The organism is Deltaproteobacteria bacterium, assembly GCA_026388545.1.
In the GTDB taxonomy this organism is placed as follows: domain Bacteria; phylum Desulfobacterota; class Syntrophia; order Syntrophales; family UBA2185; genus JAPLJS01.
Genome location: JAPLJS010000071.1, coordinates 1 through 57671 on the forward strand (window position 1 = coordinate 1; position 57671 = coordinate 57671).

General features: G+C 46.3%; 59 protein-coding genes, 1 tRNA gene and 1 pseudogene (1 of these 61 running past the window's edge). 27 read left to right on the forward strand and 34 right to left on the reverse strand.

From position 1 onward, the window contains the following. Positions 1-88: 88 nt before the first annotated feature. The 4 genes from mce to NTW12_08095 all read right to left on the reverse strand — a co-directional run bounded on the left by mce (position 89) and on the right by NTW12_08095 (position 3567). Entirely contained in the window at positions 89-493 is a 405-nt protein-coding gene (mce, locus tag NTW12_08080; protein MCX5846300.1) for a methylmalonyl-CoA epimerase, read from the reverse strand. A gap of 118 nt (positions 494-611) precedes the next feature. Further along, a complete protein-coding gene (sucD, locus tag NTW12_08085) occupies positions 612-1502 on the reverse strand; it encodes a succinate--CoA ligase subunit alpha (protein MCX5846301.1) in 891 nt (296 codons plus the stop codon). A gap of 38 nt (positions 1503-1540) precedes the next feature. Then, positions 1541-2707 (reverse strand): ADP-forming succinate--CoA ligase subunit beta, encoded by a 1167-nt coding sequence (sucC, locus tag NTW12_08090; protein ID MCX5846302.1) that lies wholly within the window; start codon positions 2705-2707, stop codon positions 1541-1543. Positions 2708-3276: 569 nt separating this feature from the next. Further along, positions 3277-3567 carry an antibiotic biosynthesis monooxygenase gene (locus tag NTW12_08095; protein MCX5846303.1) on the reverse strand — a complete coding sequence of 97 codons (291 nt, stop codon included), beginning with the start codon at positions 3565-3567 and terminating at the stop codon, positions 3277-3279. A 564-nt stretch (positions 3568-4131) separates the two neighbouring features. On the opposite strand from NTW12_08095, the gene NTW12_08100 reads away from it, so the two are divergent. After that, complete coding sequence (locus tag NTW12_08100) at positions 4132-5751, forward strand: fumarate hydratase (GenBank protein MCX5846304.1); 1620 nt, start codon at positions 4132-4134, stop codon at positions 5749-5751. A 175-nt stretch (positions 5752-5926) separates the two neighbouring features. Here the strand turns inward: NTW12_08100 and NTW12_08105 are convergent, their stop codons facing one another. The 5 genes from NTW12_08105 to NTW12_08125 all read right to left on the reverse strand — a co-directional run bounded on the left by NTW12_08105 (position 5927) and on the right by NTW12_08125 (position 9334). Then, entirely contained in the window at positions 5927-6208 is a 282-nt protein-coding gene (locus NTW12_08105) for a type II toxin-antitoxin system RelE/ParE family toxin (GenBank protein MCX5846305.1), read from the reverse strand. Continuing rightward, complete coding sequence (locus NTW12_08110) at positions 6201-6464, reverse strand: type II toxin-antitoxin system Phd/YefM family antitoxin (GenBank protein ID MCX5846306.1); 264 nt, start codon at positions 6462-6464, stop codon at positions 6201-6203. The genes NTW12_08105 and NTW12_08110 overlap by 8 nt, the downstream gene beginning before the upstream one ends. A gap of 404 nt (positions 6465-6868) precedes the next feature. Continuing rightward, positions 6869-7612, reverse strand: coding sequence for a hypothetical protein (locus NTW12_08115; GenBank protein ID MCX5846307.1), 744 nt, complete (start codon positions 7610-7612; stop codon positions 6869-6871). 376 nt (positions 7613-7988) lie between these two features. Further along, positions 7989-8086 (reverse strand) — tRNA-Sec (locus NTW12_08120). A gap of 6 nt (positions 8087-8092) precedes the next feature. Then, positions 8093-9334 carry a molybdopterin molybdotransferase MoeA gene (locus tag NTW12_08125; protein ID MCX5846308.1) on the reverse strand — a complete coding sequence of 414 codons (1242 nt, stop codon included), beginning with the start codon at positions 9332-9334 and terminating at the stop codon, positions 8093-8095. Between the two features lie 154 nt (positions 9335-9488). On the opposite strand from NTW12_08125, the gene nadA reads away from it, so the two are divergent. The 5 genes from nadA (at position 9489) to uvrA (ending at position 19134) form a co-directional block, all read left to right on the forward strand. After that, a complete protein-coding gene (gene nadA / locus NTW12_08130; GenBank protein ID MCX5846309.1) occupies positions 9489-10397 on the forward strand; it encodes a quinolinate synthase NadA in 909 nt (302 codons plus the stop codon). A gap of 111 nt (positions 10398-10508) precedes the next feature. Then, positions 10509-14120: a transcription-repair coupling factor gene (mfd, locus tag NTW12_08135; protein ID MCX5846310.1), complete on the forward strand. Its 3612-nt coding sequence runs from the start codon at positions 10509-10511 to the stop codon at positions 14118-14120. 146 nt (positions 14121-14266) lie between these two features. Continuing rightward, positions 14267-15247, forward strand: coding sequence for a SurA N-terminal domain-containing protein (locus tag NTW12_08140; GenBank protein MCX5846311.1), 981 nt, complete (start codon positions 14267-14269; stop codon positions 15245-15247). Positions 15248-15258: 11 nt separating this feature from the next. Beyond that, positions 15259-16227: a peptidylprolyl isomerase gene (locus NTW12_08145; protein MCX5846312.1), complete on the forward strand. Its 969-nt coding sequence runs from the start codon at positions 15259-15261 to the stop codon at positions 16225-16227. Between the two features lie 96 nt (positions 16228-16323). Continuing rightward, positions 16324-19134, forward strand: a complete 2811-nt coding sequence (gene uvrA / locus NTW12_08150) for an excinuclease ABC subunit UvrA (protein MCX5846313.1) — start codon at positions 16324-16326, stop codon at positions 19132-19134. A gap of 37 nt (positions 19135-19171) precedes the next feature. Here uvrA and NTW12_08155 read toward each other — a convergent pair whose 3' ends face one another. Together NTW12_08155 and NTW12_08160 are read right to left on the reverse strand one after the other, a co-directional pair. Then, positions 19172-19564 carry a type II toxin-antitoxin system VapC family toxin gene (locus tag NTW12_08155; protein ID MCX5846314.1) on the reverse strand — a complete coding sequence of 131 codons (393 nt, stop codon included), beginning with the start codon at positions 19562-19564 and terminating at the stop codon, positions 19172-19174. Continuing rightward, positions 19561-19800, reverse strand: coding sequence for a DUF1778 domain-containing protein (locus NTW12_08160; GenBank protein MCX5846315.1), 240 nt, complete (start codon positions 19798-19800; stop codon positions 19561-19563). Before NTW12_08160 ends, NTW12_08155 begins: the two co-directional genes overlap by 4 nt. 262 nt (positions 19801-20062) lie before the next feature. Between NTW12_08160 and NTW12_08165 the strand changes: the two genes are divergently transcribed. The 11 genes and pseudogenes from NTW12_08165 to NTW12_08215 all read left to right on the forward strand — a co-directional run bounded on the left by NTW12_08165 (position 20063) and on the right by NTW12_08215 (position 29994). After that, the gene (locus NTW12_08165) at positions 20063-20425 is read left to right on the forward strand and encodes a type II toxin-antitoxin system prevent-host-death family antitoxin (GenBank protein MCX5846316.1); all 363 of its coding nucleotides are present in this window, start codon (positions 20063-20065) and stop codon (positions 20423-20425) included. Continuing rightward, positions 20422-20676, forward strand: a complete 255-nt coding sequence (locus tag NTW12_08170; GenBank protein MCX5846317.1) for a Txe/YoeB family addiction module toxin — start codon at positions 20422-20424, stop codon at positions 20674-20676. The genes NTW12_08165 and NTW12_08170 overlap by 4 nt, the downstream gene beginning before the upstream one ends. 579 nt (positions 20677-21255) lie before the next feature. Beyond that, positions 21256-21687 carry a hypothetical protein gene (locus NTW12_08175; protein MCX5846318.1) on the forward strand — a complete coding sequence of 144 codons (432 nt, stop codon included), beginning with the start codon at positions 21256-21258 and terminating at the stop codon, positions 21685-21687. A gap of 212 nt (positions 21688-21899) precedes the next feature. Then, positions 21900-23432, forward strand: a complete 1533-nt coding sequence (locus tag NTW12_08180; protein ID MCX5846319.1) for a tetratricopeptide repeat protein — start codon at positions 21900-21902, stop codon at positions 23430-23432. A 69-nt stretch (positions 23433-23501) separates the two neighbouring features. Then, positions 23502-23801, forward strand: a complete 300-nt coding sequence (locus NTW12_08185; protein MCX5846320.1) for a hypothetical protein — start codon at positions 23502-23504, stop codon at positions 23799-23801. Positions 23802-24346: 545 nt separating this feature from the next. Beyond that, entirely contained in the window at positions 24347-24856 is a 510-nt protein-coding gene (locus tag NTW12_08190; GenBank protein ID MCX5846321.1) for a hypothetical protein, read from the forward strand. After that, complete coding sequence (locus NTW12_08195; GenBank protein ID MCX5846322.1) at positions 24856-25650, forward strand: DUF1566 domain-containing protein; 795 nt, start codon at positions 24856-24858, stop codon at positions 25648-25650. The genes NTW12_08190 and NTW12_08195 overlap by 1 nt, the downstream gene beginning before the upstream one ends. A gap of 101 nt (positions 25651-25751) precedes the next feature. Then, complete coding sequence (locus NTW12_08200) at positions 25752-26291, forward strand: hypothetical protein (GenBank protein ID MCX5846323.1); 540 nt, start codon at positions 25752-25754, stop codon at positions 26289-26291. A 424-nt stretch (positions 26292-26715) separates the two neighbouring features. Then, positions 26716-27183 carry a CHAP domain-containing protein gene (locus tag NTW12_08205; protein ID MCX5846324.1) on the forward strand — a complete coding sequence of 156 codons (468 nt, stop codon included), beginning with the start codon at positions 26716-26718 and terminating at the stop codon, positions 27181-27183. A 212-nt stretch (positions 27184-27395) separates the two neighbouring features. Then, positions 27396-28178, forward strand: a pseudogene (locus NTW12_08210) (excinuclease ABC subunit UvrA). 103 nt (positions 28179-28281) lie between these two features. After that, a complete protein-coding gene (locus NTW12_08215) occupies positions 28282-29994 on the forward strand; it encodes a metallophosphoesterase (protein MCX5846325.1) in 1713 nt (570 codons plus the stop codon). Positions 29995-30016: 22 nt separating this feature from the next. On the opposite strand, the gene NTW12_08220 is transcribed toward NTW12_08215, so the two are convergent. From NTW12_08220 to NTW12_08245, 6 genes are all read right to left on the reverse strand, one after another. Then, a complete protein-coding gene (locus NTW12_08220; GenBank protein MCX5846326.1) occupies positions 30017-31321 on the reverse strand; it encodes a phosphoglycerate kinase in 1305 nt (434 codons plus the stop codon). A gap of 102 nt (positions 31322-31423) precedes the next feature. Further along, complete coding sequence (locus NTW12_08225) at positions 31424-31822, reverse strand: secondary thiamine-phosphate synthase enzyme YjbQ (GenBank protein ID MCX5846327.1); 399 nt, start codon at positions 31820-31822, stop codon at positions 31424-31426. Then, entirely contained in the window at positions 31819-32538 is a 720-nt protein-coding gene (locus tag NTW12_08230) for a phosphoribosylanthranilate isomerase (protein MCX5846328.1), read from the reverse strand. The genes NTW12_08225 and NTW12_08230 overlap by 4 nt, the downstream gene beginning before the upstream one ends. Positions 32539-32560: 22 nt before the next feature. Continuing rightward, on the reverse strand, positions 32561-32944 hold the full coding sequence (locus tag NTW12_08235) for a cyclophilin-like fold protein (protein ID MCX5846329.1): 384 nt from the start codon (positions 32942-32944) through the stop codon (positions 32561-32563). 22 nt (positions 32945-32966) lie between these two features. After that, positions 32967-33890, reverse strand: a complete 924-nt coding sequence (locus tag NTW12_08240) for a hypothetical protein (protein ID MCX5846330.1) — start codon at positions 33888-33890, stop codon at positions 32967-32969. 43 nt (positions 33891-33933) lie between these two features. Continuing rightward, on the reverse strand, positions 33934-35109 hold the full coding sequence (locus tag NTW12_08245; protein MCX5846331.1) for an aldo/keto reductase: 1176 nt from the start codon (positions 35107-35109) through the stop codon (positions 33934-33936). A gap of 455 nt (positions 35110-35564) precedes the next feature. On the opposite strand from NTW12_08245, the gene NTW12_08250 reads away from it, so the two are divergent. Continuing rightward, the gene (locus tag NTW12_08250) at positions 35565-36281 is read left to right on the forward strand and encodes an HD domain-containing protein (protein MCX5846332.1); all 717 of its coding nucleotides are present in this window, start codon (positions 35565-35567) and stop codon (positions 36279-36281) included. Positions 36282-36353: 72 nt separating this feature from the next. Here NTW12_08250 and NTW12_08255 read toward each other — a convergent pair whose 3' ends face one another. From NTW12_08255 to NTW12_08285, 7 genes are all read right to left on the reverse strand, one after another. Then, positions 36354-37247, reverse strand: coding sequence for a YihY/virulence factor BrkB family protein (locus NTW12_08255; GenBank protein MCX5846333.1), 894 nt, complete (start codon positions 37245-37247; stop codon positions 36354-36356). Between the two features lie 136 nt (positions 37248-37383). Then, on the reverse strand, positions 37384-37995 hold the full coding sequence (wrbA, locus tag NTW12_08260; protein MCX5846334.1) for an NAD(P)H:quinone oxidoreductase: 612 nt from the start codon (positions 37993-37995) through the stop codon (positions 37384-37386). 101 nt (positions 37996-38096) lie between these two features. Then, entirely contained in the window at positions 38097-38510 is a 414-nt protein-coding gene (locus NTW12_08265; GenBank protein MCX5846335.1) for a hypothetical protein, read from the reverse strand. 11 nt (positions 38511-38521) lie between these two features. Next, positions 38522-38926 (reverse strand): hypothetical protein, encoded by a 405-nt coding sequence (locus NTW12_08270; protein ID MCX5846336.1) that lies wholly within the window; start codon positions 38924-38926, stop codon positions 38522-38524. Positions 38927-38976: 50 nt separating this feature from the next. Then, complete coding sequence (locus tag NTW12_08275; protein MCX5846337.1) at positions 38977-39816, reverse strand: MBL fold metallo-hydrolase; 840 nt, start codon at positions 39814-39816, stop codon at positions 38977-38979. A gap of 89 nt (positions 39817-39905) precedes the next feature. Further along, positions 39906-41264, reverse strand: a complete 1359-nt coding sequence (locus NTW12_08280) for an MBL fold metallo-hydrolase (GenBank protein MCX5846338.1) — start codon at positions 41262-41264, stop codon at positions 39906-39908. A gap of 49 nt (positions 41265-41313) precedes the next feature. Continuing rightward, positions 41314-42186: a sulfurtransferase gene (locus NTW12_08285; protein MCX5846339.1), complete on the reverse strand. Its 873-nt coding sequence runs from the start codon at positions 42184-42186 to the stop codon at positions 41314-41316. A gap of 329 nt (positions 42187-42515) precedes the next feature. Between NTW12_08285 and NTW12_08290 the strand changes: the two genes are divergently transcribed. From NTW12_08290 to NTW12_08305, 4 genes are read left to right on the forward strand one after another with little or no spacing between them, the layout of a single operon-like run. Further along, positions 42516-42713, forward strand: a complete 198-nt coding sequence (locus NTW12_08290) for a cation transporter (GenBank protein MCX5846340.1) — start codon at positions 42516-42518, stop codon at positions 42711-42713. Beyond that, entirely contained in the window at positions 42700-44940 is a 2241-nt protein-coding gene (locus NTW12_08295) for a heavy metal translocating P-type ATPase (protein ID MCX5846341.1), read from the forward strand. Before NTW12_08290 ends, NTW12_08295 begins: the two co-directional genes overlap by 14 nt. Beyond that, positions 44928-45125 carry a hypothetical protein gene (locus NTW12_08300; GenBank protein MCX5846342.1) on the forward strand — a complete coding sequence of 66 codons (198 nt, stop codon included), beginning with the start codon at positions 44928-44930 and terminating at the stop codon, positions 45123-45125. Before NTW12_08295 ends, NTW12_08300 begins: the two co-directional genes overlap by 13 nt. A gap of 42 nt (positions 45126-45167) precedes the next feature. After that, positions 45168-45956: an alpha/beta hydrolase-fold protein gene (locus tag NTW12_08305; GenBank protein ID MCX5846343.1), complete on the forward strand. Its 789-nt coding sequence runs from the start codon at positions 45168-45170 to the stop codon at positions 45954-45956. A 63-nt stretch (positions 45957-46019) separates the two neighbouring features. Here the strand turns inward: NTW12_08305 and NTW12_08310 are convergent, their stop codons facing one another. The 7 genes from NTW12_08310 to NTW12_08340 all read right to left on the reverse strand — a co-directional run bounded on the left by NTW12_08310 (position 46020) and on the right by NTW12_08340 (position 51338). Then, positions 46020-46412, reverse strand: coding sequence for a RidA family protein (locus NTW12_08310; GenBank protein MCX5846344.1), 393 nt, complete (start codon positions 46410-46412; stop codon positions 46020-46022). A 459-nt stretch (positions 46413-46871) separates the two neighbouring features. Continuing rightward, the gene (locus NTW12_08315) at positions 46872-47297 is read right to left on the reverse strand and encodes a hypothetical protein (GenBank protein MCX5846345.1); all 426 of its coding nucleotides are present in this window, start codon (positions 47295-47297) and stop codon (positions 46872-46874) included. A gap of 178 nt (positions 47298-47475) precedes the next feature. Next, positions 47476-48165, reverse strand: coding sequence for a flavin reductase (locus NTW12_08320; protein MCX5846346.1), 690 nt, complete (start codon positions 48163-48165; stop codon positions 47476-47478). A 35-nt stretch (positions 48166-48200) separates the two neighbouring features. Continuing rightward, positions 48201-48944: a hypothetical protein gene (locus NTW12_08325; protein MCX5846347.1), complete on the reverse strand. Its 744-nt coding sequence runs from the start codon at positions 48942-48944 to the stop codon at positions 48201-48203. 9 nt (positions 48945-48953) lie between these two features. Next, positions 48954-49664, reverse strand: a complete 711-nt coding sequence (locus tag NTW12_08330; protein MCX5846348.1) for a YggS family pyridoxal phosphate-dependent enzyme — start codon at positions 49662-49664, stop codon at positions 48954-48956. Continuing rightward, positions 49642-50262, reverse strand: a complete 621-nt coding sequence (locus tag NTW12_08335) for a Maf family protein (protein MCX5846349.1) — start codon at positions 50260-50262, stop codon at positions 49642-49644. The genes NTW12_08330 and NTW12_08335 overlap by 23 nt, the downstream gene beginning before the upstream one ends. Next, on the reverse strand, positions 50262-51338 hold the full coding sequence (locus NTW12_08340; protein MCX5846350.1) for a mannose-1-phosphate guanylyltransferase: 1077 nt from the start codon (positions 51336-51338) through the stop codon (positions 50262-50264). The genes NTW12_08335 and NTW12_08340 overlap by 1 nt, the downstream gene beginning before the upstream one ends. A 154-nt stretch (positions 51339-51492) precedes the next feature. Here NTW12_08340 and NTW12_08345 point away from each other — a divergent pair, with 154 nt between their 5' ends. After that, positions 51493-52680, forward strand: a complete 1188-nt coding sequence (locus tag NTW12_08345) for a class I SAM-dependent rRNA methyltransferase (GenBank protein ID MCX5846351.1) — start codon at positions 51493-51495, stop codon at positions 52678-52680. Positions 52681-52782: 102 nt separating this feature from the next. Here NTW12_08345 and NTW12_08350 read toward each other — a convergent pair whose 3' ends face one another. The 3 genes from NTW12_08350 to NTW12_08360 form a co-directional block, all read right to left on the reverse strand. Beyond that, a complete protein-coding gene (locus NTW12_08350; GenBank protein ID MCX5846352.1) occupies positions 52783-53226 on the reverse strand; it encodes a DUF3568 family protein in 444 nt (147 codons plus the stop codon). A 125-nt stretch (positions 53227-53351) separates the two neighbouring features. Next, positions 53352-54182 carry a rhomboid family intramembrane serine protease gene (locus NTW12_08355; GenBank protein MCX5846353.1) on the reverse strand — a complete coding sequence of 277 codons (831 nt, stop codon included), beginning with the start codon at positions 54180-54182 and terminating at the stop codon, positions 53352-53354. A 33-nt stretch (positions 54183-54215) separates the two neighbouring features. Then, on the reverse strand, positions 54216-55373 hold the full coding sequence (locus NTW12_08360; protein ID MCX5846354.1) for a TraB/GumN family protein: 1158 nt from the start codon (positions 55371-55373) through the stop codon (positions 54216-54218). Between the two features lie 453 nt (positions 55374-55826). Between NTW12_08360 and NTW12_08365 the strand changes: the two genes are divergently transcribed. From NTW12_08365 to NTW12_08380, 4 genes are all read left to right on the forward strand, one after another. After that, positions 55827-56510 carry a hypothetical protein gene (locus NTW12_08365; GenBank protein MCX5846355.1) on the forward strand — a complete coding sequence of 228 codons (684 nt, stop codon included), beginning with the start codon at positions 55827-55829 and terminating at the stop codon, positions 56508-56510. A 128-nt stretch (positions 56511-56638) separates the two neighbouring features. Continuing rightward, complete coding sequence (locus NTW12_08370) at positions 56639-57070, forward strand: C-GCAxxG-C-C family protein (GenBank protein ID MCX5846356.1); 432 nt, start codon at positions 56639-56641, stop codon at positions 57068-57070. A 61-nt stretch (positions 57071-57131) separates the two neighbouring features. After that, positions 57132-57458, forward strand: a complete 327-nt coding sequence (locus tag NTW12_08375; GenBank protein ID MCX5846357.1) for an STAS domain-containing protein — start codon at positions 57132-57134, stop codon at positions 57456-57458. A 9-nt stretch (positions 57459-57467) separates the two neighbouring features. Beyond that, a protein-coding gene (locus NTW12_08380; protein ID MCX5846358.1) for an ATP-binding protein crosses the window boundary here: on the forward strand, positions 57468-57671 show its beginning. 231 nt of this gene lie beyond the right edge of the window; 204 of the gene's 435 nt are visible here — the first part of the coding sequence; its start codon is at positions 57468-57470; the stop codon falls past the right edge of the window.

The following is a 57671-nucleotide window of genomic DNA, read 5'->3' on the forward strand; positions in this document are numbered from 1 at the left end:
TGGGCCATGGCAATGGCTTCACGTCTTTCTAATTCCTGAATTTTTGGAGGTTTTTCACTCATTACTTCTCTCCTCTTTTTTATAGTTGTTATATTTTCTGACAGAGTTCCACTAAAACACCATTCGTATCCTTCGGATGGAGGAAGGCGATCTTTTTACCGCCCGCTCCCATACGGGGCACCTTGTCAATCAGACGAACCCCTTTGGCCTCCAGCTCTTTCAACGCTGCTTCAATGTTGTCTACGACAAAAGCGACATGCTGGACACCCTCTCCCTTCTTTTCAATAAAGCCGGCGATAGGACCATCCGGGGCGGTGGACTGTAAAAGCTCTATCTCCGTATCACCCACAGGCATAAAAGTCGTCGTTACCTTCTGTTCGGCAACGGTTTCACTGCCTTCCACTTTCAACCCCAATGTATCCGAGAAAAACTTGAGGGCCGCGTCAATACTGTTTACTGCAACACCGATATGGTCTACTCTTATAATCTTCATCATGACCTCCTTATATCCTTAAGATTATACGTTATAGTTTTCCTGAAGGTCCAAAAATTTACTTCATATCCGCATATAACTTTGCATGCATGCCCGTTATCAAGCGATAACTACCGGCCTACTTTTTTCCCTTACTTTTTTTAGCAAGAATTTCCTGTATCCTTTTGCCGATTTCAGCCGGGTTCTTCTCGACGATGACACCCGCTGCTTCCAGCGCCTTGAATTTTTCGTCTGCTGTGCCTTTTCCACCGGAGATGATGGCGCCGGCATGGCCCATTCTTCTCCCCGGAGGGGCGGTTCTCCCGGCGATGAAAGATACGACCGGCTTGGTAAGATTGGATTTGATAAATTCAGCGGCCTCTTCCTCGGCGGTGCCACCGATCTCGCCGATCATGACGAGAGCGACTGTATCCGGATCTTTCTCGTACAGTGCCAGCAGATCAACAAAACCTGAACCGGGAATGGGATCACCGCCAATACCGATAGATGTGGTCTGGCCTATCCCCAGATTCGTCAGCTGCCAGATCGCTTCATAGGTCAGGGTGCCACTTCTTGAGATCACGCCGACATTACCCTTCTTATGGATGAAGCTCGGCATAAACCCGATCTTGCCTACACCGGGGGTCGTGATTCCCGGGCAGTTGCAACCGATCATCCGGGCTTTAGATGCCTTCAGTACCTGCTTGACCTTAATCATATCCGTTACGGGAATACCTTCCGTCATGCACACAACCAGACCGATCCCTGCTTCGATCGATTCAATAATCGCATCAGCAGAAAAAGCGGCGGGAGTGTACAAGGCGGCAACATTGGCGCCCTGTTTTTCTACCGCATCGGCCACCCGGTTATAAACGGGAATTCCACTAACTTCCTGGCCGCCTTTCCCCGGGGTGACCCCGGCGACGACTTTTGTTCCGAATTTCACCGATTCGAGGGTATGAAAGGTCCCTTCGGAACCGGTAATCCCCTGTACGACTACACGAGAGTTTTTATCTAAAAGTATTGCCATGTTCAACTCACCCTTTCTTTATAATTTATATTCAATAGTTATTTAATTAATGCAACAACCTTTTCAGCCGCTTCATAGAGACCGTCGGCCACGGTGAATTTCAAACCAGATTCCTTAAGGATTTTCTTGCCTTCTTCAACATTGGTTCCCTGGAGTCTGATCACCATGGGCAGTTTCATATCGATGTTCTTGGCTGCCTGGACAATGCCGTTCGCCACGCGGTCACACCGGAGAATACCACCGAAGATATTGACCAAAATGGCTTTAACATTAGGATCAGAGGTGAGAATCTTAAAGGCTTTCTCAATCTGATCAGGATTGGCTCCTCCACCGACATCGAGGAAGTTGGCCGGTTCGCCGCCCGCCATTTTGATGAGATCCATCGTCGTCATGGCAAGGCCTGCACCGTTAACCATACACGCTATATTGCCATCAAGCTTGATATAATTTACGCCTGCATTTTTAGCAATAACTTCCAGGGGATCTTCTTCATTTTCGTCTCTCAGCGCCTTGATGTCCGGATTGCGGAACAGTCCGTCATCATCAAAGTTTATTTTGGCATCGACGGCAATAAGATTCCCCTCTGTCGTGAGCACCAGGGGGTTGATCTCTACGAGAGAAGCATCCTTATCTATAAAGAGCTGATACAATCCCTTTGCGATATTCGCGAATTGAGCGCTCAGCGCCTTATCACCCAATCCCAATCCATAGGCCAGTTTTCTTGCTTCAAATGGGCTGAATCCAACTGCGGGGGGAACGGCGCATTTGATGATTTTTTCAGGAGTGTTTTTAGCTACCTCCTCAATATCCATACCGCCGGCTTCCGAAGCCATGAAAACGACACATTCCTTATCACGCGCACGATCCACTACCATGCCAAGATAAAGCTCTTTATTGATATTCGATGTTTCTTCAACCAGGACTTTCTGCACCTTTATCCCTTCCGGGCCGGTCTGGTGAGTAATCAGCTGCATACCGAGGATTGCCTTTGCATTGTTATAGGCTTCATCAGGAGTTTTCGCTATTTTCACTCCACCGCCCTTTCCTCTTCCGCCGGCATGAATCTGTGCCTTTACAATAGACACCTTGTTCAGGGATTTGGCAATTTCTCGAGCCTTCTCAGGTGTGTCAGCGACATCACCATTGGGTACGGGTACATTGTATGCCCGCAAGAGACTTTTAGCCTGATATTCGTGAATCTTCATTATGAACCTCCATTCCTTTTAGTTTATAATAATTAACTTCTTGAAATTTCTAAATAATAATACTTGATGAGCGGCCTGAAACCATAGAGAAACAAAATCCCTGCACGGGTACTCTAAACACCTGCACGAGACTTACATTCTCTTGGGAAACATCTGACCACTACGAAAATTTCTACTGCCTTTCTTCTTAAGTTTATGAAGAGTTTGATGAAAGTTTTGCGGACTACTTGAACAGTCGCGGTACATATCACCCAAAAATGTTTCTGTCAACTTTTTTCTGTATCCTTTCTGTAAATTTTCCCAGTAACCTTAATAATGGAGAATTTGTGATGGTTCGGATGCGATTAAATAATTGGTGTCCACTATCTATCTAAAGGAATAGAGGAGAAACTCCGGAAGGGGTATGTGGTGTTAAAACTTTTGAGGAATAAAAATCGATATCTAAAATATAAAGGACGTGCACCGTGGTTCAAGTGGTCGTATACAAATGAGACCTTTAAGTAATGGTTGATAATCAACTACTTAAAGGTCTCAAAGGAAGCAAATGAGATTTCCCTTACATTCCACCGTTACGGACGGTATTCATAAACTTCGTATTCCGTTTTTGCGCCCAGCAACGTGTCAATCTGATCCTGAATCGTAGCCCTCTCTTTACTTCCGAGCCAGGCTTTCCAGGCATTATCGCTTTCCCATGTACTGATAACCAGATACTCATCCGGCCTCACTGCACTCTTTAACGACTCCCCTGATACATAACCGGGTTGTTTTAAACAAAGTGCCCTGAGCTGCATGATTAGATCTTTTAATTTTACTCCTTTGTCCGCGGATACTTTTCTCTTGATCATAATCTTAACAGTCATTTGTCTCACCTCCTAAGTTATTTCCTGGGATGTCCATATGAAGTTTATGACTATTACCTCGGCCGCCCTTTTTATCTATTTTATAACGATATTCTGCCCTACTGTCAAGTTTTTATATACTCTTTCCTCATAAAAAAGCTCGGCTTCAGAAGGAGAGACCGTTGATCCTAATATTATCGCGAATTTCCTCAATGATGAAAGAATTGCGGTAAGTCCGGGGGGCTTGTGCGCATTCCCGCTTACTCAAAGCCTCAATGCCGGAGGGATTGTCCGGGATAAGCTGCTCCCTGTATAAATCGCTAAGGAAATCGATATATCTTATAGACTCATTGATTTCCATTATTTCAAAGAAAATCAATTAATTGTCAAATATTTCTTGACACAAAACGTACTTTTTGCTTACAGTCCCCCCACATAAAACCGGAACAGGGAAAGATTCCACATGACAGGCGCGCCAGGGCCGGTACGCGAGGAATACAGAACAGAACACTAAGTGTTACGGCTTACAGCGCAACGCCGCAGATGGACTTTTACCGAAGCCGGCAATGAAAGGAGAATAATATTATGGCTACACCGGAATTCAAGTATCAGGATCCGTTTCCACTCGGACCCGACAGCACCAAGTACCGCCTCCTCGGCAAGGACGGCGTATCGGTCGCTACTTTCGAAGGGAAGGAAGTTTTGAAGATCGACCCATCAGCACTAACCTTCATCGCCAACCAGGCGATGCGCGATGTTTCGTTCCTCTTGCGCCCCGAACATAATGAGATGGTCGCCAAGATCCTCACCGACCCGGAGGCCTCCATGAACGAAAAAGGGGTTGCCATCGCCATGCTGCGCAACGCGGAAGTTGCCGCCAAATTCGTGCTTCCCCTCTGCCAGGACACCGGCACCGCTACCATCGTAGGCAAAAAGGGGCAGCAGGTATGGACAGGCGCGAAGGATGAAGAGTACCTCTCCAAGGGGGTCTACAAAACCTACACCGAAGAGAACCTCCGCTATTCTCAGACCGTGGCGCTGGACATGTACAAGGAGACCAACACCGGTACCAACATGCCGGCCCAGATCGACCTCTACGCCACCGAGGGAATGGAGTACAAGTTCCTCTTCGTCGCCAAGGGGGGCGGCTCCGCCAATAAGAGCTATCTCTACCAGGAGACCAAGGCGCTCCTGAACCCAACCAGTCTCTTCAACTTCCTCGTCGACAAGATGAAGTCTCTGGGCACCGCCGCCTGCCCGCCGTACCACATAGCCTTTGTGATTGGCGGCACCAGCGCTGAGGGATGCCTGAAGACCGTAAAGCTCGCCTCGGCCAAGTACCTCGACACCCTCCCCACCAAAGGGAACGAGCAAGGCCAGGCCTTCCGTGACGTGGAACTTGAGAAGAAACTTATCGAAGCAGCGCAAAAGCTCGGAATCGGCGCCCAGTTCGGCGGCAAGTACCTCGCCCACGATGTGCGCGTGGTTCGTCTGCCGCGCCATGGCGCCTCCTGCCCGGTCGGGATGGGGGTTTCCTGCTCCGCCGACCGCAACATCAAGGCAAAGATCAACAAGGACGGCATCTGGATCGAGGAAATGGACACCAACCCAGGCCGTCTCATCCCCGATGCATACCGCCGCAAGCATGATCAGGGCGTGAAGATCGATCTCAACAAGCCGATGAAGGAGATCCTGGCTGAATTGACAAAGTACCCTGTCTCTACAATGCTCATGCTCACCGGCACGATCGTCGTCGGCCGGGACATTGCCCACGCCAAGTTCAAGGAGATCATCGACGCAGGTAAACCTGTCCCCGAATATCTTCTCAAACACCCGATCTACTATGCCGGCCCGGCCAAGCAGCCGAAGGATAAGCCCTCCGGATCTTTCGGCCCGACCACTGCCGGCCGAATGGATTCATACGTCGATCTGCTCCAGTCCAAGGGCGCTGCACTCGTCATGATCGCTAAAGGAAACCGGAGCCAGCAGGTGACGGACGCGTGCAAGAAGCACGGCGGCTTCTACCTCGGTTCCATCGGCGGCCCGGCCGCACTTCTGGCTGAGGAAAACATCAAGAAGGTCGAATGTATTGACTTTCCCGAACTCGGTATGGAGGCGGTCTGGAAGATTGAGGTCGTTGACTTCCCGGCGTTTATCCTGGTGGATGACAAGGGAAATGACTTTTATAAGCAGTTAGGTTGCTAATATCAAAAACGAATCCCCCGGTTGCAGAAGCTGCCGGGGGATTTTTTTTGATTTTGAACATGATGACTGTGGGACACATTTATTAGTACAGCCATTCTCCGAATTCTACATTTGTCAATCTAAATCCAACGTAAATAACAACGTCCCGGTTCTGTGTGTTTAAGAAGGAAATTCGTCAGTAAAGTCCCCGGATGATTCGCTCAGCGTCCTTTTTGCTCAATATCCTGAGGATGATGACGTTATTACTCTCGATCATGTAAAAAATCCTATACTTGTCCACCCGTAACCGATAATAATCAGAATGCGTCGCTCTGATCTTTCTGATTAGTTTTCCCCGGGGGAATGGATTTTCACCGAGCACCTTTATGGATTTAATGATTCGGCTACAGAGGACATCGTTCAGCTTATCGAGGTCTTTCGATGCTTTTGTTGAGAGGATTATCTCGAATCTATCCACTCTCCTTTTGCCTCTTTGACAGATATTCCTCCATCGTTATACCGCCCCTGGCGCGATATTCTTCCCTTGCTTCAGCAAGAATATCAATTAGGTCGGGAGTACGTTCAAGGAGGTAGTCTTCGAAATCGTCTTCCGAAACTGCGGTAAGAACAGCCCTTGGCTTGCCTCTGGATGTAATTATCACCGCTTCCTTTTCAGCCTGTCTGAGGATTTCAGATGTCTTATTTTTGAGTTCCCTGACATTTGCAAATTTCATTTTATCACCTCTATGTAGCTACCTTTGAGGCTACTTTGACATAATCCTCTTACACTGTCAAACAAATTATTTGATTTTTCAATTATATGATTTCCGAAATCATCATTGAGATATCAAATTGTAACTATGCTGGAATTCCTCACGAAGCGTGTGGGGAATTCCGGCCGGTGGATTTATGAGTTAGGTGACTTATTTTTTTTTCTGCAAGCAATCGTATCTTGGGAAAGCGTATTTTTGTGGCCAAAATGGGCAGTTTAAGGCTAAATATGGGTCGTTTTTTAATCATATTCTTTATGATACCTACTACTTATCTTTGTCCGACCCCCATTGAGTCCCATTGACTGTCCTTTAACAAAGAGTTGACCTGCTACGACGGGTCGAACGATTCGTTATTAAATATTCGATCATTGTCCAATTTCAGGGGTTACCATACTCTGAGCTATATATTCTTTATTAACTGTATTAAGATAAAATTCGGTATTATCTATATATTTTCGAAGGTGACCTGATGTTTTAAACCTTAATTTATCAAATGATGCAAATAGTTTATCAGTCATTTTTTGATTTTCAGGCACGGCCGGAAATATAAACATTGGAGAAATTGTTAAATGCAAGGCATTGCCATTCTTAAAATGGCATAAATATTTCATAACAAACGATACTGGTCTGTCCTTTTTTTTCTCTATTTCCTGTTCAATTGTTGCATGCGCGACAATTCCATAAAAATATAATTCTTCTTGCAAGAGATATGCATCAATTAAAGGCCGACCAAAAAAAATTGAATTAACAGTATCTATTGTCATCGTCCCGAATGCTATGGCTCCCTTATGTGGAATGGCATTGCTAAGTAACTCATTGGTCAATGCAGAAACTGTACTGATTATTGAATCCAGTGAATCATAGCTATCATCTTTCGAATAAATAATGATGCTATCAGAATAGGTAGTAGTTTTTATAAGATTTATGGGGTTTTTAGCCCAATTTATTCCGGTGGTAAGTTTTATTCCTTTGTCAATTTTTTTCATCATTTCATATATTTCATTATGGGAAAATCTTGCTACCATGTCTTTAAACCCCATAATGTCAAAATAAGCAACGTATCGATTAGCTGTTATTTCCCAGCTGTTCTCATCAGAAGTCTTTTCCATTTCTTCACCTCATGAAGTTTCAAGTTTCTGGAATTCCGGTGACATCATACATATTTCTCTGTGAGTTAAGGAAGCCGTCCACAGAATTTTCCTTTATCACGCAGACCAAGCCCCTCACAAAAAAAGATCCAAAGTTCTGTCCTTCATATCATAATCTTCAAAAAAGTAACATTAATGATAACGGATTGAAAGCATGTATCTTTATCAAAGTTGACGGTTTGTGGATAACAAGGAAGAAAGAGATAACCTGTTTTGACTTTTCTAACAGTTCAAAATATTAAATTTTTAAAATATTATATCAGATGTACCAACCCATTTATCGGATCGGCATCGGATCGGTCTTGAAACTATAAGTTATTGAACTAATGAGATAAATTGGCGGAAGTGCATGGGAATCGAACCCACCCGAGACGGTTTTAGCGCCCCGCACTGGATTTGAAGTCCAGGAGGCCCACCAGTGACCTTGGCACTTCCGCGTATTTAAAGATATTCAGGTTTTGCTGTCTGTTCGAAGGTTCGGTCTATCAACTGCACCGTTACCTTATCACCTTTTTTGACCGAGGTTGCATTTTCATGCAGAACGATCAGTCCATTTGCCCTGACCATTGACTTCAGTATGCCGGACCCCTGTTCTCCTGTCGTTGTCACGGCAAATTCTCCCTCTCTGTATTCAACCCGGGCCCTGATGAAATGTTTCGTCCCTTTCTTTTTTGTGATGTCTTCTTCGAGAGTTGCTTTAATAGTCCTTCTGAACAGATTCTTGTGGCCCGTCATTTTGAGTATGGACGGCCGCACAAACTGTTCAAAGGAAACCATAGAGGATACGGGATTTCCGGGAAGACCAAATATCGGAATGCCACCCATGGAGCCGAAGGCAAGGGGTTTTCCGGGCCTCATGGCAACCTGCCAGAATTGCATCTGATTTCCTACTTCCTTCATGATATCCTTTACGAGATCATAATCTCCCACAGAAACACCACCCGAGGAAATAATTATATCAGCCCGCATTGCTTCCCTGAATTTTCCGATGAGATCATCCCTTGTATCTTTTGCTATTCCGATTTGCAGTGGAGCGCCGCCGCATTCAATAATCTGCGCGGCAGTTGAATAGCTGTTACTGCTGACAATCTGCCACGGCGAAGGTACCGTATCGATATCAACAAGTTCATCACCGGTTGCAATAACAGCAACCAACGGTCTCTGGTATACATAGAGAAAGGAACGTCCCAGGGCGGCAAGCATACCGACCTCTGCCGGTCTGATGACATCCCCCTGAGAAATGACGAGATGCCCCTCTCTGACGTCTTCTCCCGCGCACCTGATATCCTGTCCCTTTTCAGCCTCCTCAAATATTGTAACTCTCTGCCCGTCCTTCTGTGTGTCCTCTACTCTCACCACTGCATTGGCTCCCGCCGGTAAGGGAGCGCCGGTCATAATTCTGGATGCCTCGCCGGCAGCAACACTCTTTCGGGGAATAGCACCGGCAGGTATGTCTTCGACGACATTGAGAATAACGGGCTTTTCTTTTGAAGCCCCACGGGTGTCCTCCCAGCGGAGGGCGTATCCATCCATTGCGGAGTTATCTTTTGGCGGAATGTTTCGACGTGCATAGATATCCTCACCAATAACTCTCCCAAGGGAATCAAGGATGTTGACCTTCTCTCTCCCCAGGGGAACAATTACTTCGAGAATCCGGCATAACGCTTCTTCAACACTGATCATTTTCTGAGACACCGTAATAGTTTGTCAGGTTAGCTATCCCAAATGCCATCCCTTGTCAATGGATAAGGTAAGCATATTTACCCTTGAATAAAAAATGTATATATTATAGGTGTTCTTATTAAGCTACTGAGGATTTTAAAAGAGGTCGACATTAATGGATTTTGAGTCATTGCAGAAAAAGATCAGACGGCTCCTTGCAGAAAGAAATGCAGTCCTTCTGGTACACTATTATCAGAGGGGTGAGATTCAGGATATTGCTGATATTCTTGGTGATTCTCTTGCCCTGAGCATGGGGGCCGCCAAAACAGATGCCGATATTATCGTGTTCGCGGGTGTTCATTTCATGGCGGAGAGCGCCTCCATACTATGCCCGGACAAGACTGTCCTTCTGCCGAGACGGGAGGCCGGTTGTGCCCTCGCAGACATGATTGACGCGGGTCTCCTGTCAAGGGCAAAAAAAGACCATCCGGATGCACCGGTTGTGACCTACATCAATTCATCCGCTGAAATCAAAGCCCTCAGTGACATCTGCTGCACTTCTTCCAACGCGATAAACGTGGTGAACTCCCTCAGCAGTAAGAAGGTTATGATGGCGCCCGATGGAAACCTGGCCCGCTACACGGCGCATTTTACCGATAAGGAAATAATTCCATGGAACGGCTACTGTCCGGTTCATCACTTTCTTACGGCGGATTCTGTAAGACAGGTGAAAGCGAAATTTCCCGGGGCGCTTTTCGCAGCCCATCCTGAATGTACGGCCGAGGTTTTAGCAATGGCCGATTTTGTAGGAAGTACGGGAAAGATTCTAAAATATGCCGGAGAATGCGAGGCGAAGGAGATAATTGTCGGTACAGAAATGGGAATTATGCATCAGTTGAAAAAGCAGAATCCTGATAAGACTTTTATTCCTGCATCGGATAATTTGATCTGTCAGACTATGAAATGTACTACCCTCGAAGATATATTGAATGCATTGCTCGAAATGAAACACGTGATAAAGGTGCCTGAAGAGATAAGAATCCCGGCAAAAAAAACCCTCGACAGGATGCTTGCTATTGCATGACCGAAGGCGAATCACGCAGGCTCCGACTTATAGGCGGGCTGGAGGGGCGCAATGTAAAACAATTTCTTCCTTGCCGGAAAGCCCCGCTCCGCGGAAAGGGAGCTTGAATATGTGTGCACAGTGTCCGTGAGAAAAATTGTCGAGAAAATTGAACGTCATCCCTTTATCACTTTGTTCGACAGGATCAATCGGGGAGAAAAAAAATTACATGTCGGCGGTCTTCACGGTTCAGCAAAATCCTTCCTCCTTTCATTAATTTCCCGACGCACAAACAGGACATTGATCGTAATCACACCGACGGAGAAGGAAGCAAAGGATCTCTATCAGGATATTTCTTTTTTTCTTGGTGAAGAAAATAAGGTTGCCCTGTACCCGCAATGGGATTTCTCTGCGACGGATATATTAGCCTTTCAAAGGGATGTGGAACTTTCACGGATAGAGGTCCTCAGCCGCTTACTTATTGAAAAACTTCCTGTAGTAATTGTTCCCATGAAGGCCCTGATGCAAAAGGTCATACCGAGGGAAGTCCTCGAAGATTATTTAGAGGTCATTTCCATCGGGGATACCGTAGACAGGGATGGTCTGGTTCTGAAATTATCGGCAGGCGGCTACCACAGGGTAATACTTGTAGATGAAAAGGGTCAATTCAGCTTGAGGGGACATATAATAGACATATATCCTCCAACCGCTTTGCGGCCTGTCAGAATGGAATTCATCGGGGACGAACTGGAATCAATCAGGGAATTTGACCCCGCGTCCCAGAGATCCACAGGGGAGTTGATCGATTTCACGCTGGCCCCGACAAGGGATGTAATCCTGTCTGAAGACAGGAGAAAACAGGCCATAGTAAATATAAAGTATCGCGCCCTCGAACTGGAACTGCCCCGGATAACCAGGACCCGCCTTACCGAAGTGATCGAAAATGATCTTATTTCTTCGATAAATCCCCTGTTCCTGCCGCTGTTTTACGAATCGTTCGAGAGGGCAAGCAGAGATATTTCCTCTGGATCTCCGGCAGAGGCAGGAAAAGAAGATTTTCAGCCTGTTCTCGGAACGTTCTTTGATTACATGCCTGAAGACTGCATCCTCATTTTTGACGATTTTCCGGCTATCGAAAGGGCTCGGGAGAATATTGAAAACGAGACAGATCGATTTTTACTGAAGGCCCGCAATGAAGAGAAGTTTTATTTGGAAAAGGATTCCTGTTATTCAGCAAGAGAACTCCTTCTTCAAAAATGTAATGATTTCCGAAAAGTTTATCTCGAAGGCTTACCTATCGGAACTGAAGGGCATGACGACAATAATGCTGCTGTTTTTCATGTGAACGCTCAAATGAACACGGATGTAAAGCCAACGATAACACCGCAGAAATTGGGCGAGGGAGATGGATTCCTGAAACCCCTCGCAGAGAAAATCAAGTTGTGGCTTCATGAAGGGAATCTGGTAACATTTTTAGGAACAGGACAGGAAGAGGTAGAGCGTTTAGGCCACCTCTTGGAACAATATAACATCCCTGCCGCCAGGTCAAATGTTCCTTTCGCAGTTGATGTCGATCAGTATAGTGATAAGGGGCGGCTTGTTATCAGAGAAGGCAAAATTACGGGAGGATTCCGGCTGCCTGATTTGAAACTGATTGTAATCACAGAAGAGGAAGTCTTCGGCAGGAAGGTCTCCCGAAGGCGACCAAGACCCGGTAGGGAAGGGTTCTTTCTGAAGTCGTTCGGTGATTTAAATGAGGGAGATTATGCGGTCCACACCGACCACGGCATCGGAGTGTACCGGGGGCTTAAAAAACTTTCCATCGGTGAAATCGAAACCGATTTTCTCCTTCTTGAATATCTGGAGGGCGACAAACTTTATATACCGATAGATCGCCTCGACCAGATCCAGAGGTATATCGGCCCGGAGGGCTTCGCGCCGAGGATTGAAAAACTGGGCGGTTCTTCGTGGGAAGCCTTAAAAGAGAAGGTAAAAAAGTCCGTCCGTGAAGTTGCCGAGGAACTGGTTTCTATTTATGCCGCCAGGGAGGTGATGGATGGATATTCATTTTCCCAACCCGACAGGGCTTACGATGAATTTTGTTCCACCTTTGAATATGAGGAAACACCCGATCAGTCCAGATCCATCGAGGATGTTCTTCTTGACATGGGCAATGACAAGCCTATGGACAGGCTGGTTTGCGGCGACGCGGGGTTCGGTAAAACCGAAGTTGCTCTGAGGGCGTCTTTCAGGGCGGCAATGGACGGAAAACAGGTGGGCATTCTTGTCCCCACAACGATATTAGCGGAACAGCACTATCAAACATTTTCCCGGAGATTAAACAACTATCCTGTCTGCGTTGAAGTCCTGAACCGGTTGAAGACAAGGGCAGAGCAGCAGAAAATTGTGGAAGGAATAAACGGGGGGACTGTGGATATTGTGATCGGGACCCACCGGCTATTGCAAAGTGATATCAAGTTCAAAGACCTGGGGCTTGTCATTATCGATGAGGAACAGCGTTTTGGAGTCGCCCATAAGGAGAAACTAAAAAAGCTCAGAACCCTTGTCGACGTCCTCACCCTGACGGCAACACCCATACCGAGAACGTTGCATCTGTCGCTCGTCGGCATCCGTGATTTATCGATCATCAATACCCCCCCGGAGGACAGGCTTCCTATCAAAACCTGCGTGTTTGAATTTAATGAAGACATAATCAGAGATTCGATTCGGCAGGAACTCAGCAGGCAAGGCCAGGTTTTTTTTCTGCACGACCGGGTGCAATCCATATACACCATGGCGCGGCTGGTTGAAAAACTCGTCCCGGAGGCAAAAATTGGTATTGTTCATGGTCGTATGAAGGGCAATGATATTGAAAATACGATGGCAAAATTTATCCGGGGGGATTACAATGTTCTTGTTAGTACGTCAATAATCGCATCCGGTGTAGATATTCCAACAGCCAATACCATAATCATCAACCGGGCCGACCGGTTCGGGCTCGCTCAACTGTATCAAATCAGAGGGAGGGTCGGCAGGTCTAAAGAAGAGGCTAATGCCATCCTCCTGGTCCCCAAAGGATCAATGTTATCGAAGGATACTCAAAGGCGGCTTCGTGTCATAATGGATTTTTCCGAACCCGGTTCGGGATTCAGAATCGCCTCCAACGATCTGGAAATACGAGGGGCGGGAAACATTCTGGGGACATCCCAGTCAGGACAGATTGCCGCAGTAGGATACGAGTTGTATACTGAACTAATGGAAAGGACCATCAGAGAAATCAGGGGAGAAAAAATGCCCGAGGATGAGGCAAAACCGGAAATCCATTTGGGCTTGCCGGCGTTCATTCCCGAGGATTACATGCCTGATGTACACCGCAGGCTCGTAACGTATAAAAGATTATCCATCGCTGCTACCGATGAAGAACTGTCAAAGATCAGAGAGGAAATTATCGACTGCTACGGATTTGTCCCCTTCGAGATGGAAAACCTCTTTGAGGTGATCAGCATCAGGAACCTTCTGAAAGTCATACGAGGGAAAAAGATGGGGTACGACGGAAAAAACTTGTTCATCGACTTTCACCGGAACAGCCCCGTCAATCCGTCAACGATCGTCGAGCTATCCCGGAAAAAAGTGAAGGGAGTGAAGCTTACACCGGATTTCAAGCTCACTATCTTCATGCCCGACCTCCGGGAAAATGAGATTACAAGACAGGCAAAGGAGCTTTTACAGAAACTAAGCAATTGATGAATTCTATGTGGAAAACTGCCTTAACCAGAGCTCAAATGTCATTCCCGTGCAAACGGGAATCCAGTATTCGTTTTGCGGTTTCCCGCTTACGCGAGAACCGTGTATGGATTCCCGCTTTCGCGGGAATGACGAAAAGGGTACTTTTGCAAAGATCCAAATTTAACAAAATCCTTTTCAAGCTTCTCTGCGCTCTTTATATCTTCACCGTATGCGGCTGTCAGGAGAATGCCCCAACAAGACCGGTGGCGACTGTTGATGGCGTGAAAATCTCGATCAGTGAATTCAATGAGAGATTCACGAGAGAGATGAATGTATCAATGGACAAATCACCGTTAACTCCGGCAGACTATGACCGCCTGAAGGAAGAAGTTTTAAATGCCCTGATCAATGAAAAGGTTATGCTCCTGCGCGCCGGAGAGCTTTCCATCTCCGTCAGCGATGCAGAATTGATGAAGAAAATTGAGGAGATCAAGGAAAGTTATTTATTGGATGACGGCTTTGAAAGGGTTCTCGCGGCACAAAGGGTTAACTATGGCATCTGGAAGGAGGAGCTGAGAAAGCGGATGATTCTGGAAAAACTGATTGTATCCGATGTGAATGCCAATGTTACCGTAAAAGAAAATGAGGCAAGGCAATTCCATAGAACCCACAGGGGGATATACGCCCCGGAGAAAAGGGTGCATGTGGCCCAGATCGTAGTCCACAAGCGGGAGAGAGCGGAAATGATCCTGAATAGGTTGAAGAGAGGCGAGAATTTTGATATGGTTGCTGCGCTTGAATCTATCGGCCCGGAGGGGGCAAAAGGCGGCGATCTTGGTTTTGTCGGTCCCGGCGTCATGCCGGAAGAAATTGATGCTGTTATCTTTTCTCAGCGGTCCGGCGAAATCAGTTCGGTTATAAAAAGCCAATACGGATATCACATTGTAAAGATCATCGAAATTGACAAAGGGACCAAGAAAAAGTGGGCGGATGTTAAAGAAAGAGTCCTGACCGATTTCAGGAAACAGAAAGAAGAACAGGCATATGTGCTGTGGCTTGAGTCCTTGAAATCGAAGGCAGTAATAAAAATTGACCAGGAACTGCTGAAAAAAGAAACGGTTCCGCTCAATCATGGAACAGAATAACGAGGGGTCATGTGAAACTATTAAAGATATGTACATACATCATCGTAGCGGGGATATTCTTATCCGTTTCGGCGTATGCCGAAATTATGGACAGAATCGTAGCAACGGTAAATGGCGAGGTTATAACGCTTTCGGAATTAAAGAGCGCCTTTGAACCCTACCTGAAAAGGATTGAGGAATCATACAAGGCCGATGACAAGCAGAAGGTAATAGCCGAAAACAGAATGACAATGTTGAATAAATTGATCGATAATATCCTGATTGATCAGCAAGCGAAAAAATCCGGGATGGTAATCCAAGACAATGAAGTCATGGAATCAATCAATGAAATGCTTGCCCGGAGAAAAATGAAGATGGACGGCCTGATCTCTGAACTTGCCGGAGAGAACACTACTCTTGAGGCGTACAAGAAGGAAGTCCAGGGGCACCTCCTGAGAATGCGACTCCTCAGGCGCGAACTAAAGTCCAAGATTACCGTAAGCGAAGAAGAAATAGGCGACTATTACCTCAAACACCGGGAAATCTATGAGGGAAAAGAGGCCGTCAGGATCAAGCAGATCCTCATTCTGTTTCCCAGGAACTTAGATGCGCACATTAAGGCAAAACTCAAAGCGGAAATGGATACAATACATAAACGCCTGCAAAATGGAGAGTCATTTGATCTCCTTGCCGCACAGTATTCCCAGGGACCTGCTGCTGCAACCGGTGGTGATATCGGTTTTATTGAGAAGGGATTAATGCTTCCCGCTGTAGAAAGTGTTGCCTTTATCTTAAAAAAAGATGGAATCAGCAAGGTCGTTGAATCACCTGTAGGTTTCCATATAATCAAAGCCCTCGATAAAAGAGGCGCAGGCATTAAACCCATAGAATCCGTCCGCGAAGAAATTAAAGCGAAAATTGAGGAAGATAAGATGGATAAGAAGTACGACGAATGGATTAAAGAGTTGAGAAGCAAGTCTCTCATCGAGATAAAACTTTAAAAAGCAGGGATCAGGGCTCAGGGAACAGGGATTAGAAATGACGTATTTCCTGACCCCTGATCCCTGTCCCCTCTATTATCCCCGACCCCTGGCATTATGAATTATATAAAAATAAAGGGCGCCTCCCAGCATAACCTTAAACATATCAACATTGATATCCCTCGAGATAAACTGGTTATTATAACCGGAGTCAGCGGATCGGGTAAGTCCTCCCTCGCCTTTGATACCATCTATGCCGAGGGTCAGAGACGTTACGTGGAGTCCCTGTCCACCTATGCCAGGCAATTTATCGGTCAGATGGACAAGCCGGACGTTGAATTCATCGAGGGCCTGTCGCCCGCGATTGCCATTGAACAGAGGACGGCAAGCCACAATCCCCGTTCTACCGTGGGAACAGTAACCGAGATCTACGACTACCTGCGCCTTCTTTACGCAAGAACTGGAATTCCCCACTGCCAGCAGTGCGGAAGAGTGATTAAATCCCAGACTATCGACATAATGGTTGACAACATCCTTGCCTTTCCTGAAAAGACCAGAATCAGCATCCTCTCCCCCATCGCCAGAGGTAAAAAGGGAGAATTTCAAAAAGAACTGAAGAAACTGCAAAAGGATGGTTTTGTCCGGGTTCGCATCGATGGAGAACTCCGTGAAATAGGCGATGATATAAATTTGGACAAAAATAAGCGCCACAGCATCGATGTCGTTGTTGACCGGTTGTTTATAAAGGAAGGGATCAGAAGGCGCCTCAGGGATTCCCTAGAGATTGCCGCACACCTTTCCGATGGACTGGTTCGTATTGATGTTGCAGGGGGAGAAGAAGTTCTTTTCAGTGAGAAGTATGCCTGCCCTGACTGTGGCGTCAGCATGTCGGAACTGGCTCCCCGGAATTTTTCCTTTAACAGCCCTTACGGCGCCTGTCCTGATTGTGACGGTCTTGGAACCAGAATGTACTTCGACGAAAATCTGGTCGTTCCCGATCGGGAACTTTCGATCCGGGAGGGGGCTATCGCCCCATGGGCAGGCCGGAGTTCCACGTATCATTTCCAGATGCTGGATGCTCTGTCCCAGCATTATCATTTTGATGTCAACTGCCCCTTCAATCAATTGCCGAAAGAGATCCAGACAGTTCTTCTCTATGGTTCGGGAAACGAAATGATCAAGTTCTATCTTGACAGAGGCGGCAGACGTTTTTTCTACAGCAAGCCTTTTGAGGGGCTCCTTAACCAGCTTGACCGGCGTTACCGGGAAACGAACTCAAATTCTGTAAGAATGGACCTGGCACGGTATATTAACTTACAGGAGTGTCCTGCCTGTCATGGTTCACGTTTAAAGAAAGAAAGCCTGTCTGTCACCGTTGGGGATAAGAACATCTATGAGTTATGCAGGCTGTCGATCAAAGAGTGCCTACAATTTTTTGAATCATTACCTCTGTCACGCCAGGAAGTCCTCGTTTCAGAAAGAATCCTCAAAGAAATCAGAGAGAGACTGAAATTCCTCGTGGATGTAGGCATAGATTACCTCAGCTTGGATCGTTCATCGGGCAGCCTTTCGGGCGGCGAGGGTCAGCGCATCAGACTGGCGACCCAGATCGGATCAGGGCTCGTCGGTGTTCTTTATGTTCTCGATGAACCGACAATAGGTCTCCACCAGAGGGATAACGGCAGACTCATTTCCACTCTCAAACGCCTGCGGGATATGGGGAATACGGTCTTGGTTGTGGAACATGACGCAGCCATGATGATGTCTTCCGATTATATTATCGACATAGGACCCGGCGCGGGATTCGATGGTGGTGAAGTTGTCTTTCAGGGAACACCGGAAGAAATCTGTAAAAGCGATACATCACTGACAGGAATGTATCTCTCGGGGAAAATGTCCATTCCCGTTCCTGAAAAGCGGAGATCATCACCAGAGAGGTTTATTCTCCTGGAAGGGGCCAGCGAACATAATCTCAAAAATGTAAACATCAAAATTCCCATAGGACTTCTTACCGCGGTAACGGGGGTGTCCGGTTCCGGGAAAAGCACCATGATCATTGAAACCCTTTACAAAGCCCTTGCCCGGAGATTCAACCACTATAAGGGCGGGATGGGAAAGATACGGCGGATTGTAGACATGGGAGGCATCGAAAGGGTCATCATGATGAATCAACAGCCTATAGGACGCACACCCCGTTCAAATCCGGTAACGTACACCGGTGTCTTTTCCCATATTCGGGATCTCTTCACCGGCCTTCCCGAATCGAGGATCAGGGGCTATAAGCCCGGCCGTTTCAGTTTTAATGTCAAGGGGGGTCGATGTGAGGCATGTGAGGGAAACGGCTTAATCAAAATAGAAATGCACTTTCTGCCCGATGTCTACGTGACGTGTGACGTCTGTCGCGGGAAGAGATTTAATCTGGATACTCTTGAAATCAAATACAAGGATAAAAACATAGCGGGTGTCCTCGATATGTCTGTTAGCCAGGCATTGTATTTCTTCGATAATATTCCCGCCATACGATCCAAACTTCAGCTTCTGTTCGATGTCGGTCTGGGTTATATCAGGTTAGGGCAGTCGGCAACAACCCTGTCCGGAGGTGAGGCCCAGCGGATAAAATTATCAAGAGAACTGGGAAAGCGAAGCAACAGCAACACCCTCTATATCCTTGATGAGCCTACCATAGGTCTCCACTCGGCGGATATTCAGAAATTGCTGGATGTTCTTTTGAGATTGGTCGATATGGGTAACACCGTAGTGGTTATAGAACACAACCTGGATGTCATTAAATGTGCCGACCATATCATTGACCTCGGCCCTGAAGGGGGGCCTGGCGGAGGCCGAATCGTCGCATCCGGCACCCCTGAAGAGGTTGCTCGCGCAGAAGAATCTTTTACGGGCCAATTCCTGCAAAAAGTACTGCATTAACACCTCTCTGTCGGAATTTAAAAAACCACTCGTTGTATCAGGGGACTATCTTGTCCAGTTGGTCAATGGCGTCAAAATGCCTATCCCGTGTAAAGAGCGTACCGCCGGCATTCATGCAGCATGCGGCAATCCACACATCGTTGATGGGAATTTTTGTTCCCTTTTTTGAAAGGGACACCATGATAGTGGCGTATTTCCTGGCAACCTCGTCATCGACATCAATAATTTTTACTTTCAAATGGGTAATGAATTGATTTAATTTCGCCTCGTTGAGCTGCCTATTTCTCCCTTTCATGAATCCATAATGCAGCTCTCCCAGTACAATGGAGGGGATAAATATCTGTGTGCCGTGCATCGCCAATATTTCCACAACATCCGGTAAGCCCTCGGCATAATCCGTGTAGATGTTCGTATCGAGAACAAGCTTCATTTCCAGTCTTCCTCGTTGACCTTCTCGAAGACATCCAGAGAACGCCGTAGTTCATCGGCTTCGTCAGAGGTTAGCCAGCCTGCGAAACGACGAATGAATTGTTCGCGATCCCCTGAAATGCCCAATTTATCATCAATGGCCTCCAGGATGAACTTTGTTTTTGTTTTGCCTGCCAGAGAAGCCTGTTTTTTTATTATCTCTTCCTTGTCGGACGGTATCCGGAGACTGATGGGCATAGAAATCACCTCTTGTATCTCATTTTCGTGAATTGTATCTCATTTATAAATTTTAAGCAAGAATATTTTTCTGGCGCCTTCCGGAAATTACAGACAGTCTTTTACGTGAGGCATGGGGAAGGATTGCGGCGGGCAGGTATTCCTGAATCTGTACCCTCCAGAGTCTGCGCCATCTCGCCCGTTAAATCCATAAATAATCAGTGGCTTTCCCCTATATAGTCTAATTATTATGTCCCCCGATTTCTTCTAAGAGACAGAGAAGATGTACGCCACTATATCGAGATCACTGCGGAGAAGAACAGAGCACAGCGATTTGCCAAAAAAAGATGGCTTGACCGAAAGACCGGATAGATGTTATAAAGGCATCATGAAAGCAATAACATACAACAACGCCAAGAAAAACCTGCGAGCCCTTATCAGGGAGGTATGTAAAAACGCCGAGCCGACCATTATCGTAAATAACGAAAGCGATGAGCAAGCCGTGCTCATTTCCCTGGAAGACTATCAGAATATGGAGGAGACCGCGTATCTCTTGCGTTCACCTGCCAACCGTGCCCATCTGGAAAAATCATTGAGGAATATTCAGGAAGGAAAGCTGGTCGCCTTTCCCGTTGAGGATCTATGACCATTCAGTTTACGGACGAGGCCTGGAGGGATTTTGAGTGGTTCCTGGATTACGATAAACAAATTGTAAAACGTATCCGCATGTTATTAAAAGATATGCTGAGGAATCCTGAAGAAGGAATAGGCAAACCCGAAAAACTGAGATTTGATCTGTCAGGATGCTGGTCCCGACGAATTAACGACGAGCATCGCCTAGTCTACAAGATAGAAAAAGACACTATCATCGTCATCGGTTGCCGATATCACTATTAGTCAATCAATCCCACAAATGTAGAATATGGGGCAGCCGCATGCTCGGGCGATAAATACCTGCTCGTCCGCTCTCACGGGCCTTCAAAAAAAAGGCGGTTGAAGAAAAACTCCAACCTCCGGGATAAATCATCATTGACTTTTAATCGGTGTTATGTCCCCCGATTTCAATGTCCCCCGATTTCACCGAATTCGATATTCGGTAACATCGAATTATGAGTCAACGATCCTTTTTATTCACCTCCTTGGGTAACCATTAAATGTGAGGCAATTCGGATGCAAAATATCCCTTGACAAGCAAAATCGGCACCCTTATACTTCAACCCCCCGAAAGCAATATCTTATCCAATGTTGAAGAAAGGATTTGCAGACTCCTTCAACTTCTACAACGAAAAAAGGTGGCATCAAAATTTTGAAAGGAAAACTCCAGACATGGTTTACTACGAAGCGCTACCGCGGAAACAGGCTGCTGCATGATCAGAAGGCCAGAGCAGTTTACCCTTTAACAATCCCTATTCCCTTAACAATCCCTATTCCCTGTCTAAACAAATCCGACCACTCATAAATACATAGGAGGATATTATGGAAGAAGTTTACAAAGATAGAAAAGTTAGATTATTCAAGTATGTTGTTATGTTGTTTAGTTTTATTGTTCTTTTTACTGGTAGTGCATTTGCTGATGACAACAAAATATTAGGTTTTAAAGTAGTTTCGCAAACATCTAACGAACTTGTTATTGAGGTTACATACAACTATTCAGGTGATCATGGTGATAACGTCTTTATAAAAGTAGTACCGGCAATTGACAGAAAATCCTCTAGATTTTTTGGTTATAAGCCAAACAGAATATCAGCGGGAATAAATACTCTAACGACAAAAATTAAGCCCAACCCCAAATCTAAAGTACCTGATGGTTATACTACTAATCAGCTTGGTATTTCTATGTATGTCGGAGGACAGGGGACTTTCTTAGCACCATCCTATTACGATTTTGAGAAGAATTGGAGTGAATAAGAACAGTGGTAAATGCATCTATGATTAACTCTAAGCATAACGAAAAAATCTGGAACATTAAGAGTCGCGTTTTATTTATGGACAATATCATAAATCAAAGCGCGGCAGTTGTTTTTCCATAGATTGATATGCCGAACAATTGGAGGTAGCGGACTTGGCCGCTCCCTCTGCCATGAACCGTTGCTGAAACAAATTAAAAGGAGACCACCATTATGAGAATCGGATACAGGTCTTTCGTCAATTGTATGTTTTTGTTTTTTTTGTTTATCAGCACAGCAAATGCAAGTATGGTTACCTTTGTCAAGGAATACACCTACCAAGCGAGCGAAATTGATAGCAAGGTAAGCTGCCGGGCCAACGCAATGGAACAAGTAAAGCGGTTATTACTTGAAGAGCTTGGCACTTACCTGGAGAGTAAAACAGAAGTCAAGAATTTTCAGTTGACGCAAGACCAGATTACAGTTTTAACCGCAGGCATTGTCAGTGCCGAGATAGTTAGAGAAAAGTGGGATGGAGATAGCTATTTCCTTAAAGCAAAGATTACCGCTGACCCAAATGAAGTTGCTTTATCAGTAGATAAATTGCGAAAAGACAATGACAAGGTAAATGACTTAAATGAAACACGAAAGTTAGCAAATAAATATGCAGAAGAAATTAAATTGCTAAAAAAGGAACTGGAATCTGTACATAGTATCAAAACAGATCAACGTACTGAATCTACTAAAATAAAAGATTATAACAAGGCGATTGATGGATTAACTGCTAGTGATTTATATGCCAAAGGATATAGTCTATACACTGCAAAAAAATACAACGGAGCTATAGCAAAATTTGGCGAAGCAATACGACTAAAACCTGATTATGATCAAGCATATAGAGATCGTGGTTTAATGTATTCTTTGGTTAATAACCACCGGCAGGCAATTGAAAATTATAACAAGGCTATTGAGATAAACCCAGCAGATGCTAGCTCATACAATATGCGCGGAAGATCATATCGTTCTTTGGGTGACAACCATAAAGCAATTGAAGATTTCGACAAGGCTATTAAGCTGAAGCCTAATTTTGGTGCTGCATACTATAACCGCGGGCTTACATATGATAAAATTGGCAATGAACAAAAGGCCATTGAAGACATGAAAAGAAGTGCAGCATTAGGCTCTGGTCCACCAATACAATATCTTAAAAAGCGTGGTATCACGAATTGGCAGTCAGCGGCAGATCAATCGACTGAAACAACTAAGAATAGTATTCCCAATAATGATGCATTAACTGCCAGTGATTATTATAATAATGGGAAAAGTCTCTTTTCTGCTAAAAAATATGCCGAAGCTATAGTCCAATTCAGTGAAGCAATACGAAAAAAACCGGATTATGATCAAGCATATAGAGACCGTGGTTTAATGTATTCTCTGGTACACAATTACCAAAAGGCAATTGAGGATTACAATAAGGCTATTGAGATAAACCCAGCAGATGTTCTCTCATATAATAGTCGCGGAATATCATATCGCACTTTGGGTGACAGCATTTTAGCAATCGAAAATTTCGACAGAGCTATTGAGTTAAAACCTAATTTTGGTGCTGCATACTTCAATCGAGCGCTCGCATATGAACAGTTGAGTAAAAAGCAAGATAAATTGCGTAATGAGCAACAGGCAATTGAAGATATGAAAAGTTCCGCCAAATTAGGGTTTGGTACAGCAAAATACTATCTTAAAAAAGCAGGTATTGATTGGCAGTAGATTTATGGCAGCAAAAAATGCAAAGGTTAACAGTTGAGGGCGGTTTGATTTTCGCAAAGGAGATAAGTCATGGCCGCCCCTGCCGCTGTTTATCGACCACGAAACCCACAGTCTTCCGATTATTACCGCTGTGTAGAGGACTATTTGGAAACCTTTGCCCATATCTATGACGAGCATTTCTCACGGGAGTACGGGTTCTGGCGACCCTATGTCGAGCAGGTGATCTATCGCTATCTCGATTGCGGCGATCTCCACAATGACTTTGCCCGCGTGATGTGTAAAGATTGCGGCCAGGAATATCTCTTGGCATTAGGTGAAATACAGATTCACTCCTCCCATTTTACCCCAGCGTCCCAAGGTATTTTATAACATTAATTGATCCATAAGAACACAAGGTGTGTTTCAGCATTTTCATGATGGGTGGTTTTAAAAATCGAACATTGAGCCTTTTATTGAAAGCTTCCTGTACTACACAACCATCCATCCTCGGCAAGTATGCAGGACTTCGAATAAGTGTCAATCCGAAGTTGTTCAACGGAAGAATATGAAAATATTCAACGTATTGAAAACAATTTTGGATTGACGCATGAAGAACGGAGCCGCTGCGGCAGGGACAAAATATAGCTATGGGGTTTCAACCGGGGTATGCCCCATAAAAATCCTGTGATTTCAGAATAATAAAACATACGCTATTATAAACCATTATTTGTCACTAATGCAAGGCTCCAAATCTACCGCGCAGCGGTTTAGTTCTTCAATTCGTAATAAACACAATTCACGCCCAAACATCGACAACACACCTAACAATCTGTGGCCAAAATTCAATTGACTTGCAAGATCTTTCTTCATATACTCCCAACGCGAAAAAGCAATGCCTTATCAATCAATATTAGAAGGGGTCTGGTTTTTTTGAGATGATCGCGCACACCATTAAATCTCTAATGAACATTAAAAAGATTCAAGTTTTTATTGGTTTGGCGGCATTGTTTTTTGGAGTTGCAGTTTACATAATCCGTTCTCCTGGCCGCGTTTATTTTGTTCCGAAATATTTCTCTTATCTCCGGTTACCCGACGATATCGTAAACGTCGTTAGAATTGTCGGAGGCAATCTCCCTGATTTTATCCATCCATTCGCATTCATATTGATAACAGCGGGATTGATATCTTTAGATAATAGAAAAACCCAGTTCTTTATTTGCCTGGGTTGGTTTCTTTTAGAAAGTTTTTTTGAATTGGGGCAACATTTCAAGGAAGCTTATCTGCTATTCATCCCATCTTGGTTTGACAATATACCTATTTTGGATCATACAAAAAACTATTTTTTAAACGGCACATTTGATGTATTGGATATGCTTTCGTTTTTTGCGGGTACTGTTGCCGCATTTTGTGTACTATGGATTACTTCCAAAAGGAGGATGGAATAATGAGGATCAACAAAGGTCTACTGATTTATGTTCGGATGCTGATTGTGGGACTTGTAGGTTTATTTGGAGTATTGACTATTATAGCGAGCGTGGAGAATCCACCGAAAAAGGATTATGTATGGGTCAAACCAAACGGAACAGGTCAAGATTATAACAGAGATAACTATGCCTGCATGCAAGAATCTCAGCAAAGAGTTTCTGAGTATTCTCGTGAAGGTCGTAGCGCCGCTTCGTCGAGTACGGTACAAACCAACGAGACCTTGTATAATGCATGTATGAACGCTCGTGGCTGGTCGTTACAGGAGTATAAGTCAGAGGAGGACAAGGCGGCAGAAAAGGCGGCGGCAAAGAAGGCAATGGAAGCAGCAAAGAAGGCAAAGAAGCAAGCACGTGAAATCAGAAGGGACGGCAGTTTTATCGCCTATGACAACGGGACGGTTTTGGACACGAGCACGAACCTGATGTGGGCAGCAAAGGATAACGGTATAGACATTGACTGGGGTGATGCCAAGGGCTATTGCGAAAATTATCGCGGAGGTGGCTATATAGACTGGCGGATGCCGACGCAGGCTGAGCTCGCGACATTGAATGATGCGAATCAATCCCGACCGACACCATGCAATCCTAAATATAGCATACATATTGCGACAAAGTTGATTGATATTACCTGTTTCAGAGTATATGCATCTAAACAACTCCCCATCGGTGCTGAGAACTTCAATTTTTACGCAAGCAAAGGGGAGGGGAATTTCGTAGCCTCCACACACCGAGCACTCCCAGTGCGTGACGAATAGGTTGTTTTGTTATTGGGTTTTTTGATCATTTTCTTTTGGGTGCTGGGCGGAGCCTTGGTCGCGGGGGAAAATATGGACCTGATCTTTACCAGACATAACTAATGGCCCAGTATGAGAATCTTCCCATCTACCGGAAGGTAATTTCTGAACTAAAAAGGGGCATGATTTATTTTTTATACGGCACCGTTGATGTATTGGATATGCTCTCAGTTTTTGCTGGTACTGTTGCCGTATTTTGTGTACTATTGACCTTCAAAAAGGAGGATGGAATAATGAGGATCAACAAAGGTCTACTGATTTATGTTCGCCTGATGATTGTGGGACTTGTAGTTTTATTTGGTGTGTTGACTATTATAGCGAGTGTGCCGAAACCGAAACCGACACCGACGCTAAGATGGTACAAGCCAGGCTTTACCCCTGAAGGTTTTGCAAAAGATAGATATGCCTGTCTAAAAGAATCTCAGCAAAGAGTTTCTGAGTATTCTCGTGAGGGTCGTAGCAGCGCTTCATCGAGTGCAGTAATAACAAACGATAACTTGTTTAATGCATGCATGAATGCTCGTGGCTGGATATTACAGGATGAGACGATAACGATACAGGAACAGAAGAAACAGAAGAAGGCAAAGAGCGATGACTCCTGATTCGGTTGTAAAAGAATCGGATATCCTCAAAGATGCTTTGCCGGGCCTCTGCACTGGTCTGGCCCGGTGAGCCCTAGCGGTGAACGCTGTTTCCCGTAATCCTTAACTTATAGGTGGATGCCCCCATACACCCTTTGGTCGTAACGTATCGATAATTGGAGACGTTCAGGAAAGAGGGCTGTCTGAATTACGGCCGAATCGGCCTTTATGACGGGTGAAAAAACCAAAAGGTAAGCAGATTTCTCATAAGGTCGGATCTCGCAATACATCCCTGGTGCGGTCATCAGTGCCGCACCCCACATTTTGTGGCCAAGATTTCCTTGACATACCAGACCGCGTTTATTATACCCATGAACAATAAACAAGCAATGCCTTATCAAAAAGGAAATTAACCTCTAAATCAAATGAGAAAGGTGTCTACGCAATGAAAAGATTCTTAACGATTTTTTTAGGGCTTTGTATATGTTTTATGATGATCCAACCATCTTTTGGAAAAAACAATAAGAAAAATAATGCTAAAAAAGAACCGCAGGTAACTACTAAGAGACTTGGTTCAGATCCAAATGGTGGCAATTGTGCAGGATATGCACAGAGCCAAATTAAAAATTTAGGGCATGGACTTACAAGTAAAAAAGATAAAGAAGACAGAAGAAATTCATATCGACCCAAGAAAAATACCGCTGCTATCATTAATGAGGGGCCATATGGACATGTTGCTGTTGTTGAGAAGGTTGATAATAAAGGGAAAAATAAAAGTATTACTATTCGGGAAACTAACTATGGTTATAACGGCGTAACGGAAAGGAAAGTAACTGGAAGAAATATGAAGGAAATTGAGAAAAAAATTAACATAGTTGGATATATCGATCCAAACAAAAAAAATAAGAAATAATAATCGGGGGGGAAAAGGGTCAAATCTTTTCTATTGACAATTCAGATTAATGACATTGCGATCCCGCACCATTTCTGACATTCCGGCGGTTGGAGATTTTTCTTCAATCGCTGTTTTTTTGTTTTTTTGTGGGGAGGCGATGAGTGGACTGATAATACGAACTGAATAAAGGCGGGATGGGAAAGATACGGCGGATTGTAGACATGGGAGGCATCGAAAGGGTCATCATGATGAATCAACAGCCTATAGGACGCACCCCTCGTTCAAATCCGGTAACGTACACCGGCGTCTTTTCCCATATTCGGGATCTCTTCACCGGCCTTCCCGAATCGAGGATCAGGGGCTATAAGCCAGGACGTTTCAGTTTTAATGTCAAGGGGGGTCGATGCGAGGCCTGTGAGGGGAATGGTTTAATCAAAATAGAAATGCACTTTCTGCCCGATGTCTACGTGACGTGTGACGTCTGTCGCGGGAAGAGATTTAATCTGGATACGCTTGAAATCAAATACAAGGATAAAAACATAGCGGGTGTCCTCGATATGTCTGTTCACCAGGCATTGTCTTTCTTCGATAATATTCCCGCCATACGATCCAAACTTCAGCTTCTGTTCGATGTCGGTCTGGGGTATATCAGGTTAGGGCAGTCGGCAACAACCCTGTCCGGAGGCGAGGCCCAGCGGATAAAATTATCAAGAGAACTGGGAAAGCGAAGCAACAGCAACACCCTCTATATCCTTGATGAGCCTACCATAGGCCTCCACTCGGCGGATATTCAGAAATTGCTGGATGTTCTCTTGAGATTGGTCGATATGGGCAACACCGTAGTGGTTATAGAACACAACATGGATGTCATTAAATGCGCCGACCACATCATTGACCTCGGCCCTGAAGGAGGTCCCGGCGGAGGCCGGATCGTTGCATCCGGCACCCCTGAAGAGGTTGCTCGCGCAGAAGAATCCATTACGGGCCAATTCCTTCAAAAAATACTGCATTAACACCTCTCTGTCGGAAATCAAAAAAACCACAGAACTCTATCGTAATATATGATATATACATGGGGCAGGTTACGGACATTATACAGTATGGGTGTACGAAGATATGAAAATCATTTATCTGGCTGATATCCATGGAGACTTTGATAAACTGAATGATCTCCTGAACGAAACATTTGCCGATGTGTATATTATCTCCGGTGATCTGATCGATATCCCTTTCTACAGTATGAATACCTCCATACGCTACCACGAACTGCAATCATATTTCCATGGGTTAAGACGAAAGATGTCAAGGGAAGATATGCTTATTGAGGATTTTGTCGATGATCTTTTAGAAAAGCCCGATATTCCCGACGATATACAGGAATCAGGAACCCAATACCAGGAGTACACGATCAGAGCCCGCAGGGTTATGCAGCAAAAATATAAGGTATTAGGAAGCATTATCTCCATGAAACAGAGATCGCGGGTTTTCTGCCTTCCGGGAAATTATGATATGGATCTTAAATATACGGCTTTGCATGAGCATGACCTGCACTTGCATTGGTATCAACTGGAGGATTTGAGGATTTGCGGTTATGGCGGAGCGGCCATATGGACGCCTGGGATCCCTGAAAGGTATGTCGTTCATTCCCAGGAAAAAATGAAGTACCATGACAGGGACAATGAGATGTACCACTTTTTCAAGGCGATAAATCCGCACATTATTGTAACCCATCAGCCTGCATACGGAATCCATGATCAATTGACTTCAGGTGGATCGATCGGATCTACGGCGCTGCGCAGTTACTGTGAAGACAATTCGGTGATGATGTGCCTGACGGGCCATATCCATCAACATTGGGGCGCTCAGCTTGATGAGAATACCCTGTACCTTAACCCATCGAATTTCGGAGAGGTGACCTTAACATCCGGGAATGTCGCGGAGGGCGGATTTTATTATTCTATTAACGTAGAGGCTGAGCAGGTACGGGGGATTATATTCAAGAAATTCTATAACGGGAGGATTTATGACGTTGCCGACTATCATATCAATAATGGCAAATTAATCAGAGAGATAATAGACCCGGATAGATACAACGCCCTAGAGGCGGGGAAGAACTATGATGAAAAGGATATTAAGGATTCTCACATACCTGAAGTCACATTGTATAATGATATAAAGCAGTTTTACAGGAAATTCCAGACCCAGGAAACGGAGGAACGGCTTAACGCTTTAGAGGATATCACGTATCTGATCGAAGATAAACTGAAAGCCGATATTGCAATGGACGTTATGGGCTCTGTTAATTTCGGCATATCGCAGTCAGATTCGGATATAGATGTCGTCCTTTATCTGCGGTGTGATAATAAATACATGCAATGTAACGGAAAATGTGTCGGCGGCAGTGAGGTGTGCGACTATCTGAAAAACGCAGAGGAGATGATCGCGGAAATCCTTAAGGATAAATTTGACTACCATCTTCTTGATTACGTTGATCTTAACCGTGTTGAAGAAAGTATACGGGAAAAGAATTATGAGAGTGCAATTCTGCAGCGTTTTGTGTTTTACAGATCACTATGCCGTCCCATAAACTACCGGGTAATCGCCCCGACAGAAGACATGCTCAACAAGGATATGATGCTCCGTAAGGAGATTGAGGGGAGTCTCCAAGTATATTTTAAGATATTTGTTACCACCTCTCGGCATATAAGATCGTTCATGAAATACGAGTCCCGTCTATCGGATTTAGGAATAAAACTGCCCACCTGGCTAAGGGAAAAAGTAAAGCTTTATCTGGGTGAATCGAAAGGGGAATATGTTAGTTCGCCGTGAGATGGATTTAATTCTGTAATCCTTACGGAGCTTTTCCGCCGTTGTCAACGAGTGCTTTCACCGCCTCGAGGCCGTATGGCGAACCCTCCTCAATGGCCTTTAACACCGTACCGCCGCCTGTGAAGAAATAGTATTTCGAATTATCCAGCGTCGATAAATAAAGGCCGGGGCACAGATTTTTAAACTCCTGAAGCGTATCCCCGCCTCCGTAGAGTTTATGTGCTGCCACATTCTGATCGATTTTGCTATCGAGGGCCGCAGAGCCTTCGTTAAAATACGGCGTATATCCCATAACAGCATTAACAAAAATGGTTTTTGCTGAGTTCAGCGTATCTGATACCTCCGGATCTTCGAACGATTCTTTTGCAATATCAAGGATATAAGGAAGTTTCGCACCTTTTTTGAACTCCTTTATCGACCTGATCCTGTATTTCCCCTCAACCTTTCCTTCCATGGTATCCGATTCATACACATACGGAAGTTCCAGTATTTTGTGCTGTTTCTTGTCCATCTCGACGAGATTCCCGGCAGCTTCGATATCCTCCTGTTCAATACCGCTGATCGATATATTATACTTCGCACAAAGATAGGTATTATAAATGATGCCGCCGAGGATCAATTTGTCAACTTTCTTATAGATTTCGTTGAGGGGACCGATCTTTGTATTATATTTTGAACCTGCCACGACGGAGATGAACGGCCTTTCGGGCTGCAGAACCTGCGAAAGATTCTGTATCTCCTTTTGCATGAGATATCCCGCAAACGATGGGAGATACTTCGTTATATGATAGGTGGAGACGTGCGGCTGCCAGGAGCCGAAGGCATCGTTCACGAAGACATCGGCCAGGCCTGCCAGTTGGCGTGCGAAGTCGTCGCTGTACTCCGTTTTTGACTCTTCTCCCTGGAACCATCTCGTATTCGGAAGGTATATGGCGCCGATCCTTTTTTCTCTCAGATTTTTTACGGCAAGATTTATCGAGGTGTCGATGCTTTTTATTCCTTCATCACCTTCCGGCCTGAACGTTGGGCAGTATATCTTTGTATGAAGTTTGCGCTCCAGATATTCGGCAATTGGTTCCACCGATGTTGATTTATCTACTTTAATTTTGCCTGCTTTGTCCCGCGGCCTTCCGATATGCGTCATGATGATCGGTCTGCCGCCCCTTTCGACAATATTGAAGATGGTTCCAATGGTCTGATCTATTCTGAACGGGTCTTCGATGGCTCCTTTTTTAACAACATTATGGTCAACACGCAACAGGACAATTTTATCTTCTACATCGGCATTCTGTAAGAGTGGAAGTTTGGGATCAAGTTGTTGTTCCATGGCATTCCCCTTTCCCCTGACAATTTGCATCGATAGTAAGGATTTTTTCTGAAAATTACAAGATAAATTAATTCGTGAATAAGGAGAACGGAATTATTTTTCTCATTCGAGCGGGGTCAGCCTGACAATTACCTTTCTCGTCCGCGGGCCGTCAAATTCACAGAAAAAAATTGACTGCCAGGTACCGAGGACCAGTTCGCCGTCTTCTATAAACACCGTTTCCGATACACCCATCATGGACGCTTTGATGTGCGCTGCTGAATTCCCCTCACTGTGCCGGTAGTGATCATTGAGCGGAACAATTTTATCAAGCTCCATCAGGATGTCCCGCGGCACATCCGGATCGGCGTTCTCATTGATGGTAACGGCTGCCGTGGTGTGGGGAACGAAAACGTGACAGATGCCGTTTTTGATCCTTTTTTCTCTCAACATGGCTCTGATGCGGTCGGTGATGTCGATCATCTCGGCCCTGGCATTGGTACGAACGGTAAACTGTTTCATGGTTTCACTCTCCCCTTAAAACCCTGTAAAAAGAGTTCATCGTTGCAGAGATCAGAAAAAGCCGATAGTGCTTCCATGACAAATGCCCGAACACGCTCAGTATTTTTCCTGCCGTCGGGGCCCTCTACACCCGTATGCGCATCCACACCGGCGGGACGCACATGCGCTATGGCTCTACGGACATTCTCCGGATGAAGACCGCCGGCCAGCATGACCGGCCTGGGAGAGATATCGACAAGTCTGCGGCTGATATCCCAATTATGGGTTTTGCCGGTCGCCCCGCATGCGCCGGTCATCGGATCGTATGTATCTGTAATAAATGCATCAACGTGAGGACTGTATGTGGAAATGGAAGATTCCAGCTCCGAAAGGTTATGATCTCTCACGATGAGACTTTTAATAACCATGAGCTCGGGGGCAAGCACCTTCAGTCTGAAAAGCTCTGTAACAGATATATCGCCATGCAACTGTACCTTGCCGGTTCCAATTCTTTTGCAGAAATCCAGGATCTTTTCCGCCTCATTCAAATAGGTAATCAATACGGCGGATCCGCGCGGATTCAGCGGGCGGATGATTTCAGACGCATCCTCTTCGGTGATGTCCTCTTTATGAACGGCAAGTCCGAACGGGAACCCGATCTGATGGACGCCTGCGTCAACAAGCATATCAGCTTCTTCCTGATCGATAATACCGGCTATCTGGATGATTCCTTGCATCGGTGATACCCAACGACGATTATTATTTATCCCCTACTTTTTCAATCCTGATGGCAGCGGCAGGCTTTGCCTTCTTCAAAAGGGTCGCATCATCTGTCACTTTCCCTACAAGATTGACTGCACTTGCGGGAACGGGGTCGGAACCGGCGCTCATCGGCGTGGGGCCGAAGAATATGGCCATTGCCTTTCCCGGCGGCCAATATCCGATGTCACCAACTTTTACCATTGTCGTTGCCGTTTCATCGAGGGACACAGTTACCGGTATCTCAAAATAAAATTCATCTCCCCATTCGTCAGGGCTTGCCTCAATGGGAAGCCTTTCAACAATGGCTTTCGCACATGCTGTATCAAACAGTTCGGCCCTCACTATCACATTATCCACCGTTATCCTGATCTGCGTTGGCATGATATAAAATCCCCTCCCTGCATTAGCCGCCGCCAAGGCGTCCCCGCATCTGTTCGACAAGTTGCTTCGCCGCGGAAGGCACTTTCACTCTCACAGCACCGATAATATAACGGCCTGACTGCTCCACGAACACACCCCTGTACAGGGGATCGACAGCCTCTATAGAGATCCGATCCGGGGCTTCGGTCACGTGAACGCCCTTTCCTGATGAATTCAGGTAAGATCGGTAGTGATCCAATGTCTTTCTCGCAGCATCCTGAGAATTCTCAGGCACCACGAAGACCTGCACCTGTTCACCTTCTAAAATTGCATCGGCTATAATGCCCCTGCGGAAAAATGCATATCCCAGGAGGCTTTGAGCGATATACCGTTCAGTCTTCGGTACAACACCCGGTATCCTGAGAATCTCAAGCTCTCCGGGACGGCCTGCATTGAGCGGAAGGTTCTGTGAAACAGCCCGGCCACACGCAAGAAATATGTCTTGTTCAATGCTCGTTGTTCCCGCGGCTTGAAGCCTCACAAAATACCTGTCCTGATAGAACATCAACTGAGACGAAGAGACAAATCCCTCGGCGCCGATCGTAACCCCTCCCGCATCGGCCCTCCGGTAGTTGGAGTAAATCCCGAAGGCATCAAGCAGAGAGGCCATCCTGTAGACATCTACCTCGACCGCCAACCGTTGATCTCTCTTGTTTATATAGGTGGCCGTGGCGAGTTGCTCAAACCCGTAGGGGAAATAGAGTTCCGCTTCGCCATTTATATGATCGAACAGGGTATCCTTGGTGTAGAGGGTTGCCTTGCCGTCCACGACCCAGTCTTCCGCAAACCCGCGTGCGGGCAGAACGCTTGTGATGGAACTGTCAGCAGCAAAGACCGGCCCGGGCACAGACAATGTGAGCACTAAAACGCATGTGATGATTGCAGAGATCACACCAAATCGATCCATTGACACCATCCCTGTCCGGCACAAATTACCGTGTATTATTTCCCTATGCCAGAAGCTTCCTGGCCCGCTCCATCTTCACCGGAATATCGAGTCCGTGGACACAGCTTGCCACACAGTCCGTGCAATTGAGGCAAGCAGAAGCGGATACGCGCGAAGGAATCTCATAGTACGTGGACCGGGCAAGTTCAGCGCTCCTGTAAGCCTCTGCGTACATAAGGCAACGGTTGATCGTACTGATCTCTACACCCCTTGGACACGTTTTCTCACACATTCCGCAGAGGTGGCAGTAGTAAGGCCGTACAGCGGCGCCATAGCGTTTCAGGATAAGCCCGTCGAGATACCCGAAACGCATCCCCATTACAGCGATGTCTTCCCTGAGTTCCGCCATGTCTCTCATGCCGGGAATTGCGGCGGTGATATGCTTATTCTGAAGCGCCCATTTGAGGGCGGCCTGGTGGGGGCTGATCGGACCCAACGCGCCGGTTGTATAACCTCCGGCCTGTGTTTTCATTGCAATTATCCCGATGTTTGCCTGGGCGGCCCTTGCTATCGCCTCCGTTACATCCTTGCCGCTCTTGAAGTTGTACGCTACGAGGGCCGTGTGGAAGAACCTGTCGCGATCTTCCACAAGTGCATGGAGCACCTCTGCCTGATTTGTATGCGTGGTCACCCCGAAGAAACGCACCTTTCCCTGCTCTTTCAGCCTGACGAGGGCCTCTCGCGTCTCCGGAATGAATGCCCGATCCTTGCCGGTGAGATTATGGAGCTGGATGACATCTATATAGTCGGTTTCAAGCGCCCTGAGGCTTGTCTCAACATCCTTGATAATGGCCTCTTTCGACTTCGAGGCAGGTTGTGTCTTCGTCGCCACATATATCTTGTCACGCTTGCCCTTCAAGGCCTTTGCGACGATTTCCTCGTTTTTGCCTCCCATGTATCGCCGCGCGGTATCGACATAGTTGACGCCGTGATCAAAGGCGACCCTCATCACCTCTGCCTCAGGTGTAAGCATCGCCCCGAAACTTACAACCGTAATCTTCATTCCTGTTCGTCCTAGGGTTCGATAGACAGGTGTGGGAAAGACGAAGTCCCCCGATGATGCATAGTTCATGGCTTCGGCAAGGTTTTCCCACCCGAGCAGAGCCGATGTGGTCCCGAGCAGGCCAACTCTCAAGAAATCTCTCCTGTTCAATCCTGCGCATCCCTTTCCTTTGTGCATGACACCCTCATTGCGATTCAACTAATCTTGGCCGTTACCATCAAGGAAACAAAACAATTCGTTCGAATTATACATGAAAACCGGAGTTTCCTCCATACCATATTTTATGTCAAAACTCTGAGATTTCTATGCACCGGTGCGGAAAGGTTACATGTTGAAAACCTTTTCCAAACCTGACTCCCCACTTCTGATGCCAAGAAAGGCAATACTATTCTTGTGATTTGCGTCACTGAACGAATTGTTCATATATGATCATATGCATTGAAGCTCCCCGCAGCCCGCCTCGGGGAATCTTCGATCCTTAATGTGAAAGGCATCAATTGTAATTATTTTATCTTTGTGGTTTAAAACGCTGTAACAATGGTATAATATAATGGTATGGATATGATAGAAGGTCGCTTATTTTCCGGAAACGAAATCAATAACTTCCTTATTAATGAATGGAGGTTTCGCAAATGAACGACGAAGACAAAACGAAACAAGAACTTATTAGCAAGCTGAATGAAATGCATCTTCACCTCGACGAAATGAAAAAATCAGAAGATGAAACCGGACATGCCCAATCTACAATACAAATCTCAGAAACCCGATACCGGCGGCTCTTTGAAACTGCTCAGGCCATGGCCTTCACTCTTGAAAAAAATGATGCTTACAAGGCGGGACACCATCTGAGGGTGACTAATCTTGCCTTTGCCATTGGGACAGAAATGAATCTTACGAGTGATCAGCTCGATGGCATCCGCATAGCAAGCATGATTCATGATATCGGCAAGATATTCGTCCCTGTAGAGCTTCTCAGCAAGACGACGAGATTAACAGATTCAGAATTCCAGGTAATGAAAACACATGTCCTGTCCGGGTATGACATTCTGAAGGATATTGACTTTCCCTGGCAAATTGCCAGGATGGTTCTTGAACATCATGAGAGGATGAATGGTTCGGGATACCCGAATGGGTTAACGGGAGACAATCTTCTCGTGGAATCACGGATCCTGTCTGTCGCCGATGTGGTGGATGCCATTGCTTCCCACCGACCCTACAGGCCGGCCTGGGGAATTAATGTAGCAATGTATGATATTAAAGGAACCAGGGGCATACTCTATGACCCTGAAGTAGTGGATGTCTGTTTACGGCTCTTTAATGAGAAAGGTTATAAGATGTCAGATGATTAACAATAACCGATTGGAAATGTTCTATAAGTAAGGCAAAAAAAGTCAAAAAACGTAACTTACACATAATAAGAATCATGTCTCAAAGTCTGATAGGCCCCCCTTGGTTAATTCATCAGCCTTACGCTCAAATTCTGCTATAACCTGAGCACCCAACAGAAGGATTAACGCTGCAGCCTCTATACTGAGAAGGAACACTACAACTGTGGCGAAAGAACCATAAATTAAATTTACAAAGGATATGGACGAGTAATACCAGACAAGTATGCGACGGGTGATCTCCCATAAAATCGTTGCGGTAATCCCTCCGATCAGAGCATGATGAAAGGTAATACGCCCCACAGGCATAACCAGATAGAGTGACGTGAGCATAAGCACCTCACCAATCATCCCCAGTATATACAGCACAACTCCGGGGGTGTTTTCAAGGCTCAAACTCCATCCAAAAATTATCAATTGCCTGTCTGCCAGTATCTCTAATGTCCCTGCAATAAACGATACCAGGAATATACCCAGAGCGATCAAAAAGATATACACATACGGAATGATGGCGGAAACGAGAAAGTGGCGACGGAGAATTCTGACACGCCGAAAAAAGATCACCGACATGGCGTTTTCAAGCACCGTGAAGGCTATGGAACTAAAAAACAACATGACCAGAAATCCAATAATACCAATCACCTTGCGGTGCTCAAGAAATACTCGCGCCTGATCAGTCAAAGTTGCAGCATAGCCGGGTATCATCATTTCCAGATACCTCGATAATGTATGAACCAACTGACCTTCGTCTATAAAATGCGACAGCACAATTAAGATGAGGATTGACATGGGTACGATTGATAACAGGGTGTAATAGGCGACAGCACCAGACAACAGAATGCCCTGATTGCGCTTAAAGCCGCGTAATATCCTCACCAGGAAGTCGATGAGCCTACCAACTTCCCTAATTATATTATGCAGTTTGTTCACAATGGGATATGAAATTTATACAAATAATTATTTTTACTTTCACAAACATTTCCATGAACAATCTGCATCTTTTAATGAGTGCGTTTGCAGGAAAAGACGCGGTATCTCCTTATACAATGCGTGACGCCGGCACCTGTTATTTTACAAGCCTGGCTGTAATCGTGGCAACATGGCGGCCCTGGAACCGGGCTGCGGCCAGCTCGTTTTCACTCGGCATGCGCGCGCCTGTACTTCCTGCAATCGTAGAAGCCCCGTAGGGAGACCCACCACTCACTTCATCCGTCCGCGTCTGACCCTGAAACGAATACGGCAACCCCACCAGGATCATCCCTTGATGGAGCAGGGTAACATGGAAACTGAGAATAGTCGATTCCTGCCCCCCGTGCTGCGTGCCGGTACTTGTAAATACACTCCCAACCTTACCGACAAGGGCGCCTTTTGCCCAGAGCCCCCCTGTCGCATCGAGAAACTGACGCATCTGCCCACACATATTTCCAAAGCGTGTCGGCGTTCCGAAGATAATAGCATCGGCAGCGGCAAGCTCATCCATAGTACATAGGGGTATGTCAGCAAAACCTTTCTGATCTTCCAGAGCCCCCATTTTTTTGAGGACTTCTTCCGGAAGTGTTTCCGGAACACGGCGCATCAGGACTTCCGCACCGGCAACCTCACGTGCCCCTTCCGCAACGGCCTCGGCCATGCGATGGATATGGCCGTACATGGAATAATAAACGATCAGTATCTTCATCTTGTAATCTCTCCTTCACCTCATAATTTGAGAATTTACCGCCCAAGGTGCTCAAAAACATTTGCAGCAAGGCTTGGGGGAAATTAAAATTTGTTTATGCCTCACACAATTCCGACGAGCCGCAACCCAGAGATAATCGTGATAACTGCGAACAGGAGAACGAATCGGCCGGACCATCGATGCATAACCCTGATTTCCACTGAATAACCTTGAACTTTAAATTGCAGGATACCCAGCAAGGGCGTTATAAAAGCAACCACACCGGTTACGGCGCCAATATACGTATGTGTTCCACCGAAGTGCTCTCCACCGGAAAAAGTAATCATGGAGATGACTGCAGCAAAACCAAAAAGAACACTCACGGCGCCCAGAATACCTGCGGCTTTGTGAAATCTGAGCCACCACCTCTTGCGCCTCAGAAACATGGCTACCGTTGCACCCGACATCATTGAAAAGAATCCTGCAAGCATGAAACCTGCATGAAAATACAGGAGAGAACCAATAAGGTCCGCCATAATCAACGTGCCTATTTACCAACAGTCAATTTTACTGCTTTTGAACCGTATATATTGCATGTTGCGGTCACTTCTAGGACGTCATTTTGGACTGCCTGCACCTTATAAGAGTAGACAAATTTTGTCTTATCCGGTTGACTCTTGTAATCATTAACACCGATAGACGTACCATTCTTTGTGATTTCCACTTTTTTGATGTAATGCCAAGTGGGTGAAGCTGATTCATGCACTATAGTCACCTCCAACGTTTGCGAGGCACTATTGTATACAAGTGTTACGTCCTTTGGAGGATTTGCATAAGCCGTTATCGGGCTAACTGTTAGCAGGGGAAGAAGAGCAAAAAGAGCAAATAAAATTATACCGGCCTTAGAACTCTTCCCTACCCTTATTGTACTGGATTTTGCTTCATCCTTCATTTTCCATACCTCCATAAATATGATTCACTCTCAAATCAACAGACACTTATCTACAATTTAATTTCCATCCCCTGATGAAGGGCAAAACATTCCAACTCGGCATGATTATTCGCGACGACTTCACGGCAATCTTCAACTATCTCGTCCACGCCTTTATCATACCTTTCCTGGTTGTGATGAAACAACCCGAATTTTTTCACTCTGGCTTCGAGGGCTAACTGCAAGGCATCTTTATAAACAGAATGTCCCCAGGACCTCGTCTTTTTATATTCCTGCTCCGTATACTCGGCGTCATGTACCAAAAGGTCGGCGCCGTCGGAAAAATCGCGATAATGCTGAAAATCAGCACCGCCCGGATGTTTAAACCTCAACTCATTATCCGTAAGGAAAACAAAACTCTTGCCGTCTTCAACAAATCTATACCCAACGCCCTGATTGGGATGACTTAACGGGATTGGAGTAATTGTCATCGATTTTATCGTAAAAACACTCTGGCACGCTTCATGGTAATCAATCTCGGCCCGTATTTTTTCAAAATTGACCGGAAAATTGGGAGGCGCCATAATTTTAGAGATCATGTGTTTTACCGACACCTGCGCAAACGGGCATCCGTACATGGAGATACGTGTTTTCTTTGAATAGATGGGGTTGAAAAAAGGAAACCCCATGATATGGTCCCAATGGGCATGGGTAAAAATCATTGTACATTGAAAGCGTTTTTCGGAAATAAGCCTGTGACCGAGTCTCCTGATGCCTGATCCGGCATCAATGACGATGATTTCATCATCTTTTGTTCTTATTTCCAGACAGGTTGTATCACCTCCATACTTTACGTATTCCTCCCCGGAAACCGGTATTGAACCCCGTGCGCCCCAGCATCTGATGATCATTGATTATGTCCCTTCGGTTCCTTTATTTGTTTATGCTTCCCTGAAATATCTGATCTATATACGATAAATATAGAAAAGGTGTCAACAGCTCAATTTCTCCTGATGGGACAACTGACCGATCTCCAGCCTGCCAGTCCGCCCAGTACGACAACCAGATATTGCCATCCTTCACGTTTCAAAAGGCTTGCAGCTATCATTGAACGGAGACCGCTGCCGCAAAAGATAAATACAGTGCGATCCCTGGGGACTTCATTCACACGACCCATAAGCTCGGTCAGATGGATATGATAAGCGCCCGTCACCACGCCTGCATATTCAAGCTCTGTATCGCTCCTTACATCTAAAATCCATGGCGGTGCTCCCTGATCAAGGAGAGAGCAGAACGACTGCACGGCAACCGTTTTAATCGATGAGGTTTCCCGGCCGGCCATATGCCACGCGAGCATCCCTCCGGAAAGAAAACCGGAAATATTACTATATCCCAGACGAAACAGATATCGGGTAACTTGATCCGGGTTGTTGGATTCATTGACCAGAAGTATCGGCTTATCGCAGGGAAGAAACCATCCGGCAAAACTTGGCAATCCGGCAGACCATATGGAGAGAGCTTTCGGCACATATGAGGCGCCGAAAGCAAGCTCCGTCCTTGTATCGAGAACGATTGCATCCTGAACAACGCTTGTAAATTCATGTATTGTAAGAGGCACAGGAAGAATCTCACAGAGGGAAGCTCCCTCAAGGTTGAGTTTTTCCATCTGCCGGAAATAGGGGGGGTATCCCAGTTTTTTTGCCGTGAGTGAAATAAATTCATCCCGATCGGCAACCTGTAATTTAGGATTATCTCGGCGCTCCAGGCCGATGGTTGTCCACATCCTCTCACCGATGTCACCGGCGCAAACAGAACCGGGACCATGGGCAGGGCAAACAATAACTCCGTCACCCAAAGGAAGAAGCTTATCGAATAGGGTATCGTATAAGTGGCCTGCCATCTCGGGCGCACGATCCATACCCATTAAATCGACGCGCCCAACGTCACCCGCAAAAAGGGCATCACCCGTGAAGACCATCCAGGGCATACCGTCGGGATCGTAGAGAAGATAGCTCATGCTCCCCGGCGTGTGGCCCGGCGAATGCATGGATTCCAGTTTGAGCCTCCCGATTTTCCATGTCTGGCCGTCTTTAACCGCACTGCCGTACCGGTAATCCCACTGGCTGTCGGCATGCCAGATGTCGGCGCCGGTTCGCACAGCCAGCGCCGCCGATCCTAAAACAAAATCTTCATGACGGTGGGTTTCCAGGATATGATGTATATGGAAACCTTCCAGGTGGGCTTCCTCCACATAAATGCCGCAGTCAAGCCTCGGGTCGATTACCGCGGCCTCCCTGCCGTCACCGATGATATATGAATACTGCGCGATACCTTCGGATTCGATCCGCTTGAAGAGCATCGTTCACATCTCCGTTCAATTTACGCTATCCCGATGCACCCACAACCGCCTACCGGGGGTTTTTACCCGTCACGGTTGGGTTTTCCGGGTACGCTGTCCATTCGGTGAATGAACCTTCGTATATCTTAACATTCGGATAGTTGAGGTACCACTTGAAGAAGATAAATTCATTCGTCGCCTCACGGCCCGTACCGCACGTGCAGATTATGGTTTTATCCGGTCTCACTTCGTTTGCATTCAGGATAGCCATTATTTCTTCGTCAGGCTTGAGAAGACGCTTGTTTTTATCATCCATCAGAGATGCCCAGGGTACATTGACAGCTCCGGGGATGTGGCCGGGTTTGATCCAGAACGCCTGCCCCTCATACGCCGCGGCCGGACGCGCATCCAGGACCATAACACCATCACGGTCCTTCATGGCCTTGAAGTCTTTATAATCAACATAGAAATCGGATTGAACGCGGACGGTGAAGTCGGACGATTCCGTTTTGGGAAACTGTTTCGTTAAGGGCTTCCCCTCTCCCTTCCACTTGTCAAGACCGCCGTCAAGGACATAAATGGAATCATGGCCGAAACGCGCCAGGCTGTATCCCATCATCGTCTGCTCCAGACCATCCCCCCACCCCTTGGCGGCGCCTGTTCCTGTATACACCACAACTGGGAGCTTCGGTTTCAGTCCTGCATAACGGAGAACCGGCTGAACTGTCTCCGGGGGAACATACCTGGCAGGCACCCCATCAATGGTGGTCCGCAATAATCCCTCACTGATATAAATGGCCCCGGAAATATGCTCCTCAATGTAGTCATGAATATTCGGCTGGACGTCGAGTATCATCATTTCCTGCTTATTCAGATTTTCATACAGCCAGTCCGTGGAAACCCACCGGACTGTTCCTGTACCATAAGGATAATGCTTTATCATGGTAGACCTCCTCCCACAAATAAACAATTGTGGCGGGTTATAATATCGATACGCTTTGCCGAGTTCCCTTAAAAAAAGTATTCAATAGGAAGTGCTCTTAAGATGTAAGTATAAGTATTGTTAAAATAACCAGTTACAAACGTCTTGTCAAGAAATTAATCCGTTTGGCCATTCTGCTGTATGATATTTTGAACAACAGCATAAAGATTATTTATTGAAGTGGCATTCAAGGTATGGTAAAAAAATCATTGAATTTAGATTGCTTACACTATTGCCTGAATTATGATGTCCATAGAGAGACATCAAATCCATAAAGGGGGGAAGATGTTATGACAACAATAAAAATCAAGGGCATGTCCTGTAATCACTGTGTAATGGCGGTCACCAAGGTCTTGAGGGATATCGACGGAATCAGAAACGTCAAAGTAGATCTTAAAAACGGTGAGGCAGCGTTCGATGAGGTGGATCCGGTTGATATGGAAACCATCAAAGAACGTATCCGGAAGGCGGGGTATGAAGTCGCCTGAAAAGACCTCAATCTCTGTCGGAGGCATGACCTGTGCGGCCTGTGTACGCCGTGTGGAGTCGGCTCTAAAGTCAGTTGACGGCGTGACCGACGTGGCGGTTAATCTTGCTACGGCCAGGGCAACAATCACACACGAGACAAAATGGGGAGGCATTGAAGCCCTGGAGAAGATAATCTCCAATCAGGGTTACGAATATTTGGGCGTCCCGGACGACACCCGTGAAGATCCTGTCACTGCATCGAGGGAAAAGGAAGTTAAAGAACTCACAATCAAATTTATCGTCGGTGCGGTTCTCAGCGTTATTATTTTCATGGGCTCCATGCAGCACTGGTTTCCCTTTCTCATGGCCGTTCCGAGACAGGCCATGCTGATTTTCCTGTTTTTCCTCACGACTCCCGTCGTGTTCTGGGTGGGAAGCAGGTTTTACATCGGCGCCATAAAGGCGGCAAGACTTAAAACCACGGATATGAATACACTTGTGGCGGTAGGGGCGCTTGCAGCCTACCTCTACTCTGTCCTTGCTACTTTTTATCCCCGGTTTTTCGCAAGCGCCGATATAGCTCCTCATGTCTACTATGACGGCGCCGCTATGATCATCACCTTGATCCTTCTGGGCCGTCTTCTGGAAGCAAAGGCCAAAGGAAAGACCTCCGCAGCCATCAAACGGCTGATGGGGCTCAGGCCAAAAACAGCCAGAGTAATCCGGGATGAGTCAGAGGTGGATATTCCCATCGAAGAAGTCATAAAAGGGGACCTCATCCTGGTCCGGCCGGGAGAAAAGATCCCAACCGACGGGCTGGTTATTTCGGGAACCTCTGCCGTCGACGAGTCCATGCTTACCGGCGAGAGTATGCCTGTCGTCAAAGAAGCGGGACAGCAGGTATTCGCTGCCACCATGAATAAACGCGGAAGCTTTGTATTTCAAGCAACCAAGGTAGGAGCTGAAACAGCCCTCGCCCAGATTATCCGTCTCGTCGAGGAGGCTCAGGAATCAAAGGCCCCTATCCAGAGGCTGGCGGACAAAGTTGCATCCATCTTTGTACCGGTTGTATTTGTAATCGGTATGGCCACCTTTGTTGTCTGGTATTTCTTCGTCCCCGATCCTGTCTTCAGCCGGGCCCTGTTAAATTTTGTATCCGTCCTGGTTATCGCCTGTCCCTGTGCCCTGGGCCTGGCAACACCAACGGCGGTTATGGTGGGAACCGGCCTGGGCGCTGAACACGGTATTTTGATCAAAGGGGGAGAAAGTCTGGAGAAGGCCTACAAACTCACGACCGTAGTTTTCGACAAGACCGGCACACTGACCAGAGGAGAACTTGAGGTTACTGACGTACTGGCCGGACCCGGCGAAGAGCAGAGCAGGGTTTTACAAATTGCCATGGCCCTCGAAGCCCTTTCAGAACATCCCATCGCGGCGGCCATAGTTGACCGAGGTCATCGTGAACAATTGCGGTCCGTCCATATCGATCAATTTGAGGCCATCTCAGGTCTCGGCGCCAGGGCTGTCATGAATGGTCATCAATGCCTCCTGGGAAACCTCAAACTTATGGAAAAAGAAGGTATACAGGTTAACGGACTTGCCGATGACGCAAAAAGACTCGCCGATGAGGGAAAGACGTGTGTATTTATTGCCGAAGGAAGTAAGGCCATCGGAATTATCGGCCTTTCCGATGTTCCCAGGGAATCGGCAAAAGAAACTATTACCACACTGAAGGACATGGGGCTTAAGGTCGCCATGATCACAGGAGACAATATCAGCACGGCCAGGGCTGTTGGCATCGCTCTCGGCATAGAGCAAATCATGGCTGAGGTCCTGCCGGCAGATAAGGCAACCGAAATCAATCGCCTGCGGGAACAGGGTGAGGTTGTTGCAATGGTGGGAGACGGCATTAATGATGCGCCGGCACTGACAGCGGCAGATATCGGGATTGCCATCGGGGCCGGAACGGACGTGGCTATGGAAGCAAGCGACATTACCCTTATAAAGGACGATCTCAAGTCGGTGCCCATGGCAATCAGGCTCTCTTTCGAGACCATGAAGGTAATCAGACAAAATCTCTTCTGGGCGTTTTTCTATAACATACTGGGAATTCCCGTTGCAGCAGGTGTTTTGTATCCATTCTTCGGAATTCTTCTCAATCCGGAGTTTGCCGCAGCCGCCATGGCATTGAGTTCCGTATCTGTGGTCAGCAATTCGCTGCGCCTGAAGAGGGTATGGAAGGCATAAGCTTTCTTATGGCCGGGACACTATCCGTAACCCTGTTTGAAAACAGCGATATAAGCTTTAAGGTTGATGAACTCGTAAAAAGTCAAAAACCATGTCACTCCCGCGGAGGCGGGAGTCCAGACACTGCCCTCGCGCAAGCGGAGAACCACGAAATCATTACTGGATTCCCGCTTTCGCGGGAATGACAAATAGAGACGAAACATGCCCATTATTCAATTTGACCAAACATGAGTGACATTCGGATTATCCGTGATTTTTATTCCTACCCGGAAAGGACGGTAAGAACGTTACGCATCTATACCCCGGATGCCTGTTATTCGGAACCGGAACGGCGCCTTCCGGTGCTTTACATGTTTGACGGACAAAATGTATTCAGCCATCCGGAGTCGGCCCTTTACCATACGTGGTGCGCAAACACGACCATGGACTGGCTCGTCATGGAAGGTCGAATCCTGCCCTGGATCATCGTTGCCGTCGATCACCTGCCTGACCGCTTTTCGGAATATTCTCCCTGGTGGGAACCGGCTGTAGAGAGCGGCGGGCGCGGATGGCTGTTCGTCGACTTCCTGGTCAATCATCTGAAGCCGTTTATTGATCAGAGCTATCGCACTCTTACGGAGCCCCATTGGACCGGGGTGATGGGATCAAGTCTTGGCAGTTTGATGAGCCTCGTAACAGGCAGGCTACACCCGGGCATTTTCGGCAGGATCGGCGCTGTCTCCCCTGCGGTTATGTGGGCGGACGGCGAGATATTCCGGTTTTGGTACAGTCCCACCGGTCGCTGGTGCAAAATTTACATGGATACGGGATCGCTCGAACAGTATTGGTTCTCTACTTCCCACCTGGATTACGTTGAGGCGACGAAAGATTTTTACAACCATTTGAAAAGCCTTGGCATAGGAGACCATGAACTGCGCTATGTCGTGGCGCAGAATCATTTCCACAACGAGGAGGCATGGCAGGCCCGCCTGCCGGATATCTTCCAATGGCTTTTAGTGGATGCAAAAGGCATCTGAGGGACTATCAAACGGTCATTTCGAGCCGAAGGCAAGAAAGCCGGAAGCCTTTTTCTTATCCCGTCACTTCCCGCAAATTACTGAAATCTCAATTGATGCGTCCCGCGGCAATTGGGCTGCTTGAACGGTCTCGCGGGCAGGGAGAATATCGCTAAAATATCTGCTGTAAATCTCGTTGAATTTTCCAAAATTACCGAGGTCTTTTAAAAAGACAGAGGCTTTCAGGACATTCTTCAGGCTCATATCGCCCGCTTCTACCACTGCCTTGAGATTTTCAAGAACGAGTGTCACTTCCGCCTCGAAATTCCCGGTTAGTAATTCACCCGTCTTCGGGTCAATGGGAATCATCCCCGAAACAAATAACAGATCGCCATACCGGATTGCCTGGGCATAAGGACCGATAGCCTTGGGGGCGTTGGGAGTGCTTATAATTGTTCTTTCCGATGTCGTATTCATAGTGAGTCTCTTTTCATTTCAAGGAGGAAAACCATCACAGAAAAACAGGAGATTTTTATTGTTGGTATTTCTCCCATTTAGTTGCAAAAAGGATTCAATCTTCAGTAACTTCGTTTAATATAATCTCTACAGTGGGGACAAAATATTCTGTTCGTTGAGTCACAATAAGAATCTTTTGTTTGGCATGATGGGCAATAAAAGATGCTTTTAAAATGGGGTTCGGATTGGGGAAGATCTTTACCACAGAATTGACAGACAACCGCTTCTTTTTTGATAATCTCCGCACAGAAGGGACATTCTGTCATACACTTTCCCTCTAAATAATAACACCAACTTCCCGGCATTCCGCAACGTTAACGGCCCCCAACTCCCAACAGGAAGGTCACGCTAACGTCACACCAAGTCGTCGCCGCTCCAGGATAGTACGTTTCAACGCTTCCTGAGAAATAATCACAGCTTCTATTTCACCACGGATTTTTTCAGCGTAATAAAGGCCGCTTCATTATCACTTGTCGACATGATCACCCTTACAGGACATGCCTCAATGCTTGTCGTTGCATAGATGTATCTGATATTGATCCCCTTGTGCACCAACAAACCCGTAACGGTCTTTAACGCTCCCGGGTTGTTATCGAGTTCAACCAGGATTACGTCGTTTTCCTCAACGGTACCAAACCCTCTCTCTTTTATTGCGTCGCTTGCACGGCGGGTATTGTCTACGACCATCATGATTGTAGACTGGTTTGACCCTGGTATTTCATAGCCTGCAATCGCCTCGATGTTGATTCCGCGATCCGCCAGATACCCTGCCATTACGTCCAACACACCAATTTTGTTGACCACAGTTACCGAGATCTGTTTTGTTAATTGTGCTTTTTTTAACATCTCTTTACCTCCTTTTATCCTTCCAATTTTGTGGTCTGTCCAAACACGGTTTATACGCACATCGTAGGGAACATCAGCTTACGCTATAGACATATAGTTACAGGCGAAGAAATAATGAATGACCCCCCATACTCAATCATATATTTATGTAATTATTTAACATTTATTTATTTTTGTGTCAAACACCTTCTTTCTCGAACTTGGATTTATCGGCGCCACAGACGGGGCATGTCCAGTCTGCGGGGAGGTCTTCAAATGATGTTCCGGGCTTGACACCTGAATCAGGGTCTCCCTTTACCGGATCATAGGTATATCCGCATACTGAGCAGGTATAACTGGCCATCTTTTCGTCCTTTTTGGGAGCTTCCTGATAGGTCGGCGCCGTCTTTGGAGCCTTTCCGCGTTTTACCTCCTGGTAATAGGCATAGGTCATTGGTTCTTCATACTCTTTGAGGACATCGCAGTCCCGCACCTGACCGACAAAGATCGTATGGCTGCCGCAGTCCATCTGATTGATCACCTCGGCCTCTATATAGGCTATGGCATTATCCAGCACAACGGGAACCCCCGTTCCTCCAAGCTTGATATTTACATTTTCAAATTTGTTGATATCCCTTCCGCATTTAAAACCAAAAAGACCGATAAATGGCATCGGCGCCGACTTCGATATGACGGAGACTGCAAATTTCCTGCTTGCCTGGATATATTCATGGGTGAGATTTTGCTTGTTGATGCTCACCGCAACGGTCGGCGGTTCCGATGTCACCTGAAAAGCCGTATTGGCAATCTGTCCGTTGAACTTACCATCTTTCATTGAACTGACAACGTACAGGCCGTAACTCAATTTGTAGAATGCAGTCTTATTCATGTTCTTTTATCTCCTTTACTTCAGGTTTTGTAATGCTATTCTTTTACCTCCGGCGAGGCATTCGGATCAAAGGGGTTCGTCCGCATGGCAAAGGAAAAGAGGTAGGGATAATTTTCCTTCAGGTGCTTCATATAGCTTAGCCACTCCGAAATCAGCAGGCTATATACCCTTTTCATATCATTGGCTATATGCTTCTTGTCCGCTTCCGAAAGCTGCATAATATCAGCCCGTGATTCCATTTCTTCCGTTAAATGAAACACGGCCATGAGAAGATTGGTAAACGTATCATGCTCAAGAAGATTTTGGTTCTCCAAAAGACGAAGCAAAAACTCCCTTTCTCGAATAAGTAACTGTCTCAGTCCTTCCAGGTCACTCTTCGTAATATCAATTTCCTGGTTGTACTGCTTCAAACGATTGCTCATATCGATAAATTGCTTATCGGACCACTTGTCTGTCACCACCAGATCCTGTCGAATTCTCTCCGCTTGAGGATCACAGGCCGAGAATAACCTCAGGAGATCTTTTCCCACTTCACTGAAAAAAGATCCTATGACAATGTTTAATTTTTCAAGAAGAATGCGCTTCTCCCTGACAGCAAGCACTTCATGAATAATCATGGTAACTAAGAGGACTTCGATAAAGACGAAGGCGATATCACTGAGAAATAAAGAAAAAATATGATGGGCATCCCTGAAAATAAGGTAATGAATAAAATAAACAATCGCAGAGAGGGTGATCAGGGATACACCCAAAATGATCTGCCACTTGAAATGCTTCATATCTCCTCCTTAACTGGGCGGTATTACCGATGGTCTTTCCCCAAAGATGCTCCTTCCAACCCTCACGATGGTTGAGCCCTCCTCCACGGCAACCTCGTAGTCTCCCGACATGCCCATGGAGAGTTCCCGCATTTCGACACGCTCCATATTTTCATCGATAATCCTGTCCCTCAGTTCCCGCAGTGCTATAAAATAGGGTCTCGCATCTTCGGGTTCATCGAACCAGGGGGGCATGGTCATCAGACCTTGTATCGAAAGATTGTTGAGGGAAGCAACGTCCCTGATCAACTGTATGGCTTCCTTAGAGGGAACACCGCTTTTTGTCTCCTCCCCGCTGGCGTTAACCTCGATCAGGATTTTCATTACACGGTCAGCAGCTTTCGCTCTCCTGTCGAGTTCGTGAGCCAAATCCATCCTGTCCACGGAATGGATCATATCAAAGAGCTTCACCGCATATTTGGCCTTGTTGCTCTGAAGATAGCCGATCATATGCCACTCGATATTTCTCCCCATTTTTTCAATCTTTCTCTTGGCCTCCTGGATGTAGCTTTCCCCGATGATATCAACACCTGCCTCGATGGCCTCCATAATCAGGTCGTCACCCACCGTTTTGGTCACGGCCATGAGCCTGACATCGGACGCATTTCTGCCGGACCGTACAGCCGCATCGGCAACAGTATTTCTTATGCGCGCAATATTAGCCCTTACGGTTGACTCCATGGCTTCCTCCGTTAAACGCTATTGCCCCGACACTTTTCAGCACATCCACGACCTCGCACAGGGGAAGACCCATGACATTCGTATACGAACCGAATATCTCCTTGATGAAGAAGGCCCCCATACCCTGTACGGCGTATCCTCCCGCCTTGTCGTACGGTTCTTCCGATTGAATATACCACGCCATTTCATCCTCTGGAATTTCCCTGAATCGGACGGAAGACTCAATTGCATCCTTGATGAGAACATGAGCATTCTTTCGTGCGACGGTAAAGCCGGTGAATACCGTATGAACACGCCCGCTCAGCTTGCCCAGCATCTCTTTCGCCTCATCAGGCGTCCGGGGTTTGCCAAGAACTTCACCATTGATGAACACAATGGTATCCGCGCCCATTACCCAGGCATCCGGATGGAGAACGGACGAGCTCCGCGTCTTTTCTTCCGAGAGCCGCAAGACATGTTCCCTCGGCGTCTCTCCCTCCATAAACGCTTCATTAACGAGGCTCGGCATGATCTCAAAGCGCAACCCGAGGAGAGTCAAAAGCTCAATACGGCGGGGAGAGGCGGAGGCCAGAATAAATTTTCCCGACATGACAACCATTAAAGATATTCCTTCATATTTTTGTCTTCCAGGATCTCCACCACCTTCTTTACATCCTGGGAACGGCCCCTCTTACAGATAAGAAGAGAATCTTCCGTCTCGACCACAATCAGGTCTTCCACCCCAACCAGGGCGACCAACTTCCGGGGACTGTGGATGAGAGTATTCTTCGCTTCAACGCCGACAAAAAGACCACGCACATGTGCGGCATTTCCATTTTCATCTTTCTCCGACACCTCCCAGAGGGAATCCCAGCTTCCCATATCAGACCAGCCAAAATCTCCCCTCATGAGAAGGACATTATCAGCCTTTTCCATAACACCATAATCAATGGAACTGGATGTAATCGCGCGATACACACGGTTGACCATTTCCTTTTCCTGCTCTGTTCCTATTGAGTCTTCAATCTGCAACAGACCCTTATGAAGTTCGGGAAGCCACCGCCCGATCGCCCGCAATATCGCGTCAACCCCCCAGACAAACATTCCGCTGTTCCAGTAGAAACCCCCTTTTTCCAGAAAAACCTTCGCCTGATCAAGGGCGGGTTTTTCCCGAATAGATTTTACCTCATAAATTTCTTCACCTTTGATCGTAGCTTTCAGAGACCCCTGTTCGATGTACCCATACCCGGTTTCCGGAAAAGTAGGTTTGATGCCGATGGTGAGTAAATAATCGCCTCGACGTGCCATTTCTGCGGCAAGGGAAAGGAGGCGGCGAAACTGTACCGCATCATTAATCAGATGGTCAGCCGGCAATACAACCATGACGGCATCAGGAGACTTTCTCTTGATATGGAGCGCCGCAAGGCCGATACAGGGCGCGGTATTTCTGCCGACCGGTTCAATAATGATGTTTTCCTCAGGGATCTGGGGCGCTTGTTTCATCAGTTCATCGGCATGACTGAGACCTGTGACAATCAGGATATTTTCCGCAGGGATAAGAGGGAGTATCCTGTCAATGGTTTCCTGGATGATGGTCCTTTCACTTACAATATCCAGCAGATGCTTGGGCATCTTCTCTCTGCTCTTGGGCCAGAAACGCGTACCCTTGCCGCCGGCCATGATGACTGCATACATATTTTCTCTGTATCTCCTTTTTCCCAGGGTGTGACTAACGTATCAAAAGAAATGGTGATTATCAAAAGAAATTTTGTTCACCTTCGTGTAAAGGCCCTTGCATTTTAAGGAATAAGCCGATACATTACCGGAAAACAACATTATTCCTCTTGCCGTGAGACAAAGATATCCCAAAATATTCCTCAAACCAGGTCGTGAAGCCTCGCTGCTTCGGGGGCATCCGTGGATCTTTTCCGGCGCAATTGCCTCCGTGGAAGGAAAACCTGAACCCGGCGACATTGCTGTTGCGGTAACCCACAAAGGGGACCCCCTGGCCCTGGGATTTTACAACCACGTCTCGGACATCTCATTTAGACTGCTGACGAGCGACACATCGACATCTGTCAATCACCTCTTCTGGCAAAAGCGCATCCGGTCGGCACTGGCTTTAAGGGCGAAAGTTGTACCGGAGGGAACAACGGCATATCGCCTGATCAATGCTGAAGGTGATTGGATGCCGGGACTGGTCGTCGACAGATATGACAATTATTTAGTTTTATCCATAGCAACAGCGGGCATGGAGAAACACCGTCAGACTCTTCTAACAGTCCTCTCTGAAGAGATACAACCCCTTGGCATCTACGAACGAAGCGAGGGACGATCACGGCAGTTGGAAGGGTTAGAGGATCATACCGGCCTCGTTTATGGTGAACACCTGCCCGACGTGATCGAGATTACCGAAAATCACCTGCACTTTAACGTGGATATAATTACAGGGCAGAAGACCGGCTTCTTCCTTGATCAACGGCCAAACAGGGAAATTCTTGAAAAGATCAGTATCCAGGCTGCCGTTCTTAACTGCTTCTCATACACCGGCGCTTTTTCCGTTTACTGCGCCCGTGGGGGCGCCAGTCGCGTGATTTCCGTTGAAGCATCGGAAACGGCAAATGAGACAGCCCGTTGGAATCTGAAGAGAAACGGTTTTTCAACAGACAAGCACCCTGCTTTCCGGGCCGATGTATTTACCTACCTCCGTGAGATGGATGAACTCTTCGATGTAATTATTCTGGACCCGCCAGCCTTCGCAAAATCAAAAAAGGACGTGGCAAGAGCGGCGCGGGGATACAAGGATATCAACCTGCAGGCCGCGAGCTCCCTCAGAGAGGGTGGAATACTCGCCACATTTTCCTGCTCCAACTATATCGATGAGATGCTTTTCCAAAAGATTGTCCTCGGCGCCGTGCGTGACGCCGGGAAAACTGCCCGATTGCTTCAAACCCTGGGACCCGGCCCGGATCATCCCACAAATCTTGCGCACCCGGAGGGCCGATATCTCAAGGGATTATTACTCAACGTGTCATGATAGCAGGTTCTTCCCTAAGACCACAAGAGAGACGACGAGGCACTCATCGAAGCGGCGGCACTCCTCAAAGAAAAGAATTTCAATAAGTATAGGGGGTATAAATTACTTTTTTTCCACAATAGCAGGTTTCAGGAGGTTATTGGTAATTTTATCGAGGATAAGCTGTGATGCAATGTTATTGCCCGACAAACCTACGCGAACGGACACTAAGGTTTGATTCTTTGACTCATATTCAACCAATATCTGGATCTTCTCATCATAGACGATGGCGTTCATAGTACCCGACGCTATCTTAAGATTCTTCTCAACGACAGACGCTTTCATATCCGCGAGGGTTTGTTCACATGCCTTCCAGACCTTATCGATGGGGTAGTTGTAACTCGCCATTAAATATCCGTCTGTATAGATGAAATTGCCGGAACTGACGCCGATTGTTTTATCGCCCACTGTTAATGCAGTATCGCAGCCTACGATCAGCAGTATACCTATGAGGGATAACCGTAACCAATGAATGTTCTTCGATATAATGTTCTTTTCCGTATTCATCTGCCAGCTAACCTCCTTACGAAACTTGCCTAATATACTCGGAATTCCTCCCGATAAAGGCGGGCATAGAGAAAATTTAGTGTGTTTTCATGTTAGGATAATATGGTAAACTTGTCAATGTGATTTCAGAAGACGGAAACGCTAAAAGAATAGTACACTGCCTGAAGTATGGCCCATAGCAAAATAACAGTGGTTAAAACAATACAGCCTATTGCCAGAACCTGATGGAGGAGGGTTTCGCTTTTCTTTTCATGATAACCCGTCAAAAAAGCAAACAGAACGCCTGAGGCTATACCTCCCCCATGTGCCCAGTTGTTGATCCCCGGCACCAGAAGGCCGAATAAGACAAGTCCGACAACCCATCCCATGGCTTGCCTGTAAATAACCTCTCCATAAGAGCCTCCTCTGCTTTTCCCATAATAGAGAATGGCGCCGATGAGACCGCAGATGCTGGCCGATGCACCGATAGTAAAGGGAATGCCTGCTAAATAGGACATGAAAAACCCTGCAACACCCGTCACACTATAGATAATAAAAAAACGGTTAAACCCGAACTCACGTAAAACAAACGGCCCCAGTTGACCCAGCGCGGCCATATTAAAAAAGATATGCAGGATACCGCCATGGAGGAAGGAAGCTGAGACCAGTGTCCACCAGCGGCCATAAAAATTAATCGGCATGGTTCCCGTTGCACCAAGAAGGAAGAGGCTCTTATCGGATGGGGATAAAAAGTTCAGGGGATTTGCCGATAACCCCAGACCCGACGGGTTCAAGAATATCGATAGGACAAAGAAGGTAATATTGACATATATTAAGATTTTAACCACATCGATGGAAGCCGCTGAAAATCTGTTTAAAAAAAGTTTTTTCAGCCGCGATCCAGGTTTTGACAACCCGCAATAGGGGCATGCCGGTTCATCAGAGCTGATGAGCTTTCGGCAACTTGGACAAAGCATTGAGTTTTTTTCTCTTACGGACATTTTACAAACCTAAAAATACCTCAGTATTACCGGAATTGCCACAAAGGTGCCGATAGAGGTTGTGATGTTGACGAAGGCGACAAGGAGGAGAATTCGTGTAATTTTGTTACGAAAGAATCCTCGTATGGATGTAATATCGTTTGTCAGGTCGAGGAAATCTTTAACCTGGGGTTTTCGGATTGTCGCTTCAACCAGGCCGGCAACCCACCCGGCGGCTATCAGCGGATGGAGTGTGGTAATGGGTGCAGCAATAGCTGAAGCCGCGATTGTAAGCGGATGAGCCAGAAGGATCAGGGCGCCGACAGCAGAACATGTCGCCGTGATCACGACCCACCACTTGATCATGTTCACGCTTGCCTCAGAGCCCGAATAAAAAAAACCGGCAATGAAAAGACCAATAACGGCAACCGAAAATACCCATCCTGCAAGCTTCGACCAGAGGCCAGGCGGTGGGATTTGATTAATCGCTTCCACGTCGATTTCCCTGCCGAGATTATTTATAACGCCGGGAATATGCCCGGCGCCCACGACGGCAACAATTTTACGGCCTTGAGCATGGCTTATGGTATGCGCGAGGTATTGGTCTCTCTCATCGATCAGGATAGCCTTCAAGTCAGGCAGCTTTTCGCCGACTGTCTGCAATGCCATCTCCAGCACATCGTGTTTCTTGAGTTGTTCTATTTCCTCCTCCGTAATCTCATGTGTGATAAACAAGGAGAAAATCACTTCCGGAATAACCTTCACCTTACTCCGGAAACCCATCATTCGCCAGGCCCGGAGGAGGGTGACACGTATCTCCCGGTCAGCAAGGACAACTTCCGCATCGATTTCTACCGCCTTACTGATCGCCCGGATCATTTCCTCTCCGGGAGTAATGTTAAATTTTTGAGCGATCTTTTTCTGGAATGATAGCATGATCAACTGGAATAAGAGCAGGGCTGTCTGTTTTTCACGAACCACTTTCACAATATCGGTTCCATGCCATTTATCCTTCTGCATGATGGCATCGAAACGCGCTTTACAGAGTTCAACACAAACAACATCGGGTCTTTCCTCTGAAATAACCTTCTCTACCAGTTCGGCACTGTCCCTCGAAACATGGGCAGTACCGATCAGAATAATTTCTCTGCCGCCTAATGTCAGGCGGTGTATATTTTCATGGTTCATAGTGTTACTCTGCAACATTCCACAACCAGACATTGCTCGGGGCGCCGGAATCCATATTCAATCTGTCTTCAGGGAAGTCCTGCACAACGGTTTCATCTTTTGCATGTTTCTCAAATAAGGTCTCAACTCGTCGATTACGATGAGGTGTCGTATTACGAAGGGAAGACAAGCGGTGCTTAAATATTATGTTTTGCTTACCACGCCCATACCATAAATCGCAAGCAAGATTTCAAACCGGTCTTCCATTCTTTGTAATACCCCTTTTAACTTGACATGCCCTCTTAACTCAGTTATTTTTTGATAAAGAATAATTTTATTGCATCTCTTTTTTAGCAGAATATTCTGATGTTGCTGTCTATTAACATCGGCCTGAATAGAGTACGGACGTGGCATCATTATAAACGACATTTTAATTACTATTACAGAGGAAGGCAGGAAGGAAGTTACGTTTACATGGATATACAGGAATGGGCTGAAGATTTAATAAATGAAGTCTGTGAAAAATGGGAAACTTTCGAGTACAAATACGGTTTCAGTGAACATGGCTTTCGGGTATTCTACTCTCCTGTTCGTATAAATCCAGACCTGATGATTATCGGATACAATCCCGGCAATGACGATAAGCCTTTTAGTAAAGACGAGGACAGCCTGCTCCCGGAAGCTCATGAATATTTTTATCATAAATCGAAGATAGCAAGAAAGACGAAATACCTGTTCGAAAGCATCGAAAAGGATGATTGGTTGGAAGGCAGTGTAAAACTCAATCTGGTTTTCTTCGGCAGTGAAAATGAGGCACAATGGGAAACTATGGGGAAAGACCTCAGGAATGAACTGGAAATGTTCTGTTTTAGCAAGGTAAATGATATTATCGATACCCTCATGCCGCGATATATAATAACGGAAGGCCTTAACGTTTTTGATACCCTTACAAATTCTGTATTGATGGGGTGTGATAAACCGGAGGGTGAAATCGGCCTCGGCGGCAGAAAAATCTACACCAGGAGCAGATATAGTCATAGTCAAATAATCGGTTTAGCTCACCTGACGAAAGACCGGATTAGCTATCCTGACTGGAACAATATTAAGAAATTCCTGAAAGCCGATTTGAAAGAATTACACCAGATATACCTTCATTAAAAATCCCTCCCAACCTCCCTTTGCCAAAGGGAGGAGTTCATGGTTTCCCCCTTTGCAAAGGGGGATCAAGGGGGATTTAGAGCAAGACGACTCACCGGTCATTATAACAAACAAAGGAGGAGTGAAAAATGGCTAAGGAAGAAAAGATTGAAGCGATCAGACAAAGGGCAAGGAAAAATTTTTCTCTGGGGTACAACTGCGCCGAGTGCGTTACTGAGGCAGTGTTAAGTCTGGTTGAAACAGGATTACCTGCAGAAGCAAAGAAAATGGCAACTGGATTTGGAGGCGGTATCGGTCTCTACGGGGACACCTGCGGAGCCCTTGTCGGCGCCGTCATGGCGGTGAGTGCGGTCCATGGAAGAAGCTCCCTTCCCGAGGGTGAAGGTAAAGAAGCCATGTTAAAGGGCAAGGAGCAACTTTATGGAAGGCCGGGACTCTATAGATTATTCAATCAGATACCCAATCGACTTAAAGAGAAGTACGGCAAGACCATCTGCCGGGAACTGACTTCTCAATGGCAGACAACCTGGCTCTGTCGCGATCATGCCCCATGGAATTAATTGAAAAAGGACTTCTTGTTAAATTCAAAAATATTTAATCAGGAAGTATGGGGTGACATTTATGGAAATTCAGACAGCGAAAGAAAAGAATACGGTTGTTGTTTCCGTCAAAGGCAAAATCGATGCCGTTACGGCGCCGGAATTTGAAAAAGCGCTTTCGAATTTGATTGCCCAGGGCGAAACTTTTTTTCTTCTCAACTTCAGCGGGCTTGAATACATCAGCAGCACGGGCTTGCGAAGCATCCTCGCTGCGGCAAAACAGTTAAAGGCAAAAGAAGGGAAGATTCTTTTCTCCGGCCTTCGGGGACCCGTTAAAGATGTTTTTAATATCTCGGGTTTCGGTACCATCTTCAAGATATTTGAAACCCAGGAAGATGCATTGAAGTAGGTCAAATTTATGGCCATACCCGCAACTATTACATTGCCTGCAAGATTAGACTCCCTCTATAATTTCATGGACTTCGTGTCCTCCTGCGCCAGAGAGCAGGGATTCAGCAATGAGAGGATAAGCGAGATAGAACTGGCCCTGGAGGAAGTCCTTGTCAACATCTTTAATTATGCCTACAAAGATAGCGGTCTTAACGGTAACGTAGAGATTAAC

Excerpts from the sequence above, each read along its gene's own strand:
- NTW12_08300 (MCX5846342.1), top strand. The coding sequence starts at position 44,928 with ATGGAAGGCATAAGCTTTCTTATGGCCGGGACACTATCCGTAACCCTG.
- NTW12_08275 (MCX5846337.1), bottom strand. The coding sequence starts at position 39,816 with ATGATCATCAGATGCTGGGGCGCACGGGGTTCAATACCGGTTTCCGGG.
- mce (MCX5846300.1), bottom strand. The coding sequence starts at position 493 with ATGAAGATTATAAGAGTAGACCATATCGGTGTTGCAGTAAACAGTATT.
- NTW12_08190 (MCX5846321.1), top strand. The coding sequence starts at position 24,347 with ATGATCGCGCACACCATTAAATCTCTAATGAACATTAAAAAGATTCAA.
- NTW12_08225 (MCX5846327.1), bottom strand. The coding sequence starts at position 31,822 with ATGAAACAGTTTACCGTTCGTACCAATGCCAGGGCCGAGATGATCGAC.
- NTW12_08270 (MCX5846336.1), bottom strand. The coding sequence starts at position 38,926 with ATGAAGGATGAAGCAAAATCCAGTACAATAAGGGTAGGGAAGAGTTCT.
- NTW12_08215 (MCX5846325.1), top strand. The coding sequence starts at position 28,282 with ATGAAAATCATTTATCTGGCTGATATCCATGGAGACTTTGATAAACTG.
- NTW12_08365 (MCX5846355.1), top strand. The coding sequence starts at position 55,827 with ATGGATATACAGGAATGGGCTGAAGATTTAATAAATGAAGTCTGTGAA.
- NTW12_08295 (MCX5846341.1), top strand. The coding sequence starts at position 42,700 with ATGAAGTCGCCTGAAAAGACCTCAATCTCTGTCGGAGGCATGACCTGT.
- wrbA (MCX5846334.1), bottom strand. The coding sequence starts at position 37,995 with ATGAAGATACTGATCGTTTATTATTCCATGTACGGCCATATCCATCGC.
- NTW12_08125 (MCX5846308.1), bottom strand. The coding sequence starts at position 9,334 with ATGATCAGTGTTGAAGAAGCGTTATGCCGGATTCTCGAAGTAATTGTT.
- NTW12_08340 (MCX5846350.1), bottom strand. The coding sequence starts at position 51,338 with ATGTATGCAGTCATCATGGCCGGCGGCAAGGGTACGCGTTTCTGGCCC.
- uvrA (MCX5846313.1), top strand. The coding sequence starts at position 16,324 with ATGAATTATATAAAAATAAAGGGCGCCTCCCAGCATAACCTTAAACAT.
- NTW12_08200 (MCX5846323.1), top strand. The coding sequence starts at position 25,752 with ATGGCCCAGTATGAGAATCTTCCCATCTACCGGAAGGTAATTTCTGAA.
- NTW12_08180 (MCX5846319.1), top strand. The coding sequence starts at position 21,900 with ATGAGAATCGGATACAGGTCTTTCGTCAATTGTATGTTTTTGTTTTTT.
- NTW12_08290 (MCX5846340.1), top strand. The coding sequence starts at position 42,516 with ATGACAACAATAAAAATCAAGGGCATGTCCTGTAATCACTGTGTAATG.
- NTW12_08350 (MCX5846352.1), bottom strand. The coding sequence starts at position 53,226 with ATGAATACGGAAAAGAACATTATATCGAAGAACATTCATTGGTTACGG.
- NTW12_08240 (MCX5846330.1), bottom strand. The coding sequence starts at position 33,890 with ATGGATCGATTTGGTGTGATCTCTGCAATCATCACATGCGTTTTAGTG.
- nadA (MCX5846309.1), top strand. The coding sequence starts at position 9,489 with ATGGATTTTGAGTCATTGCAGAAAAAGATCAGACGGCTCCTTGCAGAA.
- NTW12_08195 (MCX5846322.1), top strand. The coding sequence starts at position 24,856 with ATGAGGATCAACAAAGGTCTACTGATTTATGTTCGGATGCTGATTGTG.
- NTW12_08315 (MCX5846345.1), bottom strand. The coding sequence starts at position 47,297 with ATGTTAAAAAAAGCACAATTAACAAAACAGATCTCGGTAACTGTGGTC.
- NTW12_08265 (MCX5846335.1), bottom strand. The coding sequence starts at position 38,510 with ATGGCGGACCTTATTGGTTCTCTCCTGTATTTTCATGCAGGTTTCATG.
- NTW12_08155 (MCX5846314.1), bottom strand. The coding sequence starts at position 19,564 with ATGAAGCTTGTTCTCGATACGAACATCTACACGGATTATGCCGAGGGC.
- NTW12_08205 (MCX5846324.1), top strand. The coding sequence starts at position 26,716 with ATGAAAAGATTCTTAACGATTTTTTTAGGGCTTTGTATATGTTTTATG.
- NTW12_08305 (MCX5846343.1), top strand. The coding sequence starts at position 45,168 with ATGAGTGACATTCGGATTATCCGTGATTTTTATTCCTACCCGGAAAGG.
- NTW12_08245 (MCX5846331.1), bottom strand. The coding sequence starts at position 35,109 with ATGCACAAAGGAAAGGGATGCGCAGGATTGAACAGGAGAGATTTCTTG.
- NTW12_08235 (MCX5846329.1), bottom strand. The coding sequence starts at position 32,944 with ATGCCAACGCAGATCAGGATAACGGTGGATAATGTGATAGTGAGGGCC.
- NTW12_08325 (MCX5846347.1), bottom strand. The coding sequence starts at position 48,944 with ATGAAGCATTTCAAGTGGCAGATCATTTTGGGTGTATCCCTGATCACC.
- NTW12_08165 (MCX5846316.1), top strand. The coding sequence starts at position 20,063 with ATGTACGCCACTATATCGAGATCACTGCGGAGAAGAACAGAGCACAGC.
- NTW12_08375 (MCX5846357.1), top strand. The coding sequence starts at position 57,132 with ATGGAAATTCAGACAGCGAAAGAAAAGAATACGGTTGTTGTTTCCGTC.
- NTW12_08335 (MCX5846349.1), bottom strand. The coding sequence starts at position 50,262 with ATGGTTGTCATGTCGGGAAAATTTATTCTGGCCTCCGCCTCTCCCCGC.
- NTW12_08095 (MCX5846303.1), bottom strand. The coding sequence starts at position 3,567 with ATGACTGTTAAGATTATGATCAAGAGAAAAGTATCCGCGGACAAAGGA.
- NTW12_08110 (MCX5846306.1), bottom strand. The coding sequence starts at position 6,464 with ATGAAATTTGCAAATGTCAGGGAACTCAAAAATAAGACATCTGAAATC.
- NTW12_08320 (MCX5846346.1), bottom strand. The coding sequence starts at position 48,165 with ATGAATAAGACTGCATTCTACAAATTGAGTTACGGCCTGTACGTTGTC.
- NTW12_08185 (MCX5846320.1), top strand. The coding sequence starts at position 23,502 with ATGGCCGCCCCTGCCGCTGTTTATCGACCACGAAACCCACAGTCTTCC.
- NTW12_08280 (MCX5846338.1), bottom strand. The coding sequence starts at position 41,264 with ATGCTCTTCAAGCGGATCGAATCCGAAGGTATCGCGCAGTATTCATAT.
- NTW12_08220 (MCX5846326.1), bottom strand. The coding sequence starts at position 31,321 with ATGGAACAACAACTTGATCCCAAACTTCCACTCTTACAGAATGCCGAT.
- NTW12_08170 (MCX5846317.1), top strand. The coding sequence starts at position 20,422 with ATGACCATTCAGTTTACGGACGAGGCCTGGAGGGATTTTGAGTGGTTC.
- sucC (MCX5846302.1), bottom strand. The coding sequence starts at position 2,707 with ATGAAGATTCACGAATATCAGGCTAAAAGTCTCTTGCGGGCATACAAT.
- NTW12_08100 (MCX5846304.1), top strand. The coding sequence starts at position 4,132 with ATGGCTACACCGGAATTCAAGTATCAGGATCCGTTTCCACTCGGACCC.
- sucD (MCX5846301.1), bottom strand. The coding sequence starts at position 1,502 with ATGGCAATACTTTTAGATAAAAACTCTCGTGTAGTCGTACAGGGGATT.
- NTW12_08360 (MCX5846354.1), bottom strand. The coding sequence starts at position 55,373 with ATGAACCATGAAAATATACACCGCCTGACATTAGGCGGCAGAGAAATT.
- NTW12_08355 (MCX5846353.1), bottom strand. The coding sequence starts at position 54,182 with ATGCTTTGTCCAAGTTGCCGAAAGCTCATCAGCTCTGATGAACCGGCA.
- NTW12_08250 (MCX5846332.1), top strand. The coding sequence starts at position 35,565 with ATGAACGACGAAGACAAAACGAAACAAGAACTTATTAGCAAGCTGAAT.
- NTW12_08370 (MCX5846356.1), top strand. The coding sequence starts at position 56,639 with ATGGCTAAGGAAGAAAAGATTGAAGCGATCAGACAAAGGGCAAGGAAA.
- NTW12_08285 (MCX5846339.1), bottom strand. The coding sequence starts at position 42,186 with ATGATAAAGCATTATCCTTATGGTACAGGAACAGTCCGGTGGGTTTCC.
- NTW12_08115 (MCX5846307.1), bottom strand. The coding sequence starts at position 7,612 with ATGGAAAAGACTTCTGATGAGAACAGCTGGGAAATAACAGCTAATCGA.
- NTW12_08230 (MCX5846328.1), bottom strand. The coding sequence starts at position 32,538 with ATGCAAGGAATCATCCAGATAGCCGGTATTATCGATCAGGAAGAAGCT.
- NTW12_08310 (MCX5846344.1), bottom strand. The coding sequence starts at position 46,412 with ATGAATACGACATCGGAAAGAACAATTATAAGCACTCCCAACGCCCCC.
- NTW12_08160 (MCX5846315.1), bottom strand. The coding sequence starts at position 19,800 with ATGCCCATCAGTCTCCGGATACCGTCCGACAAGGAAGAGATAATAAAA.
- NTW12_08175 (MCX5846318.1), top strand. The coding sequence starts at position 21,256 with ATGGAAGAAGTTTACAAAGATAGAAAAGTTAGATTATTCAAGTATGTT.
- NTW12_08330 (MCX5846348.1), bottom strand. The coding sequence starts at position 49,664 with ATGGAGTCAACCGTAAGGGCTAATATTGCGCGCATAAGAAATACTGTT.